Genomic DNA, 56,482 nt, shown 5'->3' on the forward strand with positions numbered 1-56,482 from the left:
CCTCGTCCTCCGTACCGACGCCGGAACATGACGGACGCTCCGGACCCGGTCGGTAAACGAGCCCATGACGTCTTGGTCACAGGCCCAGCCGGACATCACGGGCAGCGCTACCAGCGGTCGGTAAAGTCAAGCAGAAGCGCAGTCGTGCAGTGTACGTGCAGGGATTCACGGACGTTGCGGATCAGCCCGCGCAGGGTCTTGGCGTGCGGGGCGCCGTAGAAGTCCAGTATGGCTTCGCACAGTCCCTTCGGGGTGGCCTTGACCGGCGTCTGGCAGTAGGCCACCGGCAGGAACAGGTCTCGGGTACCGGGGATCGCGTTCGGGTTGAGCTGGTGGTGCAGGTCGCGCCAGAAGTCCTCGAACTCGGCAGCCGTCTCGCAAGCCGTCTCCGTCTTGCCCTGATAGCCACCGCCGTTGATCATCAGGCCGTCTCGTGTGCCGGGAGTCTGCTTCAGCGCGTTGTTCTGGATCCGCGACCTCATCAGCGCGGTGACCTGCGCGCTCATCGGCGTCTCCTGCATCCGCATGTTCACGTGAGTGGCCGCGCGGTGCAGGTCGTGCAGACCCCGCTTGCGCGGGCTCATGGCCCGGTACTGGTCCAGCGAGAGTCTCGGGGCCGGGATGAACGTTCCTCGCGTCTGGCGCCACCGCTGGAATCCCTCATGGGTCACGCGGTTCGGCGAGGGGCCGAACCGGAGGAACGGGACGACACCGTCCTGTGGTCCGCTTTGACCGTCTGCCATCTCAGTCCTCTCCTTCCGGAACCGGGCCCGGCTCGGCCGTGTCGCTCTCGTCCTCATTGGGGAGGATGAACAGGTTTCCCTTGCGGTAGCTGGCCCCCAGCGGGGGCGGCAGTGCGGGCCGGGACGGCCCGGCCTGTTCCCGGCGCCGACGGCGCTCTGCGTCCAGACTCTCGGCGGCCTGCCGTGCCTGATCCGGCCAGTGCAGATGGACGACCGTGTCGCCCGCCGCGCGGACGGCGGGTTTCTCCTCGCTTCGTGCGGCGGCGGGCCGGTCGGCAGCTGCCGCCTTGGCCTGTGTGACATCACGGGCGTACTCGGTGCGCTGGGACTTCTTCAGGCGGGTTGGCCACTGGCTGACCGGTGTCCGCACGCCGATCAAGTCCAGAACCAGTGGCAGGAATTCGTCATCAGTCTTCGGCTTCAGACCGGCTTTCTCCGCGCGCTGCAAGAGGTCACGTACCCGTGCGTCGCCGAAGGCCGGCACCTTTCCCTCCGGTGGCAGCCCCGTCCAGCTCAGCGGATGCCACTCGTGGGAGAGCGGGTCCTGGAAGAACACCGTGCGGCGGTCGCGTGGTTCCCGGTGGACGATCCACTGCCACTTACGTTTGCCGCCTCGGGTGGACCTCTGGTCACGGTAGGGGTCCAGGGCCGGGCCGTCGTACCAAAGTCCGCGGACTTTCACCCCGCGCCGGCCGTGGATCCTCGTCACCGAGTGTTCGGGCAGCAACTGGTAGTAGAGCTCAGGCGAGGGGATCTCCATCGCGAAGCCGCCTTGGGCGAAGGAGGCAGCGAACAGTGAGTTCGGACTGTGCTCCCCGCCCGGGTCCCAGCTCGGTGAGTGCTCGCCCAGGCGGCGCTGTTGCCACACCTGAACGATCCAGGTCGCGATCAGGTGTTCCATCTCCTCTATGGTCCACGTCGCATCGCCCTCCGGGTCGGCTCCGCGGTCGGCGACGTCCACCCCGGTGTACCCCAGCAGATGCTCGAACAGCAGGGACCGGATACTGCCAAAGGCCCTCTCCACGACCTGCTTGTCCGTGGGACGCAGGACACGGGAGGGAAGGATGTTGCATCCGAGGACGCGCTGTACATCGACGAGGTGATGGTTTCGGTAGACCGACCCGTGGTCGGTCGTCACTGTCTCCGGAGCGAAGAACGGCAGCCCTGCGACCTTGTGGCCGGCGAACTCCGCCACCACCGCGGCGGGCAGTCCGGGATACGGCCATTCCATCTCCTCGCCCCAGTCCGCCCGCATCGGCAGCGGCAGCATCACGTCCCGCAGCAACATCGCCACGTCCACCGAGGTGTCTGAGACCAGCGTGAGCCGGAACGCGCACAGCGAGTGCGTGTAGACGTCTATGGCGAGGGTGAGATGGACCTTCACCGGGTCGCCGAACACGCTCTCACGGACCATGACCGGTAGCACCGTGGTGTCCAGCGCCACCACCTGCCCGGGACGGTGGACCACCACGTGCCCCGCTTTGGTGGGCAGCTCTGCCGACCGCGCATAGCGCTGGCGGGCCCCACCCGGGCCGAACCACTCCTTCCAGACCCTCAGCAGCGTGTGATAGCCCGGGACCGCAACGTCCGGCCCGAAGGTCTCGCGTACGTACTGATGAACCATGGACTCCCGAGTGCGGCCGTCCACCCGCGAACGGTGCAGGGTCTCGGCCCTCACCGCGAAGATCGCCTCCCGGACCTCCTCGCTGATGCTCGGATGCCCGCCGCTCTTGCGCAGCCAGCGGTCGTCCGCGCAGCCGACCAGCCCGAAGCGGCTGCGGCTCTTCTCCCAACGGATCAGGGTGCGGTAGCCCACCTCGGCGAGGCCGAGCATCCTCGCCTCCTGGCTGGCCAGGGCCTTGAGCTCAGCGACCTTCGCCATCCGCCGCTGCGTCAGCGTGGTCGCCTCGGGGTCGTACTCGGGCTTCGGTTCGCCCGGCCCCGGCCGCAGCGGATCCCCACTGCGGAACCCCGTCTTCACTTCCAGCAAGTGAGCCGCGCGTAGCTCGGCCAGTCGGCGCTTGCCAGAGTCCAAGTCCCCCGCCGACGCGGGCTGTCGGCCCCGGCTCGCCCCCGACGCCGAGGTTCGGGAAGAGGAACGGCAATGCCTGTGATTGGCGAGGAAGTGGAAGGTCAGTCGTTGCCGGGAACCGTCCGGCCCCACCAGTTGCACCCGCCCGAGATGCGGTTCACGCAGTTCAACGGTCCACTCCACATCGTCGAGCACCACCCCGGCACCGACGGACAGATCCAGTGCACGAGCGGTGCTCATGAGCGGTCCGATGCGAGTACAACCGTCGAGCGGTCCGCGAGCGGCTGGTTCAGATCAACACCAAGACGGCGGTGCCAGAGCAGATGGAGGAGATGCGCCCGCGCGACCGGTTCGAACGCGCTGCCCGCCGCGATCTCCCCAAAGGTCAAGCCCTCGCCGGCCCCGGCGAACAGGCCCGGCTGAACACCCAGCGGGTCCACCAGCGGCCGCCGCCGCGACGACATCTCGTCCACCGCCATCAGCACGTGCGGCCTCCACCCTGCGGCCACCGTGTAGTGCCAGCCGCAGGTCAGCGCGGCCTCGGCCGTCGCGGCAAAGGACTCCCGGTCCTCGTCCTGGATCAGGTCGGCGGGGCGGACGTCGATCAGCCAGATGCCCAGGCGGCTGATCGCGAGGAAGTCCGGGGTGTGCTTGCGCCAACCGGCGGCCGTACGGAACTTCAGGCGCAGCGGCTGCGAGAGAATTTCGGTCACATCGCCGGCGAAGTCCAGGGCCAGCAGCAGTCCGGCTTCCTCCAAGCTTTCGAAACCGTGCAGACGCCCTGTACTGACCATGTACTCCAGCCCGGGACGATGACGCTGATCCCGCCTCCACGTGAAGCCACGCATCGGACCCAGCCTGGTGACCGGAGCGGCTGCCAGGTCGGCCACCGGACAGGTCACCTCGCCCCCGGCGTGCCGCCAGGTCGCCGTCCACCGGCGCGTCCAGCCCTCGGCCAGGTCGAGCCCATCCCGCCCGGCACCGAGCGAGACGGGGACCAGCAGGTCGTCCCACCGGCACAAATGCGACCACAAGGGCCTGCATCCCGCACCGTCGGCCGCCCCGGCATGTACCCCGCCGGATCCCTGAAGCTCCGCCACCCCTTCAGAGAAGCGGAGCCCGGCGTACGGCGTAGGCGATCTCCGGTACTGGTGACAACAAGACCGCAAACGATCTCAAGGTGACAAGAACAATGCACCTTCGGTGACAGCAATCGTGCTCACGCTGCCCCGGAGAGCAAGGTCTGGGCAGCTCACAGGTGACAACTTCCGTGCTCAGTCACACTCACCCGGCGGCCGCCGGGCGGTCAGTCTCCGAAGTGGAGATCGGGGCGGGTCCAGAGGGTGAGGTCGCTGCTGGTGGCGACGGCCAGGGTGCGGCCGGAGGGGGAGAAGCCGGCGGCGCGGAGTTCCGAGTACTCGGAGTGGAAGACGTGCCACCACGTCCCTCCCGCCGGCCCTTCGTGCACCCCGCCGTCGGCGGAGAGGATCACGCGGTCGTGGGGCCACTCGGGGCTGACGACGTCCAGGGTCCAGCCGTCCGGGGTGGTGCCGTGCAGGCCGCCGCCGAAGAGCCCGGCGATGCGGACCCGGGCGCCCTCGACCGGGCCGAGCCCGGGGCAGGTCAGGTCCGGCGACCCGTCGGGGGTGCTGGTCTCGGGGTCGGGATCCCGGTCCCGGGCGATCTTCTCGCCGGTGACCGCGTCGAAGAGGCCGTGACCACCGTCATGGGACACGACCATGACGAGGTCGTGCCCGCTGTCGGGATGAACGGCGAAGCCGATGCCGAGCAGACCCCCGATGGGAGTCCTGCGATCCAGCGTCGGCCGCCACGGCTCCGGGGCCCGCATGACGGGGGCGGCGAGGTAGCGCTCGCGCAGCTTCTGCTGGTATTCCGTGATCAACGCGTCTCCTGGGTTCTCACCGTGTCGCCGCGTGTCGCCGCGGTCACGGCCTCAGTGTTCCGGGCTACGGCGCCGTCGCAATGACCACCGTCGCGTAGTACTCCTCCGAGGCCACCGCCCGTACCGACAGGCCCGCCGCCGTCAGGGCCGAGGCCGTGACCGGTGCCTGGCGGGCGCTCGTCTCGATGAGCAGGCTGCCGCCCGGCGCGAGCCAGGGCGTGGCCCCGGCCGCCACCCGGCGGTGGACGTCCAGGCCGTCCGCCCCGCCGTCCAGGGAGACGGGCGGTTCGTGGTCGCGGGCCTCTGCCGGCAGCAGGCCGATCTCCCCGGTCGGGACGTACGGGGCATTGACCACCAGGACGTCCACCCGGCCCCGGAGCCCGGCCGGCAGGGGGGCGTAGAGGTCGCCCTCCCACACCCGGCCGCCGTACGGGGCCACGTTGCGCCGGGCGTAGGCGAGCGCGACCGGGTCGATGTCCGCCGCGTGCAGTTCGGCCCCCGGCACCTGCGCGGCCACGGCGGCGCCGAGCGCGCCCACCCCGCAGCACAGGTCCACGACCACCGCGCCGGGCCGGGCCGCCTCCACCGCCTCCCGCGCGAGGAACTCACTGCGCCGGCGCGGCACGAAGGCCCCCTCGCCGACCTCCATGCGCAGCCCGCAGAACTCCGCCCAGCCGACGACGTGTTCCAGCGGTTCGCCCGCGACCCGCCGGGCCAGCAGCCCCTCCAGGTGCCCCGCGTCCCGCGCGGCGGCCGTCAGCAGCTCCGCCTCCTCCTCCGCGAAGACGCAGCCGGCCGCGCGCAGGGCTTCCACCAGTGTTGCCAACTACCTCAGTCCTCCACGCCTCAGAAGATGTCCGGGCACCACGGCCGGCGCGCCGTGCGGAACACCGCGTCCGCGAGCGCGAGCGCCCCGGGGCGCTCCTCCACGATCGCGCCGAGCGCCCCCAGCCGCACCGCCGACTCGTCGCCCAGGTACAGCGACCCCAGTGTGCCCACGTCCAGGCGCAGATCGGCCGGCTCCTCCGTGCGTACGCAGCCCCCCGCGCCCGCGTCCAGCCGGTAGCGCCCGCCCGCCGGCCCGGACGGGTCGGCGACCTCCAGGACAAGGACCCCGGGTACGGCGTACGTCCGCGCGCGCAGGGCCCGTACGACGTCCAGCAGCCGCACCCACAGCCAGTCCGCCGAGGTCACCAGCCGGGCGGCGCGCGCGTCGGGCAGCAGCCGGGCGACGAGGTCGTCGGGGGCGCGGTAGCCGGTGCGGACCTTCACCACCCAGTCGACGGAGCAGAGGAAGTGCCACAGCGCCCGCTCCGCCTCCGGTGTGACGGCGATGAGCTGCTTGACCCGCAGGGTGTTGTGGGGGACCTTCGCATCGGTCCAGTTGTCGTCCGTTCCGTACCTGACCAGGCCGGTCACCTCGCCCAGGGCGTTTCGGTACACGGCGTGGAACCCGGGCTCGTACCGGTGGTGCGACATCTCCTCCTCGCCCGTGGTCAGCCGCCACCAGCGGGCGTCGCGGCTCACCGCGCCGGGCGTGGCCGCCCGCAGCCGCTCGTGCAGCGCGGGGCCCGCCTTCCGCACCTCGTCCACGTCCACCAGCTCGATCCGCCCGCCCTCCTCGGGCGCCGACCAGCGCCCGTCGAGTCCGGTGCGCGGTACGTCGATCTCCCATTCCGCGGCGGAGGTCGCGGCCCCGAACCCGTACCGCCCGTAGATCGGGTACTCGGCGGCGATCAGCGTCGACAGCACGTCGCCGCGCGCGTGGGCGGCCGCCAGATCGGCGGCCATCATCCGGGTCAGCAGGCCCTGCCTGCGGTGCGTGGGCAGCACGGACACGTGCGTGACAGCGCTCGACGGGACGAACGCCCCGCCCGGCACGGTCAGTTCCTGGGCGAAGGAGCGGAAGGTCGCCACGCACCGGCCGGCATCGGCGTCGAACGCGCCCTGCGTCCGCGCCGGGTCGGCGTACTCGGCCAGCCGCTCGACGTCCTCGGCCGTGCCCCGGTCCGGGCGCAGGAATCCGGTGTGCAGGGTCTTCAGCCACTCGGGAAGCTCGGATACGGCGATCGGCCGGACGTCAGCGCTCATAGCGGCCCACGCTAATCGGCCCGGCCCGCCCGCGTCGCCCGCATTTCCGCGTGCGCCCGGTCGGCTCCTGTCGCCCCGCCCGCTCCGCCCGCTCAGGCCAGCAGGTCGTCCACCTGGGCCTCGCCCTCCCGGTAGCGCCGGGTGATCTCCGCACTGCAGTCGTCGGCCGTGCGCTGGAGCTGCTGCCGGCGCCGCGAGACCTGCTGCTCGTAACGCACCAACCGGCCCATGCCCTCGTGGAGTTCCTCGTCCGTGCGCGCTCCCAGGTCCGACAGCTCCACGTCGGAGAGCATCTCGGCCGCCAGCAGCCGGTACTCCTCCCCGTGCGGGGTGCCGAGCGTGACGTGCCGGGCGGAGGCGCTGCGGCTGGAGGGGGCGTCCGCGAGGATCTCCGAGAGCCGGTCCACCACCGGCGCCTCGGGGTCCGTACGGCGGGCGAGCTCGGCGCGCAGGATGTCGATGCGGCCCTGGAGCAGCCGGCGTACGTAGCTCAGGTCGGCCTCGTCGCGCTGCGCGTCGCGGCGCAGCCCGCGCAGCTCCGGCAGGCCGAGCGCGGTGGTCGCCGTCGGCGCGGCGTCCGCGGCCCCGGTCCGCTGCGCGGGCGGGCGCGGCGCCGAGGTCTCGGCGGACGCCGCGGACGCCACGGGTGCGACGGGCCCGCCGGACCCCATGGTCCCGATGGGCGCGATGGGCGCAGAAGCAGGTGCGGAGGTACCAGAAGTATTCATGCGTTCGTGTCCGTCCCCTCGACCGGTGCTGGGGGCACCGCCTGCGTGCATCGTGCCACTCTCCGTGGTACTGACGCAGTCCCACTCCACCCGATCGGCCCCGGACGGCCCAACTGATTCGCTTGTCAGCCGTTGCCGTTCACCAGATACCTCATATGGGTGAAGGGGAAAGAATCGGGACACGCACGCCTTCATGGAGACGTCAGTCTCAGAACAGAACATCCGTGCTGTCGTCGGAGAGGGGGAGAGGCTGCCCGTGGCACGCGTCGGGGCGGAGCGACGGAGGCACACGCGTCCGTTGCGCACGTCGGCCGATCCCTTCACCGTGTCGGCGCCCGCGGGTGCACGCATCCGTGATCGTCTGCGCCTGTCCGCCTGCGATGTCGAGGTCGTGCGGATCGTGGGCGACCACCTCGGCAGGTACGCCCGTGCCGATCTCGCCGAGCGGGTGCGGATCGGGATGGTGCCCGCGAAGGAAAATCGGCGCGCGGAGCGTAAGCGGGCGCTGACGAGGGTGCCGTCGTCCCGGTGGGCGGGGGCGATCACTCGCGTGGCGGAGGATCAGTACCAGCTGTCCCTGCGGTGTCTGTTCGATGACCGGACCTCGCTGCGACGGGCCATCGCGAAGATCCGCAAGCGCTTGGCAGTGCCCTGCGGCCAGCGGGTGGGTGGTGTCCGGGGGTATCCGAGCCGGGCTGAGCGGGCGCAGATGCAGCGACGGTTGCAGGTCTTGACCGCGCGGCCGGCCGAGGTGGAGCGGCGTATCGAAGCCGGTCGTCCGGCGATCGTGGTCGGCGGCCGGAAGCTCGTGGCGACCCGGCACAACCTCACCGCCGCCGGGCTCGCCCAAGCCGAGTGGCGGGAAGGCTGGAACGCGCGGCGGATGTTCCTGACCGCCGACGGGGAGTCGGGGTCTCCTTACGGGAACTACACGATCAGCATCGATCCCTCTGAAGGCACGGTCACCCTCGCCCTGCCCGAACCGCTCAGGCACCTCGCCAACGCCCCGCGCGGCCGCTACCGGCTTGCCTGCACCGTCACCTTCAACCACCGCCGAACCGAGTGGCTGGACCGGATCACCACCAACCGCTCCGTCCGCTACGACATCGTGTGCGGCCCGGAACGCGGGCGCTGGTACCTCGACGCCTCCTGGTCCACCCCGGCAACGCCTCTCCCCACACCCGCCGAGCTGACCGCAGCCGGCGCCCGGCTGCTGGCCGTGGACCTCAATGCCGGCCACCTCGCCGCCTGCGTCATGGACGCGCACGGCAACCCCGTCGACCGGCCGATCACCATCGCCACCGACCTGGCCGGACCCACCTCCCAGCGCGACGGGCGCCTCCGGCAGGCGATCAGCCACCTCATCCGCCTCGCCCACCAGCACGGCTGCGTCGGTCTGGCGATCGAGAACCTCGACTTCGCCGACGCCCGCGCCACCGGACGGGAGGCGATGGGCCGGGGCAAGCGCGGTAAGGCGTTCCGGCGCACGGTTGCGGGATTGCCCACGGCACGCTTCCGCGACCGGCTGGCCGGCATGGCCCACCACGCCGGACTCGTCGTCATTGCGGTTGATCCGGCCTACACCTCCCGCTGGGGAGCTCAGCACTGGCAGGCCCCGCTCCAGAAACAATCAAAGACCACGACCGTCACCGGCCACCACGCGGCCGCCGTGGCGATCGGCAGACGCGCCCTCGGACACGGGATCCGGCGTCGGCCAGGTGTGACCGCACACGACCAGAGGATCGTCGCGCGGAGAGCTACCGGCCAGACCGTTCTCGCACCGAGGGCGCGAGGGACCGCGAGCCCGCCCAGGACCACAGGCACACCCCACCCGGGTGACAAGACCTGCCAGGACCGAAGCGACCAGCTCGCACTGTTCCCCGTCCCCCAAGACCGTTCGGGGGGACAACCGGCCAGGCCGGCGGGCAGCGATGGGGCCGGTACCGGCCCGCATCGATAGCAACGGTGCACGCCTGGTACACAGGTGTTATGCGAGCAGTGGTGCAGAGGGTGGACGGCGCGAGCGTCGTGGTGGCCGGCGAGACCGTCGGGGAGATCGTCGGCGAGGGGCTGTGCGTGCTGGTGGGGGTGACCCACGACGACACGCCGGAGAAGGCGGAGCTGCTGGCGCGCAAGCTCTGGTCGGTGCGGATCCTGGAGGCCGAGAAGTCCTGCAGCGACGTGAACGCGCCGCTGCTGGTGATCTCCCAGTTCACGCTCTACGGAGACGCCCGCAAGGGCCGCCGCCCCACGTGGAACGCGGCCGCCGGCGGGGCCTTCGCCGAGCCGCTCGTGGACGCGGTCGTGGCGCAGCTGCGGGCGCTGGGCGCGACGGTGGAGACGGGCCGGTTCGGCGCGGACATGCGGGTCTCGCTGACCAACCACGGCCCGTTCACCATCGTCATCGACATCTAGCGCGCGGCGGTCACGGCGCTACGACGACCTCCTGTGCGGCGGCCGTCTTGCCCACCAGCAGCGGGGCGTCCACCGGGACGTTCCGCTTGACCAGCGCGAGGGCGATCGGGCCGAGTTCGTGGTGGCGGACCGAGGTGGTCACGAAGCCCAGTTGGCGGCCCTCCTCCCCGTCCGCGGCCAGCCGTACGGGCGCGCCGTGCGCGGGGAGCAGTACCTCGGAGCCGTCCAGGTGCAGGAAGACCAGCCGGCGCGGCGGCTTCCCCAGGTTGTGGACGCGCGCCACCGTCTCCTGGCCGCGGTAGCAGCCCTTCTGCAGGTGCACGGCGGTGCCGATCCAGCCGAGCTCGTGCGGGATGGTGCGGTGGTCGGTCTCCAGGCCGAGCCGCGGCCGGTGGGCCTCGACGCGCAGGGCCTCGTACGCGAGCAGTCCGGCGGCCGGGCCGTGGGAGACGGCGAAGTCCTCCAGCCCGTCGCGCGGCAGGAACACGTCACGGCCGTACGGGGTCTCCCGTACGGCGAGTTCCTTGGCGACCTCGGCGATGGAGCCGGCCGGCAGGTGCACGACGGCGAACTCGGCGGTGCGGTCGGCGACTTCGACGCGGTAGAAGAACTTCATCGACTCCAGGTAGGCGATGAGCGCCTCCTGGGTGCCGGGCTCGACGTGCATCCACGTCGTCTCGCCGTCGTCGACGATGTAGAGCGCGTGCTCGATGTGGCCGTTCGCGGAGAGGATCAGCGCTTCGGTGGCCTCGCCGGCCGGGAGCGCGGAGACGTGCTGAGTGATCAGCAGGTGCAGCCAGCTCAGCCGGTCCGAACCGGTGACGGTGACGACCCCGCGGTGGGAGAGGTCCACGAAGCCTCGGCCGTCGGCGAGTGCGCGCTGTTCGCCGTACAGCTCTCCGTAGTGGGCGGCGACGCCCTCGTCGCGGCCTTCGGCCTGCACGGCGCCGGGGAGATGGAGCAAAGGGCTGCTGGTCATGGCACCAGCGTACGACCCTGCCCCGGGCAGTCCTAGGCCGTGCCCACCGGATCAGCCCGTGTGCTGCTTGGCGGCGCAGTTCTTGCAGCGGCCGAAGATCGCGAAGTGCTTCATGTCGGTCTCGAAGCCGAAGGTGTCGCGGAGCTTGGACGTGAACTCGGCGGCGATGTCCACGTCCGCCTCGATGACCTCGGTGCAGTCGCGGCAGACCAGGTGGATGTGGTGGTGCCGGTCGGCGAGGTGGTAGGTGGGGGCCCCGTGCCCGAGGTGGGCGTGCGAGACGAGCTTCAGCTCCTCCAGGAGCTCGAGCGTGCGGTAGACCGTGGAGATGTTGACCCCGGAGGCCGTCTTGCGCACCTCTACGAGGATCTCGTCCGGGGTGGCGTGCTCCAGGGCGTCCACGGCTTCCAGCACGAGCTGGCGCTGCGGGGTCAGGCGGTATCCGCGCTGGCGCAGGTCGCTCTTCCAGTCGCCGCCGTCGGCGGCGAGGTTCTCGGTGCTGTCGGTGGTCACCACCCGGCCAGTGTAGGCCTCGGGCCCGCACGAGGGGAGCGGGGAGGCGGTGCGGGATGGCGCGGGGATGGCGGTGGGGGGATAGCGGTGCGGGATGGCGCCGCACGTGCGGGAGCCCCCGGCGGCCGAGGCTGCCGGGGGCTCCCGCGCGTACGTACTTCCTTGCCCGGCCTGACGGCCTAGCGGAAGAAGGCGATGCCGTCGTCCGGCATGTCCGGCAGGTTGCGCGCCATCTCCGCGACCTCCTCGGGCGTGACGACCTTCTTCAGCTGCGCCGACATGTACGGGCGCAGCTCCACCTCGGGGGTGGCCTTCTCGCCGACCCACATCAGGTCGCTCTTCACGTAGCCGTAGAGCCGCTTGCCACCGCTGTACGGGCCGGAGGCCGCGGTGCGCGCGACCGCGTCGGTGACCACGTCGATCTGCGGCTTCTTGTCGGCGAGCTCGCCGTACCAGACCTCGACGACGCCCTGGTCGCGGACCATGACGATCTCGACCTTGCGGTCCTTGTCGATGCGCCAGTAGCCCGACTCGGACTCCAGCGGCCGCACCTTGCCGCCCTCGGCGTCGAGCACCCAGGTGTGCGAGGTGTACTCCAGGAAGTCCCGGCCGTCGTGGCTGAAGACGACTTCCTGGCCGAAGTTGCACTTCTCCTCACCGGGGAAGTCGAAGACGCCTGCGCCCTCCCAGTTGCCGAGGAGGAAGGCGAGGGGGACGAGCCCCGGGTTCAGGTCGGACGGGATCTGGATCATGAATGGCTGCTCAGCTCAGGCGATCTGTTGGGAGGGTTTGCGGTGTCCGGGGCGGGCGCTGCGGATCCGAGGGGATCAGCGCTGGCCCTGGTACAGCTTCTTCACGGCCAGGACGGAGAAGGCGAGGACGCCGACGCAGACCAGGACCAGCAGGGAGGTGAAGACTGCCTCAAGCACGGGGTGCTCCTCGGAGTGTTAAGGGTGGCGTTACGGGGCCGGTCCCCAAGCCTACTGGCCTGGGGACCGGGGCACCGTGTGAGGTAGCCCGTACGACGCGCTGCCGCGGCGGCCGCGCGCTAGCCGAGCAGTTGGTGCTGGAGGATCACCGTCTGGTGGAAGGGCACGGCGGCCACTTCGCCCTTGCGGTTCTGGAGGACCAGGGCCTGGATGTCGCCGGACTGGATGCACGCGAGCTTGGTCTGGTCGTCGCCCGTGGGCTTGGCCTCCTGGTACGTGCTGACCGCGCTGGTGCTCCCCTGCGTGATCGGACCGTTTCCGTGGGACTCCAGGGTGCTGCGCTGGGAGGACTTGACCGTCCTCCAGACCGGGTCGGCCTCCAGCACGAGGGCGCTGCTCAGGCCCATGGAAACGTTGCAGCCCTTGAAGGCGCTCACGAACTCGGGCGAGTGGAAGCGCAGCAGGTAGACACGGGTACGCGTGCCGTCCGTGGTGGTCCAGCCGCGGGCGACGATCTGGCGCAGACCCTCGTTCTCGAGTTCCACCTTCATCTTCTCGCGGAAGGAGTCCACGTACTCCGCCAGGAAGGTGTCGACCGTCACCACCTCGTCCTTCTCCAGCTTCAGTGTGGAGTCGGGCGTGGAACCGGTGGGCGGCGGCAGGAGCAGCTGGGTGAGGCCCGCGTAGTGGATGCCGAGCGGGTTGTCCTCGGCGAACGGCAGGGCGGCGCCCGGCGGCAGCGCCGGCTTGGCCAGCGCCGGGTAGACCCAGCGGCCGTCGGCCTTGGTGGACAGGCCCGGGATGTCGGTGCGCTCGGGCTGGGCGACCTCGTACGCGACTCCGGCGGCGACCGCGGCGAAGACGAGTACGGCGGCGGTCCAGCGCAGCGCCGCGAACAGCTTGCGGCGGTCTTTGGGCGCGGCCGGGACGTCCGGGGCGGCGGGGGCTTCGAAGGCGGCGGCATCGAGGGCGGGGGCATCGGGAACCGGAACCGGCGCGGCGACCAGCTCCACGACGGTGTCCGCGGCCACGGCGGGCCTCGGTGCGGCTTCGTCCTCGGTGGCCGTCGGCACGGCTCCGGTGGTGTTCTGCTCGGTCACGCGGACTCCCCGGGGGACTTCAGGTGGTTCATCTGGCTCTGGAAGAGCGCGACGGCGTTGGCGGTGGCGAAGGGCTTGGGCCCGTACGCACGGAAGGTGACCATCACGTCCCCCTCGACGGCCACGCAGTCGATGGAGTCGATCTTTTCCTTCTTCTTCTCGCCGATCGCCTCCAACGAGCACTTGGCGTCCGGGAACCCGTCCACCTTCGGCGCCTCACGGCCGTCACCCGTGAAGTCGAGGAACTTCTTGCTGACCTCCGAGAACGCGCCCACGGCCTTCGGGTCGGCCTGCATGATGCGGACCTCGGCGAACCAGCTGGTCCGCTCGTTCACGTAGCTGCGCCCCGCCAGTCCCTTGAGCTTCAGCCCGGCCAGCATCTTGTCGCGCTCCTTGCGCTCGGAGCTGGTGAGGCCGGCGCGGGTCTCCTTGAAGCCCTCGAGGGCCTTCTCGCCGGAGACGAAGAAGTTGTTGCCGTCCTCCTCGAGGTCCGGACCCGGGAGGAACCCGGCCGGAAACGGCAGCAGCTTGCCCGAGAGGGCGCTCGTCGGCACGGACCCGGGCCCTTCGCGCTTCGCGGGCTCCTCACCGAGGGGGATCCAGTAGGCGGTGGGCGCGTCCCGGTCGGCGTCCGCGATCGCGGAGGACGCCCAGACACCGCCGCCCACGAGCACCGCGGCTGCCACGCCGCCGGCGATCAGGGCGACCGTCTTGCGGTTGACCTTGCGCGCTGACTTCGCGGCCGCCGTGGGGGTCGGCTCGGGCTCCGCCCCGGACGTCGGGTCCGTGACCGGAACCTCCGCCCCGGCCGGAGTCAGGTCGTTCTGCGGCTCGGTCACAGTCGCTCCAGCTGTCGCTTGGCCAGGTCCACGACGTCGCCTTCGCTGACCTTGCCGCGGTTGTTCACGTAGTGGATGTCGAGCACGATGTCGCCCCGACGGGCGATGGCGCGGGCTCCACGCATCGGGTGGTACCCCGCCTCCTCCTCGGTCTTGGCGTCCACCCAGACGTGCCCGAGCTCCGACGGGAGACCCGGAATCGCCACACCGGCGTTGCCCGCGTACTCCTCCTCGGGCATGTACCTGGACTGACCGATCTGGTAGCTGTCCGCCCCGGAGCGGTCGTTGAACTGGATCAGCCGCACGTCGACGAAGGTCGTGTCGTTCACCGCCCAGCTCACCGACGCGATCCGCCGGATGTTCTGTTCGGCGAGGTAGCTCAACTGGCTGTCCGGCTTCTTGAAGAAGGTCGCGAAGTACTCGATGGGTTCATAGCCCGAAGCCTCGAGCTTCGCCCCGCCCGGCGCCTCGATCAGCAGCTTCGCGAGGTCGTCGTCCGTCTTGTGCCAGCGGTTCGCGTTGATCGTCTTGTTCGTGGTGGCGTCGTCCGGCGCGAGCGCCTTCGGGTGCGTCAGGTCCGCCTGCGCCAGGGGCGCCAGCGGTGTCGGTTCGCGGTCGTACTGGATCGCGTAGCCGGTGACCGTGCCCGCCAGGACGCCGAGCACGACGGCGCCCGCGATCAGGAGGACGGTACGGCCACCACGACGGCGGCGGGGACCGGCCTGAGCGGCGTCCGGAGTGCCCGGTTCCGGGCCGCTCTCCGCCCCTTTCCGCTGCTCAGGGATGGTCTGTTCGTGTTCCAAGGGAGGTCCCCCCGCAGGGCTTTGATCGCGGGCCAATTGACCGCGCACAGAGAGGACACCCTGCCCCGGGAAGATGTTGTACTCATACTTATTACGGTTTTATCTCGGCCGGTTTCAATCCTCGCGACGCCGCTTTCCGTCCAGTTCGTCCCACCACTCGTCGGACTTCTGGTCACCCGAGGGGTCGTCCCACCAGCGGTCGTCCGGGCCGCGCCGGTTCGCGACCACCGCGGCGACCGGCGGAATGACCATGGCGACCACGCACAGCGCCACGGCGGCCTCGACGGACCACAGGCGCACGAAGGACCAGGCGGAGACGAAGAGGAACAGGCATCCGCCCATGAGCAGGAAGTAGACGCGCCGGCGCCGGGCGTACATGACTCCAGGGTAGAGCCGGACCCGGATCCTGCGAAGGGCCCCGAAAAGACCGAAGGGCCGCACCGTTCCTAGCCAGTGTGCAGGAGCGGGTCTTGGACCCACTCACGCTTACTGGGCGCATCCCGAACGGTTTTGGATGCGCTGGGTCCCCGCGTTCTCTTCCCGCTCGGCGTCGGCTCTCCATGAAGCCGGTCCGTGGTGGGTGGGCGGTTTCCCTCACGCCTGCGGGTGCCTGGTCCGGCCTGGCCGGTCCGATGCCCCACACAATCACTCTGGTCGTGTGGGGGCGGTGCCGTCCGACGCCGGATCGGGTGTCCGAGGGCGCGTCGTCCGATCGCGATGCCGGCGGCATCATGACGGGACATCTTTCGGCGGGGGGTGACCAGCGACTTTTGCCAGTGCTGGCCTCCCCACTTGGAGGTGTGGGCGGGATCGACCGCGACGATGGCGAGGCCGTGTTCGGCGGCCATCGAGGCGAGTCGGGCTTTGAGCTTGCCGGTCGGGATGCCGGAGATCAGCTGCCGGAACCGTTTCCTGCGGCCGTGCTTCTCGCGGGTCTTCTCAGTGGCGAAGTCGAGGTCTTCGATCGCGATGGCCCTGACGCCGACACTCTTCGCCCAGTGCAGCAGCCTGGTGAGGGCGTGCCGAATCTGGGCGTCTCGGTGATCAGCAGTGCCGGACAGGTCGTAGGGGAAGCGGTGCGGCTCGCCGAGGGGGTTGCCGTGCGGGTCGAGTCGATAGGCCGCGAAATGGTCGGCGTTGGTATCGACGCCGACCATGCCCTTCGCGCGTGCGGCGGCGAGCGGGACCGTCTGGACGGCGGGGCGTTGCCAGGAGGCGGTCAGGTACCAGCGGCCGCGTGCGGCATCCAGGTGGATGCGGTAGGCAACGGCCCGATTCGCTTCGATTCGGTCGGCCCATTCCGCGCCCCGGTGCGCGAACACGATACGGCAGGCCAGCACGTACCGTCCGTGCTTGCTGTTGGCCAGGTGCGCGAGCGGAGCGGGCAGCTTGACGCTGATCTCGCCGTCGGGGGTGACACGGATCGTCTCGTTCCCGAACCGCTTCCCGGACTCGCCATCAGCGGCCAGGAACCAGCGCTCGGCTTCCCAACGGGCACGCCACTGCTCCGCGGTGAGCTGGGCTTCCTCCAGGTGGTGGCGGGTGTTCGCCAGCCGCTTCCCACCCCGCACCACACGGACCCGACCCGCCCGCCAGTCTGTGAGAGCGGCTTCATGGCGCGCCTCCAGAGTGGCCAGACGCCGCGACTTGCGGAACCACTCGCTCTTGGAGCGGTAGCCGCCCGCGGCCCGCTTGGTGCCCTTCGCCCCGATGGACAGGGTGAGACGGTGCTTCAGCGTCTTGATGCCGGTAACCAGGTTCTGAATATGCGCGGCCTGGCAGCGGCGGGCGAGTGCCCACTGATCGTGGCTTGCCTTGGTGATCGCCCCGGCGATCCGCGAAGACGACTCCCCCGTCAGCCCGCGCTTACGGTCAGCCCACGTATCGGACGAATGATCGGCGCCGTCCGCGCAACGCTGCTTGAGGTCACGGGAAGCCAGAGCCCCCTGATGCGCACCGACCAACCGGAGAACGTCCTCGTCCTCGGCGCACAGACCCTTGAGACGGTCGCGAACAGCCACACCGGATGGACCGGGCACCACGAACGACGGAGCGATGGCACGCAGCCCCCCGGCCGAATCAGCCATCGCATGCCATCGTGCGCGCCTTCGCCCGCCCCTCGAGATTCACACAACCGACCGTAATCGGAATCACCCAAGTAGCGGTATCACTCACACGAGCGAACCAAAGGACCGCACCCCGAAACAGTGGCGTCCAACCCCCCGGGGGTGCGGCCCTCTGGCCGGTCATACGGTCACACAGGTGCGGTGCTCAGACCGCGATCGCCACGTCCGTGACGCCGCCGGACTCGACGACGACCACGGCGCGGTCCGCCTGGGCGCCGGGCACGAGCGCGCGCAGCGTCCAGGAGCCCTCGGCCGCGTAGAAGCGGAACTGGCCGGTCGCCGAGGTCGGGACCTCGGCGGTGAACTCGCCGGTCGAGTCCAGCAGGCGGACGTAACCGCTGACGGGCTCGCCGTCCTTGGTGATCTGGCCCTGGATGGCCGTCTCACCGGGCTTCAGCGTCGAGAGGTCGGGCCCGCCGATCTTTGCTCCACACATGTTCTCTGTCCTGTCCTAGAGAGGTATGACTACGGGGCGTCGCGTGCCCCGGAACACTTGTTGCCCGGAACTACTTGTTGGCGCCGAGCTCGATCGGCACGCCGACCAGCGAGCCGTACTCGGTCCACGAGCCGTCGTAGTTCTTGACGTTCTCCTGGCCCAGGAGCTCGTGCAGCACGAACCAGGTGAGCGCGGAGCGCTCGCCGATGCGGCAGTAGGCGATGGTGTCCTTCGCCAGGTCGACCTGCTCGGCCTGGTAGAGGGCGGTGAGCTCCTCGTCGGACTTGAACGTGCCGTCGTCGTTGGCGTTCTTCGACCACGGGATGTTGCGGGCGCTCGGGATGTGGCCCGGACGCTGCGACTGCTCCTGCGGGAGGTGCGCCGGCGCGAGCAGCTTGCCCGAGAACTCGTCGGGCGAGCGGACGTCGACCAGGTTCTTCGTGCCGATCGCGGCGACCGCGTCGTCACGGAAGGCGCGGATCGAGGTGTCCTGGGCCTTGGCCTTGTACTGGGTGGCCGGGCGGCTGGGGACCTCGGTGCCGTCGACCAGGTCGCGGGAGTCGAGCTCCCACTTCTTGCGGCCGCCGTCGAGCAGGCGGACGTCCTGGTGGCCGTAGAGCTTGAAGTACCAGTAGGCGTAGGACGCGAACCAGTTGTTGTTGCCGCCGTAGAGGACGACGGTGTCGTCGTTGGAGATGCCCTTGGCGGAGAGGAGCTTCTCGAAGCCCTCCTGGTCCACGAAGTCGCGGCGGACCGGGTCCTGGAGGTCGCTCTTCCAGTCGATCCGGACGGCGTTGGTGATGTGGTTCTTGTCGTACGCGGACGTGTCCTCGTCCACCTCGACGATGACGACGTTCGCGTCGTTCAGGTGGGCCTCGACCCAGTCGGCGTCTACAAGGACGTCGCTGCGGCTCATGATGTTCTCCTCCGGGGCAGTGTGCGGCGGGGTGGTGCTGGTGGTGCGGGGTGCGTGTGTCCGGGTGCTCCCCCAGCTACCGCTGGGAGGTGCCCCCTGCAGATCCTGTTGCGGGGAGGCTTCAGGAGGGCGGGAGGCAGAGGTGGTCACACGGGAAAGCGGAAGGCCGTCGTCCGGCTATGGAGCGGGATGCGCTCACACGTCACATGGATCGACAGAGCATGGCGGCGACGCGACACAGGTCTACTGCCCGTCGCTTCGTGAGGTCCGCCTGCTGATGCTTCATAGCCATGGATCGTAGGGACGAATCGGCCGCCCTGTCACCGCCGTGTCATATTTCGAGACAGGATCGTCCGAATACTGGGATCGGAGCCCTCGGTGATCTTCCGGCGCGGGGCGCCCGGGGCCCCGTACGGCCCTCCCATCTGCGGATCGGACCTCCCCGTCTCACTATCCGGCCAGCGTCAGATTCGTACCGCCCAGAGTGAGCACCAGACCGGTCTCGTCCGAGGTCAGCGTCGTCAGCTGGACTCCGGACGGCAGGCCGCCGTCGATCCGCCGGTCGAAGTCGGTCTTCTTGCGGACCGCGGCCTCGATCCCGGGGAGGCCCTCACCCGGCACCTCGTCGGCGCGGACCCGGACGACCTTCGGGCCCTTCCCGTCCCCGGAGTCGACGAGGGAGACCGTCGAGACCACGCTGCGGCTGAGCGTCCGGCCGAGGAACTCCACGCTCGCGGTGACCTTCAGCTTGCCCGGCGCCCCGCCGTAGCCGACCGTCACCCCGGGCTGCGCGGCCGCGGTCAGGTCCGTGTACGTGACGAGGGCCGAGCCCTTGGCGGACCGGGCGGTGCCGCCGCTGTAGTCGACGTTCAGCTCCACTCCGCGGAAGGCGACCCGCAGCCGGGACAGGTGCGTCGTACGGCCGTCCGCGGTCACCGCGTCGAGGCCGGCCACCTTCAGGTCGACCTGGTCGAGGTCGTGGGAGAGCGCCTGGGTCAGGAAGGGGAACCCGTGGATGTCCACCTCCACCCCGGACAGGCCCTGCCTGGCCTGGATCCGGTCCGCCAGCCGGTCCTCGGCATAGCCGGCGGCCCAGCGGTCCAGCCCGACGAACAGGCCGCCGAGGACCACTCCGATGATCACAACGACACGCAGGACACGCACGTGCCCACCCCCCAGACGATTGGTACGTCGGCCCAGTGGACCATGTCCGGCCGTGAGGGCGCTGTGAGATGACCCGAGGTGACGGCGTCAGCCCACCACCCTGCCGATCAGGTAGACCGCCGGTGCCGCCGCGGCCAGCGGCAGCGCGACGCCGGCCGTCATGTGGACGAACTTCGACGGGTAGTCGTACGCCGCCACGCGCAGCCCGATCAGCGCGCACACCCCGGCCGCCAGGCCGATCAGCGCACCGCCCGCCCCGACGGACGTCAGCCCGCCCACGGCGATGCCCGCACCGGCCGCGGCGGCCAGCGAGACGCCGACCGAGGGCGCGGTGGGCAGCGGGAGCGCCCGGGCGAAGACGGCCACCGCCACGGCGGCGGCGCCCACGCTCGCGGCGGCGGAGTCGGCCGCGAGGTAGCCGGCGCAGACGATGGCCAGCGCGGCCGAGGCCACCGAGGCCATCAGCCCGTACATCCGCTCGTCCGGATCGGCGTGGCTGCGCAGCTGGAGCACCAGCGTCAGCAGCACCCAGGCCCCGAGGGTGCCGATGATCGCGCCGGGCCCGTACGGCTCGTCCACCGCGAGCACGGCCGCATCGGCGACGACCGCCCCGGCGAAGGCCAGGGCGATGCCCTGACGGGCCGGCCACATGCCGTTGAGCCGGAACCAGCCCGCCGCCGTGAGGCCCTGGAGGGCGATCAGGGGCGCGAGCAGCGCGAACTCGCCCAGCGCCGCGGCGGCCGCGAGGACCAGCCCGAGGGCGGCCGTCAGTATGGCCGCCTGCGGACCGGGATCGATGATCGGCGAGCGGCCTTCGGCGCGGGCCTGGGCCGGGTTCACGGCGCGCAGCGTGTTGCCGGCGAGCGTGGGCGGCGACCAGGCGGGCTCCTCCGAGGAGGGCGGCGCACCGGCCGGGCCCGCGGGAGCCGGGGCCGCCTGATGCGGGAGGTGCGCGGCCGGGTCCGCCCACTCCTGGCCCGGGGCCGGGGCCGGAGTCTGGAAGGGGTCGACCGGGCCGGGGTACAGGTGCAGGTACGCCTGCAGCTCGTCCCCCTGCGGCGAAGGCTCCGAGGCAGGGGCAGGGGCCTGCGCCTGCGCCTGCGGCTCGTCGCGGAACCAGTGGTCCGGGGCCGAAGTCTGCGGGTACGCCGGGGCGGCGTAAGGCTCCGCGTAGGGGTCCGCGTAAGGCTCCGCGTAGGGGTCCGCGTACTGCTGGGCCGGCCACTCCTGGCCGGGTGCCTGTGCCTGCGGCTCCTCGCGGAACCACCCCTCGGGGGCTACCGGGTACTGCGCCGGTACGCCGTCCAGCGGCGCCTGCACCGGCTGGTACGAGGTGTCCCACGTAGGGGACTGCCAGGTCTGGGTCCCGTACGGATCCGGCTGCTGCTGCTGTTGTTGCTGCTGTTCCTGTTGCTGCTGCTCCAGAAACTGCTGCTGCTCCAGAAACTGCTGTTGCTGAAGCTGCTGCTGTTGTAGCTGTTGCCGCTGTTCCTCGGGCGTGCTCATGGGGCTCCGCTCACCCGCCCGCGAACGGCGGGAGCACCTCGACGGTGCCCCCCTCCGTCAGCTCGACGGAATCGTGCGGGCGCTTGCCCACGGGCTCTTCGTTCACGAGGAAGGAGCAGCGCAGCAGGACCCGGGTCAGTTCCCCGGGGTGGCGTTCCCGCACGGCGTCGAGCGCCTCGGCCAGTGTCCGCGCCGAGTACGGCTCCTCCGCCGTCTTGGCCGCGGCCTTCGCCGCCGCCCAGTAGCGGATGGTTCCGGTTGCCACTGCAGGCTCCTCTCGTCGGCGCTCTGCCGTCGGCCTCCATCATGACGCCTCGGGCCCCCGATCCCGGCGTGCCTCCGCGCGCCCCGCGTGCGCCCAGGCGGCCCGCACGGAGTCCACCGATACGGTGAAACCGGGGCATACGCAGGTCCCGGGGGTGGTGGGAACCACAGAAGTGGAACGTTCCGAAGCCTCGGCCCGGCCGGGGAGGGTGGGCTATTCTGCTGGCGAGAGGATCCGGGCAACGTAGCCCCCGGGTCCTTTTGTGCTTTCAGCACGTTGAACGGACCGAGAACAGTGGTATCCATCCGGACCTCAGGGCGCGGGGACCGGACGGACACCAGGCAAGTCGTACGAAGCAGTGCCGCGAAAGTCCTCGACGGGACCGAGGAGGAACCGACGTGATGGACCAGCGAACCGTCGTGCAGGAGCAGGCGCAGGAGCACGTACCTGCGCACGTTCACGCACACCAGTACCACCGCCCGACCCGGGCAGGTGGTCGGGCATGAGCTCACTCCTGCTCCTGACCAATGCCCTGCAGCCGTCCACCGAGGTGCTGCCCGCCCTCGGCCTGCTGCTCCACAGTGTCCGGGTGGCCCCCGCCGAGGGCCCCGCCCTCGTGGACACCCCTGGCGCCGACGTGATCCTCGTCGACGGCCGCCGCGACCTGCCCCAAGTGCGGTCGCTGTGCCAGCTGCTGCGCTCCACGGGCCCCGGCTGCCCGCTGATCCTCGTCGTCACCGAGGGCGGCCTCGCGGCCGTCACCGCCGACTGGGGCATCGACGACGTCCTCCTCGACACCGCGGGACCGGCCGAGGTCGAAGCGCGGCTGCGCCTCGCCACCGGCCGCCAGCAGCTCGGCTCGGACGACTCCCCGATGGAGATCCGCAACGGCGACCTGTCCGTCGACGAGGCGACGTACTCGGCGAAGCTGAAGGGCCGGGTCCTGGACCTGACCTTCAAGGAGTTCGAGCTCCTCAAGTACCTCGCCCAGCACCCGGGCCGGGTCTTCACCCGCGCCCAGCTCCTCCAGGAGGTGTGGGGCTACGACTACTTCGGCGGCACCCGCACGGTCGACGTGCACGTACGGCGGCTGCGCGCGAAACTCGGGCCCGAGCACGAGTCGCTGATCGGTACCGTCCGCAACGTCGGGTACCGCTTCGTCACCCCGGAGAAGGTGGAGCGGGCGGCGGCGGAAGCGGCCGCGCAGGCGGCCACGAAGGCGGCCGCCGAGGCCTCCGCGCGGGCCGCGGCGGCACTCACCCGGATGGACTAGGGAGCTCGTGTGAAGGCTGTGGGAATGACCTCCTCCGGACGCCCTGCCCAGAGGTAGGTCACCCCGCGTAGACTTCCGCGCGTGGCCAAGGTGACGCGGGATGACGTGGCACGACTTGCGGGTACTTCTACCGCCGTCGTGAGCTACGTCATCAACAACGGACCCAGGCCGGTTGCCCCGGCCACGCGCGAGCGTGTCCTCGCCGCGATCAAGGATCTGGGCTACCGCCCCGACCGGGTCGCCCAGGCGATGGCCTCACGGCGCACCGACCTCATAGGCATGATCGTCCCCGATGCCCGTCAGCCGTTCTTCGCGGAGATGGCGCACGCGGTCGAGCAGGCCGCCGCCGAGCGCGGGAAGATGGTGCTCGTCGGGAACTCCGACTACCGCGACGAGCGCGAGGTCCACTACCTGCGGGCCTTCCTGGGCATGCGGGTCTCGGGCCTGATCCTGGTCAGCCAGGGCATGAGCGAGCGGGCCGCCTCGGAGATCGAGGCGTGGGACGCCCGCGTCGTCCTCCTCCACGAGCGCCCCGAGGCCATCGACGACGTCGCCGTCGTCACGGACGACATCGGCGGCGCGCAGCTCGCCACCCGGCACCTCCTCGAACACGGGCACCCGTACGTGGCCTGCCTGGGCGGCGTCGAGAACACCCCCGAGGTCGGCGACCCGGTGGCCGACCACGTCGAGGGCTGGCGGCGGGCCATGCTCGAATCCGGCCGCTCGGTGGAGGGCCGGCTCTTCCAGGCCCCGTACAACCGCTACGACGCGTACAAGGTCGCCCTGGAACTGCTGGCCGGGCCGGACCGCCCGCCGGCGATCTTCTGCGCTACGGACGACCAGGCGATCGGCGTCCTGCGCGCCGCGCGCGAGCTGCGCATCGACGTGCCCGAGCAGCTGGCGGTGGCCGGCTTCGACGACGTCAAGGAGGCGGCCCTGACGGACCCGCCCCTGACCACGATCGCCTCGGACCGCCCGGCGATGGCCCGCGCGGCGGTGGACCTCGTCCTGGACGATGCCCTGCGGGTGGCGGGCTCCCGCCGCGAACGCCTGAAGCAGTTCCCGTCGGCCCTGGTCATCCGCCGCTCCTGCGGGTGCCGCTAGCCGCTGATGTAACCGGCACCCCGGAGCGTGCTGCCCGCCGTACCCGCGCGCGGCGCCGTACCCGGGGACCAGTCCCCGGACCCCTGCTCCTCAAACGCCGGAGGGGCTGGATTTTCGCCGGTGTCAGCCATATTCAGCCTCGCCGGCGTTTGAGGCGCGGGGTCCGGGCAGCGCCCGGGGAACGGTGGAAGGGCGGGTAGGGGACTTCGCCCCGCAGGGCCCGACCACCCGCACCCGGGCCACCGGGCCCAGCCCGCTCTTATATCGGGCATACACGGTTCTGTCGGGCTTCTCAGCGGGGACTCAGGAAGCTCTCATGATCGGCGGACACAGTCATATGCATGACCGAGAACCTCCGCCGCGAAGGCGAGTACCCCCAGGAACACCGCCCCCAGCAGCCCGCCCCGTGGGGCGAGGACTGGCAGCGCGGTCGTGACCGGCTCGCACAGGACGCCGCGTACCCGCCGCCGCCCTCCTACCCCCCGGCCACCCCGGCCCCCGGCTGGCACGAGGCGCACACTCCCCCGGTCATCCAGGGCGAGACCGTCCCCCAGAGCGCAGGCGGCTCCGGCGGCACCGGCGGCTGGGCCACCTGGGGCGAGGCCGCCCCGGCCGGACCCGCCCCGCAGGGCCACGCCCGCGCCAAGCGCCCGGTCGCCCTCCTCGCCGCCGTGGCCCTCGCGGCCGCCGCCGTCGGCGGCGGAACGGCCGCCGCCGTGCAGCAGATGCTGAGCAAGACCAACGGCACCGGCACCGGCGTCAACGGCAGCACCATCTCCCGGTCGAACAACGGCACCGTCTCCGGCGTCGCCGAGAACGTCAGCCCCTCCGTCGTCCGCATCGACACCCGCACCACCTCCGGCCAGGGCACCGGCTCCGGCATCGTGATCACCGCCGACGGCGAGATCGTCACCAACAACCACGTGATCGACGGCGCGAGCCAGATCCAGGTGACGATGAGCGACGGCAAGAAGTACAGCGCGAAGATCGTCGGAACGGACCCGGACAAGGACCTCGCCCTCATCAAGCTGGAAGGCGCGAGCGGCCTCAAGCCCGCCGCCCTCGGCAACTCCGACAACCTCAAGGTCGGCGACGAGGTCGTCGCCATCGGCTCCCCCGACCGCCTCACCGGCACGGTCACCAGCGGCATCGTCTCCGCGCTCGACCGCGAGGTGAACGTCCCGAAGTCCGAGAAGCAGCAGTCCCCGCAGGGCGGTTACCCGTTCTCCTACGGCGGCCAACAGTTCAACGGGAACACCGGCACGGACACCACCTCGTACAAGGCCATCCAGACCGACGCCTCCCTCAACCCCGGCAACTCCGGCGGCGCCCTCGTCAACATGAACGGCGAGATCGTGGGCATGCCCTCCGCGATCTACTCCCCCTCCAGCGGCGGCGACTCCGCGGGCAGCGTCGGCCTCGGCTTCGCCATCCCGGTCAACACGATCAAGGCCGACCTCCCCTCCCTCCGCAAGGGCGGCGCCGGCGGTGCCGGCAACGGCGCCGGCAACGCCGCGAACGGTTTCGGGACCTCCTTCTAGCCCGCCCGTGCGAGCCTGGTAGGAGACCGACCACCACCTGGGGGGACCCCGTATGAGCGCCGAAGGCGACCAGCAGCGCATCCTCGTCGTCGACGACGAACCGGCCGTACGCGAGGCCCTGCGCCGCAGCCTGGCCTTCGAGGGGTACGGCACGCAGACCGCCGTCGACGGGCTCGACGCCCTCGACAAGGCGGACTCGTACGCACCCGACCTGATCATCCTGGACATCCAGATGCCGCGGATGGACGGTCTGACGGCGGCCCGCCGGCTGCGCGCCTCCGGCAGCACCACGCCCGTCCTGATGCTGACCGCCCGCGATACGGTCGGCGACCGCGTCACCGGCCTCGACGCGGGCGCCGACGACTACCTGGTCAAGCCGTTCGAGCTGGACGAGCTCTTCGCCCGGGTGCGCGCCCTGCTGCGGCGCAGCTCCTACGCCGCGCCCTCCGCCGGAGACGGCGAGCCTGAGGACGCGCTGACCTTCGGCGACCTGCGCATGGACCTCGCCACCCGCGAGGTCACCCGCGGCGGCCGCCCGGTGGAGCTGACCCGTACCGAGTTCACCCTGCTGGAGATGTTCCTCGCGCACCCGCGCCAGGTCCTGACCCGCGAGCAGATCCTCAAGACCGTATGGGGCTTCGACTTCGAGCCCAGCTCCAACTCCCTGGACGTGTACGTGATGTACCTGCGCCGCAAGACCGAGGCCGGGGGCGAGCCCCGCCTGGTCCACACCGTGCGCGGGGTGGGCTACGTACTGCGCGCGGCCGGGGCCGGCGACACCGGCGGTCCCGAGTGAGCCCCAGCGCCAGATTCCGCGCCCTCCCGCTCCGCTCCCGCCTCGCCCTGCTGGTCACCGTCGCGGTGGCGCTGGCCGTGGCGGCGGTCGCCTGCGTGAGCTGGTTCATGGTCCGCACGCAGCTGAACGACCAGCTGAACAGTTCGCTGCGCTCCACCAACGCCCGGGCGCAGGCGAGCCAGACGCTGACCGGGCTCGGATGCCGGGAGAAGGCGCCCGGCCCCTGGGAGAACAACCTGAGCGCACCCGTGCAGATCGTGCTGCCCACGGGCGGCCGCTGCTGGGTGGACGGAAAGAACACGCTCCCGGTCACCGACTACGACCTCGAGGTGGCCAAGGGGCTGCGCGGCGCGGTCCTGTACGACGGCAAGACCACGGACGGCACCCCGGTACGCGTCTACACCCAGCCCGTGGAGCTGTCCGCCGGGCCGGGCGCACAGAACTCCGTCGCCGCGATCTCGGTGGCCAAGCCCCTCTCGGACATCACCGAACCGCTGTCCACCCTGGCCTGGGTGCTCGTCTTCGTATCCGGCGTCGGCATCCTCGGCGCCGGCGTGGCCGGCCTCTGGGTGGCCCGTACGGGGCTGCGCCCGGTCGACGAGCTGACCGGCGCGGTCGAGCACATCGCCCGCACCGAGGACCTCACCGTCCGCATCCCCGACCAGGGCGACGACGAGATCGCCCGCCTCTCGCGCTCCTTCAACTCCATGACGGCCGCGCTCGCCTCCTCCCAGGAGCGCCAGGCCCAGCTGATCGCGGACGCCGGGCACGAGCTGCGCACCCCGCTCACCTCGCTGCGCACCAACATCGAGCTGCTGGCGCGCAGCGAGGAGACCGGCCGGGCCATTCCGCCGGAGGACCGCAAGGAGCTGCTGGCCTCGGTCAAGGCGCAGATGACGGAACTCGCCTCGCTGATCGGCGACTTGCAGGAGCTGTCGCGCCCGGACGCGGCCGCCCCCGGCCCCCTCGGGGTGGTGGCCCTGCACGAGATCGCGGGCGCGGCGCTGTCCCGGGCCCGGCTGCGCGGTCCGGAGCTGGACTTCGACTCGGACCTGGCGCCCTGGTACGTACGCGGCGAGGCGGCGGCCCTGGAGCGGGCAGTGGTCAACGTCCTCGACAACGCGGTGAAGTTCAGCCCGCCGGGCAGCACGGTCACCGTGTCGCTGCGCGCGGGCGAGCTGACCGTACGGGACCGCGGCCCCGGCATCCCGGCCGACGACCTCCCGCACGTCTTCGAGCGCTTCTGGCGCTCCCCGTCCGCCCGGGCCCTGCCCGGCAGCGGCCTCGGCCTGTCCATCGTGGCCCGTACGGTGCAGCGCGCGGGCGGCACGGCCGAGCTCCGCGCCCCGACGGGTGGCGGCCCGGGCACTGAGGCGGTCCTCAGCATCCCGGGCGCCCCGGCTCCGCCGCCCGCGCAGGCGTCAGTTGTGCCGGATCAGTGAGGCGACCAGGCCGGAGCGGGTGTTGGGGAAGTCCATCGGGACGATCCCGAGCCCGGTCCGGCCGGCCAGTTCGGCGCCGTCGACGAAGGCGTGCACCTGCGGGCCCAGGCGGTCGGAGTTCCAGCGGGGCGGCAGGGCCGCGGCCGTGCTGGTGTAGTTCACGAAGAACCTGCCGGGCTGCTGGACGGCCTTGCGGAAGTGGTTCTCGATCTTGCCCCGTTTGGCGAAGGGCTCGGCCATGTAGTCGTCCTGGACGTCGAAGACGTTGCCGTCGCCGTAGCGCAGGCCACCGGGCAGGCCGCCGTTGTCGGGGAGCAGCAGCACCTTGCCGCGTACCTGGCCGAGGGCGGGCAGCGAGTCCGCGATCGTGAAGAGCGGGCGCCAGCCGCGGTTGTTCAGGTAGTCGTCGAAGACGGCGCGGAAGGTGGCGTCGCTCTCCTCGGAGTACTCCTGCTTGAGCCGCATCAGCACGGTCTCGGAGGGGTGCGCGGCGAGGAAGTTCCAGCAGGCGCCGAGGACGTCGCCGAACATCAGGTTCTGGTAGTACGCGCCGTGGTGGATCGCGAACGATCCGCCGGTCACCCGGCAGCGGACGTCGAGGAAGCGGATCCCGGAGCCGAGCTGGTCGGCGATGGAGGTGTTCTGGCAGGCGACGTAGAGCCCGCCCCGGGTGGCGCCCGAGTCGTGGGTGCCGGGGATGGTCATCCGCTGGAGGGCGGTGGAGTCGCCGAGCCCGCTCATCCAGTCCTGGGTGGAGAGCGCGCTCGCCGCCGTGCCGGTGGCCCCGGTGGCCCGGGTGGCGGCCGAGGCCGTCCCGGCGCCCGCGCCGAGCAGGGTCGCGCCGCCCAGGGCCGCCGCCCCCGCCAGGAAGCCGCGCCGCCGCAGCCCCGCGCCCGTACCCGCGGCCGTACCCGCGCTCGCATCCGTGCCCACGCCCATGCCCGCCCCTTTGCCGACCCAGTGGTGGCCCGGATTATGGCGTGCGGAGCCATGCATTACTACCCACGGGTAGGCGTCAGCTTTCGAGCAACTCCGCCATCGCGCGCAGCCCTTGGGCGAGGGACCGGCCGTCCGGCGCGTGCTCCGGGTCGGTCAGGCACTGCACCATGACCCCGGTCAGCAGCGCGATGTGCACCGAGCCGAGGCTCCGTACGTCCTCCTCCGCGACCTCCTCGACGGGGACCCCGCGCAACTGCGCGGCCACCATGCGCCGGTTGCGGCGCTGCCCCTCGGCCAGGACGGCGAGCAGCTCGGGCGAGGACTGCGCGTGCACGAAGGCCTCGACGGAGGCGGTCCAGAGCCAGCGCATCTCGCCGAAGTCCCGGATCTTGCGGTCCCAGGTGTCGGCGTACCGCTCCCGCGCGGTGTCGCCCTGCCCGGCGAGCCGGCCCGACCCCGCGGCCCACTCGTCCATGGCCGCGAACAGCGCCTGGTTGAGCAGCACCTCGCGGGTGCCGAAGTGGTAGCCGATCGCGGCCATGCTCACCTGCGCGGCCGAGGCGATGTCGCGCACGGTCGTCCGGAGGTACCCCTTCTCCTCCAGGCAGCGCCGGGCTCCGGCCAGCAGGTCCTCGCGATTTCCCATGCCCGGATCGTATCCGCGCCCCCGTCTTGGGCAAACGCGCTATACGAACGTATTGCGCGCTCGCCCAAATCCTGGCAGCCTGGTGCCGGGCCCACCGACCACCGGCACACACGGGGAGAGCGACACCATGCCGACCAACGCCATGCGCCACGAGCTGAAGATCGACGACCGCACCCTGTCCTACCTGGACTTCGGCGGGCCCGGCCGCCCGCTGCTCGCCCTGCACGGCGGCCTCTCCGAGGCCGCCCACTTCACCGCCCTCGCCGCCGACCTCGGCGAGCAGTGGCGGGTCATCGCCCCCGACCAGCGCGGGCACGGCGATTCCGACCCCGCCCCCGAGTACGGCCGCGCCGGCTACGTCGCCGACGCCGCCGCCCTGCTGGAACACCTCGCCCCCGGCGGCCCGGTGCCCGTCCTCGGCTTCTCCCTCGGCGGGGTCAACGCCTACCAGCTGGCCGCCGCCCGGCCCGACCTGGTGTCCGCCCTGATCAACGTCGACGCCCCGGTGCAGAGCCCGCGCGAGGACGGCCCGTCCTTCTGGGACTTCCTGCGCGACCTCCCGTACACGGCGCCGACCCGCGAGGAACTCGTCGCCGCACTCGGCCCGCTCGGCGAGGGGACCGCGCCCTTCCTGCGCCCCCTGCCGGACGGCTCCGGCTGGCGGCTGCCGTTCGACCCCGGGGCCACCCTGGCCACCCTCGCCGGCGACGACGCCTCGCGCTGGGACGTCTGGCTCGCGAGCAGCTGCCCCGCGCTGCTCGTCCACGGGCTGCGCAGCGACGTACTCCCCCGGGAGCTGGCCGACGCGATGGTCGCCCGGCGCCCCGGGACCTCGTACGTCGGCCTCGACACCGAGCACTTCGTGCCCTTCCAGGACCCGAAGGGCTTCGCGGAGGCCGTACGCGGCTTCCTCGCCACGCTGTAGGACCCGGGAACGCCGAAGGGGCGGCGGGCCGATGGCCCGCCGCCCCCGGAGAAGCAGGTGCTACTTGACGACCGTGATCCGGTCCGCCACCGGCGGGGCCAGCGGCGCGGCCGCCGAGGAGTGCCCGGCCAGGTAGGCGTTGAAGATGTCCAGGTCGGACGCGCCGACGAGCTTGTTCTTGTGCTCCTTCAGGACGCCGAAGCCGTCACCGCCACCCGCGAGGAACTCGTTCATCGCGACCCGGTAGGTCCGGGCGGGGTCGATGGCCTCGCCGTTCAGCTTCACCGAGTCCACGACGATGCGCTCGGCGCCCGCCTTGGTGGTGTCCAGGGTGTAGGAGAAGCCCTTGGAGACCTGCAGGATCTTCGGGCTCACCCCGTTGACCGGGCCGCTGACCTGCTGCTGCAGCGCGGTGATCAGCTGGGCGCCGGTCAGGTCGACGACCGTCATCATATTGGTGAACGGCTGGACGGTGTACGACTCCCCGTAGGTCACCACCCCGTCGCCCTCGGCGCCGGCGGCCTTGTAGGCCAGGTCCGCGCGGATGCCGCCCGGGTTCATGAGGGCGAGCTGGGCGCCGCCCTTGGCCGCCGGGGCCAGGGCCTCCAGCTGCGCGTCGGCGATCACGTCACCGAGCGGCTTCTCGTACTCCGACGAGCCGCGGCCCGGGATGTCGGCCGAGATGTAGCCCATGGGACGGTTCGCGATCGGCGCGGCCAGCGCGTTCCAGCGCTCGATCAGCGCGGTCAGGTCCGGGGCCTTGGGCTGGTCCCGGGTGACGACCTTCTGGACCGCCTTCGGCGACGTGACCGGCGTACGGACGATGTCCTTGGTCGCGCGGTCGTAGGTCAGGGTGGTGTCCGTGTACAGCCGGCCGTACGAGGCGGCCGAGGTGACCGTGCGCGGATTGCCCGCCGGGTCGGGGATGTTGCACGCGTACGCCTGGTGCGTGTGGCCGGTGACCAGGGCGTCGACCTTCGGCGAGATGTTCTTCGCGATGTCGACGATGGCCCCGGAGATGCCGGCGCCGGCGCCCGGCACGTCGCAGTCGTAGTTGTACGCGCCGCTCGCGGGCAGGCCGCCCTCGTGGATCAGCGCCACGATCGACTTCACGCCCTGGCGGTTCAGCTCCTCGGCGTACTTGTTGACCGTCTCGGCCTCGTCGCCGAACTTGAGGCCCTTGACCCCGTCGGCGGTCACGATGTCGGGCGTGCCCTCCAGGGTGACGCCGATGAAGCCGATCTTCACGTCCCCCTTCTTCCAGATGAAGGTGGGGTTCATCATCGGACGGTTGGTCTTCTCGTCCACCACGTTCGCGGCGAGGTACTTGAAGTCGGCGCCGCCGAACTCCTTGCCGTACTCGAAGCAGCCCTCGACCGGGTGGCAGCCGCCGTACTGCATGCGGCGCAGCTCGGTCTTGCCCTCGTCGAACTCGTGGTTGCCGACGCCGCTCACGTCCAGGTCGAGGTCGTTGAGCGCCTCGATCGCCGGCTCGTCGTGGAAGAGGCCCGACACCATCGGGCTGGCGCCGATCATGTCGCCGGCCGCGGCGGTGACGGAGTAGCGGTGACCCTTGCGGGCCTCGCGCAGGCTGGTGGCGAGGTACTCGACACCGCCCGCGGGTATGGCCTTGGTGGTGCCGTCGGCCTGACGCTCGGTCACGGTGCCCGAGGAGCCCTGCGGGGGCTCCAGCGTGCCGTGGAGGTCGTTGAACGACAGCATCTGCACGTCGACGGTGCGGCCGTGGTCACGGCCATATCCGTCACCACTCGCGGCTCCGGCCGGAAGGGCGGCGGCGATCATCGCACCGCCCGCCGTGGCAACGGCGAGAGCGGTGAGGGCCAACCGGCGGGTTCGGCGGTGCCGTTGTGGCGTCGCTGACATTTGGTCCCCTTTGTGGACAGCGATACATCTCGGGAAGTCTGCCGAAGCCTAGAGTCAACGCGCGTAGCGCGACAGGGGGTACCGGGTATCGAGCTGGTTACACGGAGGAGACGGGCGGCCGTCGGCGGGGCCGTCGGCGGCCTGTTCGCGCGGCTGTCGGGGCGCCCGTCCGGGCCGTATCCCGCCGGGCCCCCACCGTGGTCGTAGGCTCGGTTCCATGACTGACGACGCAGCAGTGGTCCTGGAGCCGGGACGGCAGATCCAGACCCTCGACGAACTGACGGACGAACAGGCCGACGCCGTTCTCACCCTGATCGAGGACGCGGCCCGCACCGACGGCACCACCGCCGTGTCCGAGCAGGGCCGGCTCCAGCTGCGCGGCGGGGCGCGGGAGGGGATCCGCCACTTCCTCCTCACCTCAGACGGGCGGCTCACCGCGTACGGGCAACTGGAGGACACCGACCCGGTGGAGGCCCCCGCGGCCGAGCTCGTCGTACACCCCGCGATGCGCGGGCGCGGGCACGGGCGGGCGCTGGGCAGCGCCCTGCTGGCCGCCTCCGGCAAGCGGATCCGGGTGTGGGCGCACGGCGGCAAGTCAGCGGCCCGCCACCTCGCGCAGGTGCTCGGCCTGACCCTGTTCCGCGAACTGCGCCAGCTCCGCCGCCCGCTCGGCGCGCAAGCGGCCGCCCTGCCGGAGGCCGTCCTGCCCGCGGGCGTGACCGTACGCACCTTCGTGCCCGGCACCGACGACGCCGCCTGGCTGGCCGTCAACGCGGCGGCCTTCGCGCACCACCCCGAGCAGGGCTCGCTCACGCAGCGGGACCTGAACGACCGCATCGCGCAGCCCTGGTTCGACGCCGAGGGCTTCTTCCTCGCGGAGCGCGACGGCGAACTGATCGGCTTCCACTGGACGAAGGTGCACGCCGAGCAGCAGCTGGGCGAGGTCTACGTGCTCGGGGTGCGCCCCGGCGCGCAGGGCGGCGGCCTCGGCAAGGCCCTCACCGCGATCGGCCTGCGCCACCTGGCCGCGGCGGGCCTGCCCACCGCGATGCTCTACGTGGACGCCGACAACCCGGCGGCCCTGGCCGTCTACGCGGGCCTCGGCTTCACCACCCACGAGGTGGACCTGATGTACCGCACGGAGAGCTGACCCGCGGGCGGAGCCGACCCGCGGGGCGGCCCCGGGGCCCGGGGCCGCCCCGCGTTCCCGGCTCTAACCGGTTTCCTACTCGGCGCCCACCTTGCAGGCGCTCTCCGCGGTCGCCTTGGTCACGCCGCTGACCTCGGTCAGGCCGGTCACACACTCGTCCTGGGCCCCGGTCACCGCGATGTAGCACGCCGCGCGGACGGCTGCCGGAGCCTCGCCGCCCTTCAGCTCCCGCTCGACCTGGTTGATGCAGGCCGAAACGTCCGCGGGGACGGCGGCCTGGGCGGCGGGCACCGTCAGGGCCGCGCCTCCCAGGGCGAGGGTCAGGCCGGTGAGGACACTTGCGATACGGGTCGACGTGCGCATGGGACGTACCTGCTCTCCGGGATCTCCGCGCGGCCGCACCGCGACCCGAACCTGCCTCGGCGTACCGGGGCGTGCCGGGCCCAGCGACGTACCGGACCACGCGGGAACGGCGCCGAGCACGCGCGGCCGGCGTACGGCCCCGGGCCCGGTCCCCGTACCGGACCGGCTCGGCAGGACATCCCTCCCTCCTACCGACGCTAGAACACCCCCCGCCCCCACGCACCCGCTGGCACCTCTCCCGCTGGCGCCGCCGGCCGCGCACCCGCCGGGGGCGGCAGCCCCCGCTTCGCGGGCGCACCCCCGGCTCCCCCCGCTCCCGGTCGGCACCAGCCGACCCCCGCACCAGACGACCCCCGCCCGGACCCTGGAAGCCATACGCCATTAACCGGGCATTAATGCGCGGTCGCGAAGCTGACGGCATGCAGCCCCGACTCCGACTGACGGCCGACCCGTCCGACGCGCCTGTCCTCCCGCGTGCGCGGAAGAATGGAGTCATGAGCCACAAGCCCAGCGCAGCCCCCACCGAGGTCCCCACCCAGCAGCCGCCGCAGAAGTTCGCGTCCCCGTCCGCGCCGACGGCCGCGGACATCTCCGCCTCCGTGGCCGCGGCCGCCGCCACGCCCGAGGCGGTGGCGGCCCGCGCGGCCACCGGCGCGCACGCCCGCCTGGGGTCCATAGCCGCCCACCGCCCGCACGTCGACCTGGAACCGGATCTCGACGCGGATCTGGACGCCTACGACGAGAAGGACACCGGCGAGCTGCCCCCGGGCCGCTTCCTCGACCGGGAGCGCAGCTGGCTCGCCTTCAACGAGCGGGTCCTGGAGCTCGCCGAGGACCCCGCCACGCCCCTCCTGGAGCGCGCGAACTTCCTGGCGATCTTCGCCAGCAACCTCGACGAGTTCTTCATGGTCCGCGTCGCCGGCCTCAAGCGCCGCATCGCGACCGGCGTCGCCACCCGTTCGGCCTCAGGGCTGCAGCCCCGTGAGGTCCTCGACCTCATCTGGACCCGCTCCCGCGAGCTCATGGCCCGCCACGCCGCCTGCTTCCAGCAGGACATCTCCCCGCAGCTCGCCGAGGAGGGCGTTCACCTCATCCGGTGGCCCGACCTCACCGAGAAGGAGCAGGCGCGCCTCTTCACCCTGTTCCGCAACCAGATCTTCCCGGTGCTCACCCCGCTGGCCGTGGACCCCGCGCACCCGTTCCCCTACATCTCCGGCCTCTCCCTGAACCTGGCCGTGGTCGTACGCAATCCCGTCAGCGGCCACCGCCACTTCGCCCGGGTCAAGGTCCCCCCGCTCCTCTCCCGCTTCCTGGAGGCCTCCCCGCAGCGCTACGTCCCGCTGGAGGACGTCATCGCCGCGCACCTGGAGGAGCTGTTCCCCGGCATGGAGGTGCTCGCGCACCACATGTTCCGCGTGACCCGCAACGAGGACCTGGAAGTGGAGGAGGACGACGCCGAGAACCTCCTCCAGGCCCTGGAGAAGGAGCTCATGCGGCGCCGCTTCGGCCCGCCGGTGCGCCTGGAGGTCGAGGAGTCCATCGACCCCGGGGTCCTGGACCTGCTCGTGCAGGAGCTGAAGGTCAACCCGTCCGAGGTGTACCCGCTCCCCGGCCCGCTCGACCTCACGGCCCTCTTCGGGATCGCCTCCCTGGACCGCCCGGAGCTGAAGTTCCCGAAGTTCGTCGCCGGCACGCACCGCGACCTCGCCGAGGTCGAGTCCGCGTCCGCGCCCGACATCTTCGCGGCGCTGCGCGAGCGGGACGTGCTGCTGCACCACCCGTACGACTCCTTCTCCACCTCCGTGCAGGCCTTCCTGGAGCAGGCCGCCGCCGACCCGGACGTGCTCGCGATCAAGCAGACGCTGTACCGGACCTCCGGCGACTCCCCGATCGTGGACGCCCTGATCGACGCCGCCGAATCCGGCAAGCAGGTCCTCGTACTCGTCGAGATCAAGGCCCGCTTCGACGAGCAGGCCAACATCAAGTGGGCGCGCAAGCTGGAGGAGTCCGGCTGCCACGTCGTCTACGGGCTGGTCGGCCTCAAGACCCACTGCAAGCTGTCGCTCGTCGTCCGCCAGGAGGGCGACACGCTGCGCCGCTACTCCCACGTCGGCACCGGCAACTACCACCCCAAGACGGCACGGCTCTACGAGGACCTCGGCCTGCTCACCGCCGACCCGCAGGTCGGCGCGGACCTCTCCGACCTCTTCAACCGGCTGTCCGGCTACTCGCGCCGCGAGACCTACCGCCGGCTGCTGGTGGCCCCGCGCTCGCTGCGCGACGGCCTGATCTCCCGGATCGACAAGGAGGCGGCCCACCACAAGGCGGGCCGCCCCGCGTACGTGCGCCTCAAGATGAACTCGATCGTCGACGAGGCGCTCATCGACTCCCTCTACCGGGCCTCGCAGGCGGGCGTGCCCATCGACATCTGGGTCCGCGGCATCTGCGCGATCCGCCCCGGTGTCCCCGGGCTCTCGGACAACATCCGGGTCCGCTCGATCCTCGGCCGCTTCCTGGAGCACTCCCGGGTCTTCGCCTTCGGCAACGGCGGCGAACCCGAGGTGTACATCGGCAGCGCCGACATGATGCACCGCAACCTCGACCGCCGTATCGAGGCACTGGTCAGGGTCGCCGACCCGGCCCACCGCGCGGCTCTGGACCGGCTGCTGGAAACCGGGATGTCCGACGCCACCACCTCCTGGCACCTGGGCCCGGACGGCGAATGGACCCGGCACAGCACGGACGGCGAGGGCCAGCCGCTGCGGCACGTTCAGGAGATGCTCATTGAGGCCCGGAGGCGCCGGCGTGGCTCAGCCAAACCATGACCTGACCGCGACGACGGCAGGCACCGTACTCGGTACGTACCTGCGGGCGCAGGCCACCGCTTTCCTGCGGGGCCTGCGCCTGCACGAGGAGGGCGCAGCGAGCGGCAGTGCCGAGGGCGGCGAGGCCGCGCGCAGCCTGCGGGGGGCTGCGCGCCGGATCTCCTGCTCCCTGTCCACGTTCAGGGCGGTGGCCGATTCCGCCTGGGCGGATTCGCTGCGCACCGAGCTGGTCTGGCTCTCGGGGACGCTGGCCGACGAGCACGCGTACGCGGCCCGGCTGGCGCGGCTGATGGACGCCCTGCAACGGCTGTCGGGGAACCCCGAGGTGCCGGCGCCCAGGGGTACGGCGGGCTCCCTGACCGTGGGCTCGGCCCGCGCGGGCGCCCTGCTGGAGCGCCAGCTCACCCTGGCCCGCACCCGGGCCCACTCCGCGACCCTGCAGGCGCTGGGCTCCTCCCGGTTCCACGCGGTCGCGGACGCGGTGGCGGTACTGGCCTCGGAGGTCCCGCTGGACCCGGTGGCGGCCCGGGGCCGGGTGGACGACGTCCTGGTGCCCCTCGCCGAGGTGGCGCATTCCCGCCTGTCCCTGGCGGTGCACTCCCTCCCCGCCCCCTCGCCCTCGCACCCGTACGACGCGGACCACGACGGCTCGTGGAACGAGGTACGCCGGCTGCTGCGCGTCCACCGCTACGCGCAGGAGGCCCTGGGCGGCGACGTGGCCCGCCTGACGGCCGCGGGCGAGGCCCTGACCCACCACCGGGACGCCGCGGAGGCCGCCGCCGCCTCGGCCACGGCGGCCCGCACCCCCCGCATCGCCCCGGCGACGGCGTACGCCCTGGGCGTCCTGCACGCGGACCAGCGCCACGAGGTCGAGTCCTCCCGCGCCACCTTCCAGCACATCTGGGAACCGGCCGGTTCCAGCCACGTCGGCGTGTGACCTCCCTCGGCCAAATCCAGCCACGCCGGGCCGCACCGGACCCACGCCGACACGGTCACGCATCGGTAACGGCGGGGTAACGAGAGATGACGCCGGACACCGAACCCGCCGGTACACACCACCCCGTCCGCCACGGTTCACCATCCGTTCACTTAGCGCGGTCGGCCGCTTCACCTGATCTGCCTAACTTCGTAGGAGCAGGGAGCGAGTCGCCGCGAACGTGGACGATTCCTCCGGGCAATCGACGTAGTCCTCTTCGCACGCCGCCCCGATGCAGAAAGCGGCCGGCGGCTTCTGGAAGGAAACACCCGAAAGTGAAGCTTCAGCGCAAGAACATGCTTCGTGCCTCCGCCCTCGGGGCGCTCGTCGTGTCCGGCGCCCTGGTCCTCACGGCGTGCGGCTCGGACGACAACACCAAGACCGACGCCGGCGCCTCGGGCAAGCCTTCCGCCGCCGTGGGCGACATCAAGTGCGACGGCGCCAAGGGCAAGCTCCTCGCCTCGGGCTCCTCCGCGCAGAAGAACGCGGTCGACCTGTGGGTCAAGAACTACATGGCGGCCTGCACCGGCGTCGAGGTGAACTACAAGTCCTCCTCCTCCGGTGAGGGCATCGTCGCGTTCAACCAGGGCAGCGTCGGCTTCGCCGGCACGGACTCGGCGCTGAAGCCCGAGGCCGTCGAGGAGTCGAAGAAGATCTGCACCGGCGGTCAGGCCATCGACCTGCCGATGGTCGGCGGCCCCATCGCCATCGGCTTCAACGTCGCCGGCGTGGACAAGCTGACGCTGGACGCCCCCACCCTCGCCGCGATCTTCAACGACAAGATCAAGAAGTGGGACGACGAGGCGATCAAGAAGCTGAACCCCGGCGTCACGCTTCCCGCCACCGCGATCCAGGCGTTCCACCGCTCCGAGGACTCGGGCACCACCGAGAACCTCGGCAAGTACCTCAAGGCCGCCGCTCCCGAGGCCTGGACGTACGAGGCCGCGAAGAAGTGGCCGGCCCCGGGTGGCCAGGCCGCCTCCGGCTCCTCCGGTGTCGCCTCGCAGGTCAAGGCCGTTGACGGTGCGATCGGCTACTTCGAGCTCTCGTACGCCTCCTCGCAGAGCATCAAGACCGTGGACGTCGCCACCGGCGCCGCCGCTCCGGTCAAGGCCACCGGCGAGAACGCCTCCAAGGCCATCGCCGCCGCCAAGATCTCCGGCACCGGCAGCGACCTGGCGCTGAAGCTCGACTACGCCACCAAGGCCGAGGGCGCCTACCCGATCGTCCTGGTGACCTACGAGGTCGTCTGCGACAAGGGCAACAAGGCCGAGACGCTCCCGACCGTGAAGTCCTTCCTGAACTACACCGCGTCCGACGCGGGCCAGAAGGTCCTGACCGACAACGGCTACGCGCCGATCCCGGCCGAGATCAACGCCAAGGTCCGCGAAGTCATCGCGAAGCTCGCCTAATACAGACCCCCGGGACCACCGGTCCGCTCCCCCCGTCCGGGGGGCGGACCGGCCCGGGGACCCTCCCCTCCACCCAGGGGATCCGGTGCACCGCCGCCAGGGGGCCTGCCCCCCATCCAGACCGGAAAGATCATGGCTTCCACCACACCCACCCAGATAGACACGGCTCCGCCCGTCTCCAAGAGCGGAAGGTCCACCGGCCGCGCCGGTGACAAGATCTTCGCGGGCCTCTCCAAGGGCTCCGGCATCCTGCTCCTGGTGATCATGGCGTCGATCGCCGTCTTCCTCACCTACCGCGCCTCCATCGCGCTGGCCGACAACGAGGGCAACTTCCTCACCACGTTCGACTGGAACGCGTCGGCCAACCCCCCCGTCTTCGGCATCGCCGTCCTGCTCTTCGGCACCGTCGTCAGCTCGATCATCGCGATGGCCATCGCGGTTCCGATCGCCGTCGGCATCGCCCTCTTCATCTCGCACTACGCGCCGCGCAAGCTGGCCGCACCCCTCGCCTACGTGGTCGACCTGCTGGCCGCCGTGCCGTCGATCATCTACGGCATCTGGGGCGCCCTCTTCCTCGTCCCGCAGCTCGCCGGGCTGAACCTCTGGCTCGACGAGTACATGGGCTGGACCTACGTCTTCGACAAGACCCAGGTCGGCGTCGCGCGCTCGCTCTTCACCGTCGGCATCCTGCTCGCGATCATGATCCTGCCGATCGTGACCAGCGTCAGCCGCGAGGTCTTCCTGCAGGTCCCGCGCATGAACGAGGAGGCCGCACTGGCCCTCGGCGCGACCCGCTGGGAAGTCATCCGCATGTCGGTGCTGCCCTTCGGCCGCTCCGGAGTCATCTCCGCCTCGATGCTCGGCCTCGGCCGCGCGCTCGGCGAGACGATGGCCGTCGCGACCGTCCTCTCCCCGAGCTTCCTGATCTCCGGCCACATCCTGGACCCGGGCGGCGGCACGTTCGCGCAGAACATCGCCGCGAAGTTCGACGAGGCCAACGAGTTCGGCCGCGACGCCCTGATCGCCTCCGGTCTCGTGCTCTTCCTGCTCACCCTGCTGGTCAACGGCGCCGCCCGGCTGATCATCGCCCGTCGCAAGGACTTCTCGGGGGCGAACGCCTGATGAGCCACGCACTCCAGGACCGGCGCCCCTCCCGGGCCGCCAAGTCCGCCGCCCCCAGCAGCCTGACGCAGGGCCACCTGCCCCGCTGGGCCCCGGCCGGCATCGCCGTCCTCTCGGCCGCCCTCGGCTCCGGCCTCGGCGCCCTCTTCGGCCTCCACAGCAAGATCCAGTGGGGTCTGCTCGCGGCCGCCCTGTTCGTGATCATCACGTACACGGCCAGCTCGATCGTCGAGAACCGCCGCCAGGCCAAGGACCGGGTCGCGACCTCCGTCGTCTGGGTCTGCTTCGTCCTCGCCCTCGCCCCGCTGCTCTCGCTGCTGTGGACGACCATCAGCCGCGGCATGAAGGTCCTCGACGGGGACTTCCTCAGCCACTCGATGAACGGCGTGACCAGCTTCGAGCCCGGCGGCGGCGTCTACCACGCCCTGCTCGGCACCATCGAGCAGGTCGCCCTGGCCACCGCGATCTCGGCCCCCATCGGCCTGCTGACCGCCGTCTACCTGGTCGAGTACGGCAAGGGCCCGCTCGCCAAGGCCGTCACCTTCTTCGTCGACGTCATGACCGGCATCCCCTCCATCGTCGCGGGTCTGTTCATCCTGACGACATGGACCCTGATGCTCGGCTTCGGCCCCTCCGGCTTCGCCGGATCCCTGGCCCTGTCGATCCTGATGATGCCCGTCGTGGTCCGCTCCACCGAGGAGATGCTCAAGCTCGTCCCGAACGAGCTGCGCGAGGCCGCCCTGGCCCTCGGTGTGCCGAAGTGGCGCGTGATCGTCAAGGTCGTGCTCCCCACGGCCATCGGCGGCATCGCCACCGGCGTGATGCTGGCCGTGGCCCGCATCGCGGGTGAGACCGCCCCGATCATGCTGCTGGTCTTCGGCACCCAGCTGATCAACAACAACCCCTTCGAAGGTGCCCAGTCCTCGCTCCCCCTGTACATCTGGGAGCAGTACAAGGTCGGCAGTGAAGCCTCCTACGACCGGGCATGGGGCGCAGCGCTCGTCCTGATCGCCTTCGTCATGATCCTCAATCTGGTGGCTCGCGGCATCGCCCGCTGGAAGGCCCCCAAGACCGGTCGCTGACGCGACTCATGAAAGCGAAGTGACCCCTCATGGCAAAGCGAATCGACGTCAGCGGACTGTCCGCCTTCTACGGCACCCACAAGGCCATCGACGACATCTCGATGACCGTGGAGCCCCGCTCCGTGACGGCCTTCATCGGCCCCTCCGGCTGCGGCAAGTCCACCTTCCTGCGCACCCTGAACCGCATGCACGAGGTCACCCCCGGCGGCCGCGTCGAGGGCAAGGTGCTGCTGGACGACGAGAACCTGTACGGCCCCGGTGTCGACCCGGTCGCGGTCCGCCGCACGGTCGGCATGGTCTTCCAGCGCCCGAACCCCTTCCCCACCATGTCGATCTTCGACAACGTGGCCGCGGGTCTGCGCCTCAACGGCTCCTTCAAGAAGTCCGAGCTCGCGGAGATCGTCGAGAAGTCCCTCCAGGGCGCCAACCTCTGGAACGAGGTCAAGGACCGCCTGAACAAGCCCGGCTCCGGCCTCTCCGGCGGCCAGCAGCAGCGCCTGTGCATCGCCCGCGCCATCGCGGTCGAGCCCCAGGTCCTGCTGATGGACGAGCCCTGCTCGGCCCTCGACCCGATCTCCACCCTCGCCATCGAGGACCTGATCGGCGAGCTCAAGGCGCGCTTCACGATCGTCATCGTCACGCACAACATGCAGCAGGCGGCGCGCGTCTCCGACCGCACGGCCTTCTTCAACCTCTCCGCGGTCGGCCAGCCCGGCAAGCTGATCGAGATCGACGACACGGACCGGATCTTCTCGAACCCGTCCGTGCAGGCGACCGAGGACTACATCTCGGGCCGCTTCGGCTAAACCGGGATGTGAACAGCGTCCTGCGGTGCTGCATGGCGGTGCCACCGCAAGGCGAAAGGGCCGGCTCCCCCTGGGTGGGGGGAGCCGGCCCGCTTCTTTTCCTGAGCCGACCCGGATGCGGGGAAGACGAAAGCCCCGCCGGATCTTCCGATCCGGCGGGGCTCACTGGTGTCCGTACGACGACTCGGACGGTCACACGAAGGCGAGGTTGACCACCCAGAAGCTGAGCGCCGCGACCAGCGCCGCGGCCGGCATGGTGATGAACCAGCCCAGGATGATGTTCTTGGCGACGCCCCAGCGGACCGCGTTCACCCGCTTGGTCGCGCCCACACCCATGATCGCCGAGGTGATCACGTGGGTGGTGGAGATCGGCGCGTGGAAGAGGAACGCCGAACCGAACATGATCGAGGCACCGGTGGTCTCCGCCGCGAAGCCCTGCGGCGGGTCCAGCTCGATGATCTTGCGGCCGAGGGTGCGCATGATGCGCCAGCCGCCCGCGTACGTACCCAGCGAGAGCATCACGGCACAGGCGATCTTGACCCAGACCGGGATCGAGTCGCCCGCGTTCTGCACGTCGGCGATGACCAGGGCCATCATCACGATGCCCATGGTCTTCTGCGCGTCCTGCAGGCCGTGGCCGAGCGCCATGCCGGCCGCCGAGACCGTCTGCGCGATGCGGAACCCGCGCTTGGCCTTGTGCGGGTTGGCGCGGCGGAACATCCACATGATGGCGACCATCACCAGGTAGCCGACGACGAGGCCGACGACCGGCGAGATGAACATCGGGATGACGACCTTGTCGACCACGCCCGACCAGAGCACCTCGGTGCCGCCCGCCAGCGCCGCGCCCACCATGCCGCCGAACAGCGCGTGCGAGGAGGACGAGGGCAGGCCGAAGTACCAGGTGATCAGGTTCCACACGATCGCGCCGACGAGCGCCGCGAAGAGGATCCACATGCCCCGGTTTCCGTGGGGCGTCTCGATCAGACCCTCACTCACCGTCTTGGCGACCCCGCTGCCGAGGAAGGCACCCGCGAGGTTCATGACCGCGGCCATCGCGAGCGCGGCGCGCGGGGTCAGCGCACGGGTCGAGACCGAGGTCGCGATCGCGTTCGCCGAGTCGTGAAAACCATTCGTATACGTAAAGCCGAGCGCGACACCGATGGTCACGACCAGAGCGAAGGTGTCCACGAGGTTCAGGACTCCTTGACCGCGATGGTCTCCACCGTGTTCGCGACGTGCTCGAACGCGTCGGCCGCCTCTTCGAGCACGTCGACGATCTGCTTGAGCTTCAGCACCTCGATGGCGTCGTACTTACCGTTGAAGAGCTGGGCGAGCAGCTTGCGGTGGATCTGGTCGGCCTGGTTCTCCAGGCGGTTGACCTCGATCCAGTACTCGGTCAGGTTCTCCATCGTGCGCAGGTGGGGCATGGCCTCGGCGGTCAGCTCGGCCGCGCGCGCCAGTACCTCGATCTGCTGCTCGACGCCCTTGGGAAGCTCCTCCACGTTGTAGAGGACGACCAGGTCGACCGCCTCCTCCATGAAGTCCATGATGTCGTCGAGGCAGGACGCCAGCTTGTAGATGTCCTCGCGGTCGAACGGTGTGATGAAGGAGGAGTTGAGCTGGTGGAAGATCGCGTGCGTGGCGTCGTCTCCCGCGTGCTCCGCTGCCCGCATCCGCTCCGCGATCTCGACCCGGGCGGAGGAGTCCGCTCCGAGCAGTTCCATGAGGAGCTTGGAGCCCGTGACGATGTTGTCCGCGGATGCGGCGAACATGTCGTAGAAGCTCGTCTCCCTGGGGGTCAGACGAAATCGCACGTGAGGTCCTCGGGGTGCATTGGATTCGGTCAGGCTGATGCTAGGCGCATCCCCCGGCCACGGCTAACCGGCAGTTCCCCAGTGTCCTCCATCAGGCAGAGTGAGGACGACGGCCCCCTGCCCCTGCGGCCGGGGGCCGGTACCCTATACCCATGAGGGGTATAGGTCCCCCATTCCGGACCACGGGAGGACGCATGACTGCCATCCAGGCGGAGGGCTCCGGAGCCACCACGGCCGCGGACACGGCCACGGGCGCGGATACGGCCCCGGCCCCGGCCACGGACACGGGCGCCGGCGCGGTGCACGGCTACCACCACCAGAAGGACGAGCACCTCAAGCGGCTGCGCCGGATCGAGGGCCAGATCCGCGGCCTCCAGCGCCTCGTCGACGAGGACGTCTACTGCATCGACATACTCACGCAGGTCTCGGCGAGCACGAAGGCGCTCCAGTCCTTCGCGCTCCAGCTCCTGGAGGAGCACCTGCGGCACTGCGTCGCCGACGCGGCCCTCAAGGGCGGGGGAGAGATCGACGCCAAGGTCGAGGAAGCGACGAAGGCGATCGCCCGACTGCTGCGCACCTGACCCGGGGAGCGGCGGTCAGCCCGACCACACGCCCATCAGCACCTCGTCGATCCGGTCCTGGCTGAGCCTGTCCTCGGCCACGGCCGACGCCGCGATGATCAGCTCTCCGCACAGTTCGATCTCGGCCAGAGCCACGAGGTCCTGCACCGTCGAACCGCCTGCGGGAGTCACGCGTGTCACCTCAATCTGCCGTCGTCCGGTCGCCGGCACTCGGCTTCTCAGCGTAGGGAGCGCACGGCGCGGCGCGCATGACACGGATGGACCATTTCCGGCCCCCTCACAGGGGACCGATGGCCGGCCATGGCCCGATCGCGCCGCCCCCGGGGGCTCCGGCCGGCTAATCGGCGATCTTCCCGGCATAAATGTCCCCTTCCGCCGGCAGCACGACGGTGACCGGGGTCCCGAAGCCGTAGAGCAGCGTGGTGGAGGACACATCGATCACGCCCTTGTTGACGTAAGTGAAGCGGTGGCGGACCTTCCGCAGCAGGCCCTCGGAGTCGAGGTAGGCGTCGAACGGCACCGCGCCCTTGCTGAACCCTTTCGCCGCCGCCTCCAGCGCCCCCTTCACCGCCGGTGAGGCCTGCGCCGCGGCCCGCGCGATATCGGTCGTACCCCGGTAGTGCCGCACCTTGGTCCCGGCCACCTCGGTCTCGCCCACGTACGTCACCTCCTGCGCCCCGCGCAGCAGCTCGGCGGCGGCCATCGGGTCGGTGGCCCCGCCGGTGACGAGGTTCCCGTCGGCGAGGGCCGTCGTGTCGACCCGGACCCACTTGTCGTCGGGGACGCCCGCGCCCCGGTTCTTCATGTAGAGCGCGCCGGGCACCAGGAGTTCGGTGATGGGCCGGTGTTCGGCCTTGCCCTTGGCGTCGTCGGGCAGCATGACGAGCAGCTGCCCCATCCGGTTCTTGAAGTCGACCCCGCCCTCGCCCCGGATCGTGACCCGGGTGCCGCCTGTCGCCATCTCCATGGCCGTACGGGTCTGCGCGCTCCCGGTCCTGAGGAGCGCGTCGGCGGCTCCGCGGACCGCCGCCGCCGGGTCGTCGGCGGGCCGGGCGTCGTCGCCCGCGACGGCGTCGCCACCGCACCCGCTCAACGCCGCCACCGTCAGGGCCAGGCCGACCGCGACCGCGACCCGACCCGCGCGTCGCCGCCTCCGCCTGTGCTGGTGCACCACCATCGCCTGCCAACCCCCAACGCGTGACCGCTGTTTGCCCGAGGCCCCACCCGCTCCGCTTAACGAGGTCCCGGGCCTCCCGTCACGGCCGCGCACTCCTCGCCCCGGGCCAGTGCCCCACCCGCCCCCGGCCCGGTACCTTGGTGGAGTGGAACCGCACACCGAAGCGACTCTCGTCCCTCCGCTTGCCGCAGTACCGCTGCCCCGCGACCCCTCGGGCCCGGCGGGGACACCGCCCGTCGGCCACACCACCAGCACCTCGGACCGCGGCTCGTTCAGCCTGGCCGTCTGTACGTGCGGCTGGCGCGGCGCGGCCCGCCGCTCCCGCGATCTGGCCCGCAAGGACGCCACCGGCCACGCCGCGCAGTAGCCCGGGACGGCCCGCGACGGGCCCCGGCCCCGGCACCCCGCCCGCCCCCGGTTCGCCCGATCGGACGGCCCGGCTGGCCGGCGCGCCCGGGAGCGGATGCCCTTGTCTCATGCCCGGACCCGCGCCACGACTCGCCGCCCTCCTCTGGGCCCTGCTGATCGCGTTTGCCCCCGCCACCCCGGCCCGGGCCAGCCCCCTGGGCACGGCCGACGGGCCCGGCGACGTCGCCCTGGCCATCGGGGTCACCACCGCCGCGGCCACCGCGACCGGCCTGTGGCTGCGCTCCCACTACCGGCGCACCGACGCGGATGCCGAAGGCACGGACCCCGGCGGCGATCCGTGACCCCGCCCCCGCGCTCCCGTCCGACCGCGGTCCGCGTCTGCTTCGGGGCCGCGGCGCTGTGCCTGCTGGTCGCCGTGGCGCTGACCGTCTGGGACTCGTGCCGCATCGGCTGAGGCTCCGGGCACCGCCCGGAGCACCGCCTCAGGCGGCGAGGTCGCTCTCGTGCCCGCGCCCCGCCGGCTCCGTCGCCGCGAGGTCCACCGGCCGGGCCACCACGCGGTCGCGTGCCCGGACCAGTACGCCCAGCCGCGGGGACCGGGCCACGGCCCGCACCGCCGGGGTCAGCAGCGCCATCGCGAGCGGCGCGAGCAGCAGCACCACCGCGGTGCCCAGGGCGAGCCCCCCGATGACGTCGGTCGGATAGTGCAGGCCCATGTAGACCCGCGTGAACCCCTCCGCCAGGGCCAGCCCGATCCCGATGAAGCCGAGCTTGCGGTGGGCGACGAACAGGCCGACGCCGAGCGCCATCGCGAGCGTCGCGTGGTCGCTGACGAACGAGAAGGCGCTGTCGCCGATCCCGGCGCCGGATTCCAGCACCTCCACCCCGCCGTGCTGCGCGGCCGGCCGCGGCCGGCCCACGAACTCCCGCAGCGGGATGTTGAGGAGCAGCGCGGCCCCGGCGGCGAGCGGGGCCCACACGAGCGCGGTGAAGGACTCGACGGCGGCGGGCTCGTCCTGCCGGCGCGCTCCGCGCCAGCACCAGAGCACCAGGAGGACGAGGGCCAGCAGGATCCCGTACTCGCCCAGGAGCGCGACCGTCCGGTCCAGCCACTCCGGGGCCTGCCGCGCCAGTCCGTTGATCTCGTACAGCAGGCTTACATCCACGTTCGGCCCACCTGTTGTGAGTCCAGCCATGGTGATGCGGCCCCTTGCCCTTGCCTTGGTACCCGTACGGCCGCACCCCGATGTGCGGCCCTTCGCCCCCGGTGATCAATCCGGCGCTTCCGCTCGTCCTGCCCCAGTGACCATGGAACGCCCGTTCTGGCTGCTACGTTCCACTCTCCACCGAATGATCACCCCAACGTTATCGAAGAGTGACTCATCGTCGCAGCTCAGGGCCTTCGCTTCACGCTGTGTTGCCAACGCCCTCGCGCCGGGGCAGCGCCTCCGCGCCGTCCTTCGTCACGCGCGTCGCGCCGAAGTAGTCGGGCGTGTCGATCTTGTCGAAGCGGATCACGGCTCCGGTGAACGGGGCGTTGATCATGTACCCGCCGCCCACGTAGAGCCCGACGTGCCGGATCTCCCGGGAGTTCGTCAGATCGTCGGAGAAGAACACCAGGTCCCCCGGCAGCAGTTCCGCGCGCGAGGGATGCGGACCGGCGTTGTACTGGTCGTTCGCCACGCGCGGCAGATCGATCCCCACCGACTCGTACGCGGCCTTGGTCAGCCCCGAGCAGTCGAACCGCCCGCCCTGCTCGGGCGTCCCGTTCCCGCCCCACAGATACGGGGTCCCCAGCTGCTTCTGCGCGAAGTAGATCGCCCCGGCGGCCTGCTGCGAGGGCGCCACCCGCCCGATGGGGGCCTCGAAGCTCTTGGCGAGGGTCGTGATGGTCTTCACGTACCCCTCGGTCTCCCGGTACGGCGGGACGCCCCCGTACTGCTTCACCGCGCCGGGCCCCGCGTTGTAGGCGGCCAGCATGTTCTTGACCGGGTCGCCGGGCACCTTGGACACGTACCGCGCCAGCTCGCAGTCGTACGAAGCCGCCGACGGGATCGCGTCGTTCGGATCCCAGATGTCACGGTCCCCGTCGCCGTCCCCGTCGACGCCGTGCGTGGCCCAGGTCCCCGGGATGAACTGCGCGATGCCCCGCGCGTCGGCCGGGCTCACCGCGCCCGGGTTCCAGCCGCTCTCCGAATAGAGCTGGGCGGCCAGCAGCGCCGGGGTCAGCGTCGGGCAGAGGTTGCCCCACTTCTGGACGAGGGACTGGTACTTCCCCGGCACGGCCCCCTTCGCGAGCCCGCCGGCCCGCCCGCCGGCGCCGGTCGCGATGCCCGCGGCCGCCGAGTACGTACCGACCACGAGCAGGGCGAGAAAGCACAGGCACGCCCCGAAGCTGATTCCACCGACCACCCAGAGTCTGCGCACCCGCCAACCTTCCCCCATCGAACGGTTTTTCCCGGGGCTTGCGCCACCCCGTGTCGAATCATCCCGCCGGGGAACCGCCACAGGAACCGCCGCACCACGGGCACTTGGAGCACGGACCCCGGCGTACGGGTGAACTCATACGACGATACGAGTTACTTGGGCTCCTCGGCCCCTCTACCCCCTCGGGGCCACGAACAGGCTCTGCACGCTCCGCCCGATCGGGCCCTTCTCGTCGTGCAGCCGTGCGTCCGCCAGCCCGATGCCCGCCGCGTCCACGCTCGTACGAGCCTCCACGCACACCCATTCACCGGCCGGATGGCGGTGCAGGTGCACGGTCAGGTCGCCGTTGACGAAGACGTACCGCCCGAAGTCCATGACGGAGCTGATGCCGTTGCCCGAGTCCGCCGCGACCAGGACCCGGTCCAGGGGCCGGGGCTCCTCCCCGGCGACGAGCGGCACCCGCATCCGCATCCAGCAGGTCCCGGGACCGAGTTCGACGAACGCGCCCCGCGTGAACCGGCTCTCCATCGCCGAGTGGTAGCCCGTCTCCCACGGCACCGGGAAGAACGGCGTCAGCCCCACCTCCCCGGGCGGCGGCAGTTCCGGCCCGGGCACGACGGACGGCACGGACTCCCCCGCCACCCGGATCCGCAGCGCCCGCGCCAGCATCACGGGCGCGGCCCCGGCGGGGGCGAGCGCGGCCTCGACCACCTCGGTGCCGCGGCCGGCCCGCAGCACGCTGGTCGTCAGCTCCAACGGGCCGATCGGCACCGGGCGCAGGATCTCGTAAGTGATCCGGGCGATCCGCATGTCGTCCCGCCCGCCCGGCCGCTCCTCGATCGCCCGCCCGAGCAGCGCGGCCGGCGGACCGGCGTGCTGCGCGCCGGGATCCCACGGTCCGCGCGTGTAGCCGCTCGCCAGGAACCGCCCCACGTCGATCCGCTCGTAGAACCCCTCTACATCACTGACCTTGCCCTCGGCACCCATGGCCGCCACGCTACCGAGTGGTAACCGGCGACCGCCAGCCCCCGCCCCCTCAGCGGGCGAAGCCCAGCCCCACCCCGAGCCCCACCAGGACCGAGCCGATGGCCCGGTTCAGCGCCTTCTGCGCCTTCAGCATCCGGTCGCGCAGCCGGGAGTTGGAGAAGAACAGCGCGACCGCCCCGAACCAGCCCAGGTGCGCCGCCGACATGAACAGCCCGTACCCGACCTGCTGCCACACCGGGGTCCCCGGCCCGACCACCTGCGTGAAGGTGGACACGACGAACAGGGTGGTCTTCGGGTTGAGCACGTTGGTCAGGAAACCGCTCCTGAGCGCCCCGAACGGCGTCAGCCCGCCCTTCTCCTCCAGGTCCACGGTCAGCTCGGCCCGCGCCCGGAAGGTCCGTATCCCGATCCACACCAGGTACGCGGCGCCCGCGAGCTTGATCACCGTGAACAGCTCGGCGGAGGAGGCGATCAGCAGACCGACCCCGAGCATCGTGTACGAGACGTGGACCAGCACCCCGGCCGCGACACCCGCGGCCGCGAACAGCCCGGTGGGCCGCCCGTAGAGGTAGCTGTTGCGGACGACCATGGCGAAATCCGCGCCGGGACTGATGACGGCGAGGAAGGTGATGACGGCTACTGCGATCACTTCGGTCATACGGCGATGCTCCCCGGACCCGCCCACAACGATCAAGGGCTTTCCGCGCCCCGGGCACCCGACGACCACCCAACTCCCCCAAGGGGAGACAATGGGGACGTGCCCAAGCCTCCTCCCGCCGCCCCCGCTCCGCTCCCGCTCCTCCAGGCGGACTGCGCCAACTGCTTCGCGCTCTGCTGCGTGGCCCTGCCCTTCTCCAAGTCCAGCGACTTCGCCGTGAACAAGTCCGCCGGCACCCCCTGCAAGAACCTCCGGCAGGACTTCCGCTGCGGCATCCACACCGGGCTGCGCGACCAGGGCTTCCAGGGCTGCACCGTCTTCGACTGCTTCGGCGCCGGCCAGCAGGTCTCCCAGGTCACCTTCGGCGGCCGCGACTGGCGCACCCACCCCGGCACGGCCCGTGCGATGTTCACGGCCTTCCCGGTGATGCGGAGCCTGCACGAGCTGCTCTCCTACCTCTCCGAGGCCCTCGCCCTCCCCGCCGCCCGCCCGCTCCACGCGCAGCTGCGCACCGCCCTGGCCGACACCACCGAGTGGACCGCGGCGACCCCGGAGGCCCTCACGGAGTTCGACATCACCCCGCTGCGCCAGGAGGTGAACACCCTGCTCCTCAAGACCAGCGAGCTCGTACGGGCCAAGGTGGCGGGCCGCAGGAAGAACCACCGCGGCGCCGACCTGATGGGCGCCCGCCTCCCCGGCGCGGACCTGCGCGGCGCCAACCTCCGCGGCGCCTACCTGATCGCAGCCGACCTCAGCGGCGCGGACCTGCGCACGGCCGACCTGATCGGCGCGGACTTCCGCGACACCGACCTGCGCGACGCCGACCTCCGCGAGGCCCTCTTCCTCACCCAGCCCCAGCTGAACGCGGCCCGGGGCAACGCCGCGACCCGCATCCCGCCCAACCTCACCCGCCCCGCGCACTGGCTCCCGTAGGAGCGGCTTCGGGTCCGCCCGAGGTCCGATTCGAAGCCGACTCCAAACCGACTCGGCGACTGGCGGCGCACACCGGACACTTGTGCGCCCCTAGCGCATCCACGCGCCCCCCGACGGGCGTCACCATCCGCTATCCGCCCCATACGGTGAGCCACAGAACCGGAAGATGATCGTCACCTACCGGCCCACTGGAGACTCCCCCCACCATGCGACGACCACTGACCACGACCCTCGGCACCCTCGCGGCCGCCGCCACCCTCGTCCTCGGCCTCGGCGGCTCCGCGCACGCGTCCTCGGGCGAACTGGTCATCAACGGCCACACGGTCCACGAACCGTCCGGCTGCATCCTGCACAACGGCCCCGCCGCGGTCACGAACCACACCGACAGCCCCGTCTTCATCACCAGCGGCCGCTGGTGCACCGGGCCGGTCATCGGCGTCATCCACTCGGGCGAGACCCGCTTCGCCCCGTTCACCTCGAACATCTTCGTCCCGTAGCCCGGACCCCCCGCGGGTGCCGCGCCCGGCGCGGCACCGGCGTCGACCGACTGACGGAATGTCGGAAAACATCATCGGTATGGTCGAACGAACCACGCCCCGTTGCGCCAAACGGCGCCCCCGCGACGACCACCGAGCACACCGAGACGGCAATCGTTGCCCGCAGTCACCCCTCGTGATACACAGAGTGACCATACGTTCTTTCCCCCACACGCCGCCCGACCCCAGGTCAGGACATATGAACGGCACCCGGGGCGACGGATCGGGTAAAGAGAGCAGTCAAGTCGACATCCGACGGCGGTTTCATCAGGGAAGATAGAGCGTGACCCCTGCCGTCCGGGCACGGGCTACCGGAACTACCCATACAGGGGCGGTGAGTTACATGATCCTGGCAGCCGAAAAGGGCGACATCACCACCATCATCGGCGGAATCGCCCCGAACTGGGGGCCGTTCGGCAGTCTCGGCAACGAAGCGAAGATCATGATCGAAGTGGTCATGGCCGTAGCGATCCTGCTCTGCCTGGGCATCGCCATCTGGGGCGCGGCCAAGCAGCGCATCGGCGCCACCGCACTGCGCGACACCTTCAGCGCGGAACAGGGCAAGGGCCTCATCGTGGCCGGCCTGACGGGCGTCTTCATCATCGGCTCACTGGGCACCCTCTTCACGATCGTCTACGGAATGGCCGTCTAGCCCGAGCTCTGATGAGGACTCACCACGCCGCGCCTGCGCGGATACCAGCGCTACCGTCGTACGACGCGGAGGGGGCGAACACCGAATGAGCACCGACGACCAATACGGTGGCGGCGAGGTCGGCGGCACCGGCCAGACCCGTACCCGCTTCCCGGAGCCCACGGACCCGTACGCCCCACCGCGCCGCACCCCCCGAGGCCTGATCACAGTCGTCGGCGTAGTGGTCCTCCTCATCGCAGCCATCGCCTTCGCCAACCAGTCCCGCACCCCCGAGGACCCGGCCAACCCGGACAAGCCGCCGACCGCCAACCCCACGGCCGCCACGGGCGTGGCCCCAGTGGACGGCAAGGCGTCCGGGGTGCCTTCCGGTTTCCCGCAGGATCAGCAGGGAGCCCAGTCCGCAGCATCGAACTACGCCGTGGCACTCGGCTCTGACGGCATGTTCAACTCTGTGCGCAGACACGCCATCGTCGACGCCGTCGCAGACGACAGCACCAGGACGAAGCTCCAGAGCGGCTTCGACGCCGACTACTCGCCCGGTCTGCTCTCGCAGATCGGGTTGACCAAAGACGGCCTCGCGCCCACGGGTTCCACGTTCGTCAACCGGACCGTTCCGGCCGGCGCCAAGGTCAAGAGCTTCTCCAACGGGACCGCCTCGGTCGAGGTCTGGTGCATCGGCATGTTCGGCCTGACCGGTGAGAAGTCCACCCGCCCCGTGACCAGCGGCTGGTTCACCATCTCCCTGACACTGAAGTGGAACGGGTCCGACTGGAAGGTCCTCGAGACCGCGCAGAGGGACGGTCCTACCCCCGTGACCGGCGACAACCCGGTGTCCACCGCAGACGAGATCGGCCGCGCCGTCACCGAGTTCGGAGGCTTCACCTATGCCCGGTAGCCGCAAGCTGCCGCTCCGCGGCATCGGTGCCACGGCAGCAGCCGTTCAAACCGCCGTCATCCTCTTCGCCGCCCGCGCGACGGCCGCTCCGACACCGCCGCCAGCCCCGTTGCCCAGCCCGAGCAACCCCTGCGGGTTGATCTCGGGTCCGGCCAAGGACTACTGCGAACGCGACGGCTCCGCCCCCGCCCCCGGCGCAGGCCTCGCACCCAGCGACCCCACCGACGCCCTCAACCCCCTCTCCTCCCTCGCAAAGGGCTGCGCCGACGCCGCCGCCTGGATCGTCGGCGAACTCAGCAAAGCGGTGAACGGCACCGCCAACGTCGACTTCACCAACGGCGCCTTCCTCAAGCAGTACGCCATCGTCTTCGCCGCCTCCACCATCCTCACGCTCATCCTCTGGCTCTTCGCCGTAGCCAAACGAGCCATCCGGGGCGTCCCCTTCGCCACCGCCATGTCCGAAGCCATCGGCTTCCTCTGGCTCACCGTCCTCGCCTCCGCCTTCACCCCCCTCATCCTCTACACCGTCGTCTCCGCCACCGACGGCGTCACCGAGGTCATCGCCTCGGCCACCGGCGGCCAGACCGACGTCTTCTTCGGCTCCTTCGCCGAAGCCCTCAAAAAGGGCGACGACATCGGCGGCGGCCCGATCATGCTGATCGTCGTCGCACTCGTCACCGTCCTCGCCGCCGGCATCCTCTGCCTGGAGCTCGTGATCCGCGCCGCGCTCCTCTACGTCGGCGCCCTGCTCGGCACCGTCGTCTACGCCGGCCTCGTCGACCGCAACCTCTGGGGCCACGTCCGCCGCTGGGCGGGCATCATGATCGCCGTCATCCTCGTGAAGCCGGTCATCGTCATCGTCCTCGGCCTCGCCGGAGCCCTGGCGGGCGACAAGGGACCGAACGCCTTCTCCGCGGTCGTCTCCGGCCTCGCCATCATCCTCCTGGCGATCTTCGCCTCCGCGATGATCTACCGCTTCGTCCCCGGCTTCGGCGACGAGATCGCCTCCGCCCGCACCAACCGCAGCAAGGCCACCGACGGCGCCCAGGCGGCCGCCGTCATCAGCTCCCCGGCCTCCCTCGTCTCCCAGGGAATCAAGACCCACAGCAGCCGCGGCGGCGGAAACAGCGGCGGCGGCGGCGCCCACCGCGCCGGCGGCGACGCCAACCAGATCTCCGGAGGCATGGCCGCACACAGCAGCCGCGGCTCCGGCGGCGGAAACAGCGGCGGCCCCGCCGCCGCACCCCCGCCCCGTACGGGCTCCAGCACGAGGAACACAGGAGGTGACGGGCGGTGACGACCCAGTCCCACCAGCTCCACCCGGTCACGCCCCGCCGCACGTATCTCATCGGCCGGGCCCGGCCGAACGCGATCGTCGGCAAGAACCGCGAGACCGGCGAGATCGCCCTGATCATCGTCGGCGCGTTCCTCGGCATGATGAGCGGACTGCTCGTCCCCTCCCTCACCCTGCGCATCGCCTCCCTCGCCGGCTTCCCGATGCTCGCCCTCGCCGCCGTCTACGTCCCCTACCGCGGCCGCACCTTCTACCGCTGGTTCGAGATCAACCGCAGCTACAAGCGCACCCTGCGCCGCGGCACGACGTTCCGCTCCGGCTCCATGGAAGCGGGCATCCGCGCCGCCGACGGCCGCGAGGTCGAGGTCGGCCCGCCCCCCGGCATCGGCCGCATCAACTGGCTCGCCGCCCCCTTCGGCCCCGACGAAATCGCCGTCCTGCTCCACGCGGACCGCAGAACCGTCACCGCCGCCATCGAGATCGAGGGCCCCGGAGTGGGCCTGCGCGACAGCGAGGACCAAGAGGCCCTCGTGGACCGCTTCGGCACCCTCCTCAAGCACGTGGCCAACGGCGACGGCTTCGTCACCCGCCTCCAGATGCTCGTACGCACCCTGCCCGCCGACCCGGAGGCCCACGACAAGGACGTGGCCGCCCGCGGCGACACCAACGCCCCCGTCTGGCTGCGCGATTCGTACGACCAGCTCCAGTCGATGGTGTCGACCTCCTCCGAGCAGCACCGCGCGTACCTCGTCGCCTGCATCCACTTCACCCGCGAACTCGCCGCCGAGGCCCACACCATCGCCCGCGCTGCCACCCCCCAGAAGGGCCGCAGGGTCGACCGCGACGCCGGTCTCGCCATCGTCATGGCCCGCGAGCTCACCGACATCTGCGCCCGCCTCGCCGAGGCGGACATCCGCGTCCGCCAGCCGCTGGGCCAGGGCCGCCTCTCCTCCCTCGTGCACTCCATGTACGACCCGGACCACCCCATCGACCACATCCAGGCGATGACCAAGCGCAACGCCTGGCCCGCCGAACTGGACGCGGTCGAACCGACCTACCTCCAGGCCAAGACCCGCGAGTCCTCCACCCGCGCCCCCTGGTGCCACGCCACCGCCTGGGTCAAGGAATGGCCGATGACCCCGGTCGGCGTGAACTTCCTCGCCCCGCTCCTCGTCCACACCCCCGACGTCATCCGCACGGTCGCCGTCACCATGGACCTGGAACCCACCGAGATCGCCATCGAGCGCATGCTCACCGAGAAGACGAACGACGAGGCCGACGCCAGCCGCGCCGCCAAGATGAACCGCACCGTCGACCCCCGCGACATCGCCGCGCACGGCCGGCTCGACCAGCGCGGCGAAGACCTCGCGAGCGGCGCCGCCGGGGTCAACCTGGTCGGCTACATCACGGTCTCCTCCCGCTCCCCCGAAGCCCTTGCCCGCGACAAGCGCACCATCCGCGCCTCGGCGGGCAAGTCCTACCTGAAGCTCGAATGGTGTGACCGCGAGCACCACCGCGCCTTCGTCAACACCCTGCCGTTCGCCACCGGCATCCGACGCTAGCTGGAGGGAATGGCCGCCCATGCGAGATCCCATGTCCGCCCTGACGGACGCCTTCACCAGCTTCCTGTTCGGCAAGGTGGAAACCACCAGACTCCCCGTCCGCACGTCCACGGGCCAGGCACAGGCCGTCTACCTCCCCACGGCCGCCCCCGGACTCGGCGACTCCGGCGTCATCATCGGCCGTGAGGTCTACAGCGGCAAGGGCTACATCTACGACCCCTTCCAGCTGTACGGCCAACAACTGCCCGCCCCCCACTGGCTGGTCCTGGGCGAGTCCGGCAACGGCAAATCAGCCCTGGAAAAGACGTACGTCCTACGCCAGCTCCGCTTCCGGGACCGCCAGGTCGTCGTCCTGGACGCCCAGGGCGAGGACGGCGTCGGCGAGTGGAACCTCATCGCCCAGCAGCTGGGAATAACCCCCATCCGCCTGGACCCCATCGCCGCCAACGACGACGGGATCCGCCTCAACCCCCTCGACCCGGCGATCACCGCGACGGGCCAGCTCGCGCTGCTCCGAACCATCATCGAAGTCGCCATGGGCCACGGCCTGGACGAACGCTCGGGCTTCGCCCTGAAGGTCGCGCACGCCTACGTGGTCGAAACGATCCGCGACCGCCAACCGGTCCTGATGGACATCGTCGAACAACTGCGCCACCCGGAACCCGAGTCGGCCCTCTCGATGAACGTCGCCATAGACGACGTCCGCGCCTGGGGCTTGGACGTCGCGCTCGTCATCGACCGCCTGGTCGACGGTGACCTGCGCGGCATGTTCGACGGCCCGACCACCGTAGGCATCGACCTCGACGCCCCCCTCATCGTC

General features: G+C 71.0%; 58 protein-coding genes (1 of these 58 cut by a window edge). 25 read left to right on the plus strand and 33 right to left on the minus strand.

All coding sequences use genetic code 11. The features are described 5' to 3' along the window. Positions 1–107: 107 nt before the first annotated feature. The 7 genes from AC061S_RS31060 to AC061S_RS31090 form a co-directional block, all read right to left on the minus strand. Positions 108–584, minus strand: a complete 477-nt coding sequence (locus tag AC061S_RS31060; protein WP_478689209.1) for a hypothetical protein — start codon at positions 582–584, stop codon at positions 108–110. 160 nt (positions 585–744) lie between these two features. Next, positions 745–3,015: a transposase gene (locus AC061S_RS31065; protein WP_478689210.1), complete on the minus strand. Its 2,271-nt coding sequence runs from the start codon at positions 3,013–3,015 to the stop codon at positions 745–747. Then, positions 3,012–3,875 (minus strand): TnsA-like heteromeric transposase endonuclease subunit, encoded by an 864-nt coding sequence (locus AC061S_RS31070; RefSeq protein WP_478689211.1) that lies wholly within the window; start codon positions 3,873–3,875, stop codon positions 3,012–3,014. Before AC061S_RS31070 ends, AC061S_RS31065 begins: the two co-directional genes overlap by 4 nt. A gap of 206 nt (positions 3,876–4,081) precedes the next feature. After that, the gene (locus AC061S_RS31075; RefSeq protein WP_478689212.1) at positions 4,082–4,678 is read right to left on the minus strand and encodes a hypothetical protein; all 597 of its coding nucleotides are present in this window, start codon (positions 4,676–4,678) and stop codon (positions 4,082–4,084) included. 64 nt (positions 4,679–4,742) lie between these two features. Continuing rightward, positions 4,743–5,504, minus strand: coding sequence for a putative protein N(5)-glutamine methyltransferase (locus AC061S_RS31080; RefSeq protein WP_478689213.1), 762 nt, complete (start codon positions 5,502–5,504; stop codon positions 4,743–4,745). 20 nt (positions 5,505–5,524) lie between these two features. Then, positions 5,525–6,769, minus strand: a complete 1,245-nt coding sequence (locus tag AC061S_RS31085; protein WP_478689214.1) for a GNAT family N-acetyltransferase — start codon at positions 6,767–6,769, stop codon at positions 5,525–5,527. A 92-nt stretch (positions 6,770–6,861) separates the two neighbouring features. Next, positions 6,862–7,440, minus strand: a complete 579-nt coding sequence (locus tag AC061S_RS31090) for an RsiG family protein (protein ID WP_478689215.1) — start codon at positions 7,438–7,440, stop codon at positions 6,862–6,864. A gap of 355 nt (positions 7,441–7,795) precedes the next feature. On the opposite strand from AC061S_RS31090, the gene AC061S_RS31095 reads away from it, so the two are divergent. Beyond that, positions 7,796–9,457: a nuclease/transposase family protein gene (locus AC061S_RS31095; RefSeq protein ID WP_478689216.1), complete on the plus strand. Its 1,662-nt coding sequence runs from the start codon at positions 7,796–7,798 to the stop codon at positions 9,455–9,457. Positions 9,458–9,486: 29 nt separating this feature from the next. After that, positions 9,487–9,912: a D-aminoacyl-tRNA deacylase gene (dtd, locus tag AC061S_RS31100; protein ID WP_243339461.1), complete on the plus strand. Its 426-nt coding sequence runs from the start codon at positions 9,487–9,489 to the stop codon at positions 9,910–9,912. A gap of 10 nt (positions 9,913–9,922) precedes the next feature. On the opposite strand, the gene ygfZ is transcribed toward dtd, so the two are convergent. The 14 genes from ygfZ to AC061S_RS31170 form a co-directional block, all read right to left on the minus strand. Further along, on the minus strand, positions 9,923–10,891 hold the full coding sequence (ygfZ, locus tag AC061S_RS31105) for a CAF17-like 4Fe-4S cluster assembly/insertion protein YgfZ (protein ID WP_478689217.1): 969 nt from the start codon (positions 10,889–10,891) through the stop codon (positions 9,923–9,925). Positions 10,892–10,942: 51 nt separating this feature from the next. Then, entirely contained in the window at positions 10,943–11,407 is a 465-nt protein-coding gene (locus AC061S_RS31110) for a Fur family transcriptional regulator (RefSeq protein ID WP_478689218.1), read from the minus strand. Between the two features lie 176 nt (positions 11,408–11,583). Next, complete coding sequence (locus AC061S_RS31115) at positions 11,584–12,156, minus strand: heme-binding beta-barrel domain-containing protein (protein WP_243339459.1); 573 nt, start codon at positions 12,154–12,156, stop codon at positions 11,584–11,586. Between the two features lie 296 nt (positions 12,157–12,452). Further along, positions 12,453–13,433, minus strand: a complete 981-nt coding sequence (locus AC061S_RS31120) for a hypothetical protein (RefSeq protein ID WP_478689219.1) — start codon at positions 13,431–13,433, stop codon at positions 12,453–12,455. Further along, complete coding sequence (locus tag AC061S_RS31125; RefSeq protein ID WP_478689220.1) at positions 13,430–14,272, minus strand: hypothetical protein; 843 nt, start codon at positions 14,270–14,272, stop codon at positions 13,430–13,432. The genes AC061S_RS31120 and AC061S_RS31125 overlap by 4 nt, the downstream gene beginning before the upstream one ends. Further along, entirely contained in the window at positions 14,269–15,075 is an 807-nt protein-coding gene (locus AC061S_RS31130; RefSeq protein ID WP_478689221.1) for a hypothetical protein, read from the minus strand. The genes AC061S_RS31125 and AC061S_RS31130 overlap by 4 nt, the downstream gene beginning before the upstream one ends. A 114-nt stretch (positions 15,076–15,189) precedes the next feature. Further along, positions 15,190–15,453, minus strand: a complete 264-nt coding sequence (locus AC061S_RS31135) for a DUF3099 domain-containing protein (protein WP_478689222.1) — start codon at positions 15,451–15,453, stop codon at positions 15,190–15,192. 68 nt (positions 15,454–15,521) lie between these two features. Beyond that, positions 15,522–17,162, minus strand: coding sequence for an IS200/IS605 family accessory protein TnpB-related protein (locus tag AC061S_RS31140; RefSeq protein ID WP_478689223.1), 1,641 nt, complete (start codon positions 17,160–17,162; stop codon positions 15,522–15,524). A 184-nt stretch (positions 17,163–17,346) separates the two neighbouring features. Further along, positions 17,347–17,637 carry a DUF1416 domain-containing protein gene (locus AC061S_RS31145; RefSeq protein WP_478689224.1) on the minus strand — a complete coding sequence of 97 codons (291 nt, stop codon included), beginning with the start codon at positions 17,635–17,637 and terminating at the stop codon, positions 17,347–17,349. 70 nt (positions 17,638–17,707) lie between these two features. Further along, positions 17,708–18,553, minus strand: coding sequence for a sulfurtransferase (locus AC061S_RS31150; RefSeq protein ID WP_478689225.1), 846 nt, complete (start codon positions 18,551–18,553; stop codon positions 17,708–17,710). A gap of 202 nt (positions 18,554–18,755) precedes the next feature. Further along, positions 18,756–18,845 (minus strand): Ms5788A family Cys-rich leader peptide, encoded by a 90-nt coding sequence (locus tag AC061S_RS31155; RefSeq protein WP_350875872.1) that lies wholly within the window; start codon positions 18,843–18,845, stop codon positions 18,756–18,758. Between the two features lie 158 nt (positions 18,846–19,003). After that, positions 19,004–19,717 carry an LmeA family phospholipid-binding protein gene (locus tag AC061S_RS31160; protein ID WP_478689226.1) on the minus strand — a complete coding sequence of 238 codons (714 nt, stop codon included), beginning with the start codon at positions 19,715–19,717 and terminating at the stop codon, positions 19,004–19,006. 87 nt (positions 19,718–19,804) lie between these two features. Next, positions 19,805–21,223: a hypothetical protein gene (locus AC061S_RS31165; RefSeq protein WP_478689227.1), complete on the minus strand. Its 1,419-nt coding sequence runs from the start codon at positions 21,221–21,223 to the stop codon at positions 19,805–19,807. A 10-nt stretch (positions 21,224–21,233) separates the two neighbouring features. Beyond that, positions 21,234–21,488 carry a MoaD/ThiS family protein gene (locus tag AC061S_RS31170; protein WP_112449116.1) on the minus strand — a complete coding sequence of 85 codons (255 nt, stop codon included), beginning with the start codon at positions 21,486–21,488 and terminating at the stop codon, positions 21,234–21,236. A gap of 502 nt (positions 21,489–21,990) precedes the next feature. Here AC061S_RS31170 and AC061S_RS31175 point away from each other — a divergent pair. From AC061S_RS31175 to AC061S_RS31195, 5 genes are all read left to right on the plus strand, one after another. Continuing rightward, positions 21,991–22,761, plus strand: a complete 771-nt coding sequence (locus AC061S_RS31175; RefSeq protein WP_243339450.1) for a response regulator transcription factor — start codon at positions 21,991–21,993, stop codon at positions 22,759–22,761. An 81-nt stretch (positions 22,762–22,842) separates the two neighbouring features. Beyond that, on the plus strand, positions 22,843–23,865 hold the full coding sequence (locus AC061S_RS31180) for a LacI family DNA-binding transcriptional regulator (protein ID WP_478689228.1): 1,023 nt from the start codon (positions 22,843–22,845) through the stop codon (positions 23,863–23,865). Between the two features lie 341 nt (positions 23,866–24,206). After that, a complete protein-coding gene (locus AC061S_RS31185; protein WP_478689229.1) occupies positions 24,207–25,406 on the plus strand; it encodes a S1C family serine protease in 1,200 nt (399 codons plus the stop codon). Positions 25,407–25,458: 52 nt separating this feature from the next. Further along, positions 25,459–26,202: a response regulator transcription factor gene (locus tag AC061S_RS31190; protein ID WP_478689230.1), complete on the plus strand. Its 744-nt coding sequence runs from the start codon at positions 25,459–25,461 to the stop codon at positions 26,200–26,202. Next, entirely contained in the window at positions 26,199–27,644 is a 1,446-nt protein-coding gene (locus AC061S_RS31195; protein WP_478689231.1) for a sensor histidine kinase, read from the plus strand. The genes AC061S_RS31190 and AC061S_RS31195 overlap by 4 nt, the downstream gene beginning before the upstream one ends. Here AC061S_RS31195 and AC061S_RS31200 read toward each other — a convergent pair. Both AC061S_RS31200 and AC061S_RS31205 read right to left on the minus strand, forming a co-directional pair. Further along, complete coding sequence (locus AC061S_RS31200) at positions 27,624–28,583, minus strand: phosphatidylinositol-specific phospholipase C (RefSeq protein WP_478689232.1); 960 nt, start codon at positions 28,581–28,583, stop codon at positions 27,624–27,626. The two genes, AC061S_RS31195 and AC061S_RS31200, sit on opposite strands and share 21 nt — an antisense overlap. 76 nt (positions 28,584–28,659) lie before the next feature. Beyond that, entirely contained in the window at positions 28,660–29,229 is a 570-nt protein-coding gene (locus tag AC061S_RS31205) for a TetR/AcrR family transcriptional regulator (protein ID WP_422523325.1), read from the minus strand. Positions 29,230–29,356: 127 nt separating this feature from the next. Here AC061S_RS31205 and AC061S_RS31210 point away from each other — a divergent pair, with 127 nt between their 5' ends. Then, positions 29,357–30,154 carry an alpha/beta fold hydrolase gene (locus tag AC061S_RS31210; RefSeq protein ID WP_478689233.1) on the plus strand — a complete coding sequence of 266 codons (798 nt, stop codon included), beginning with the start codon at positions 29,357–29,359 and terminating at the stop codon, positions 30,152–30,154. A gap of 60 nt (positions 30,155–30,214) precedes the next feature. Here the strand turns inward: AC061S_RS31210 and AC061S_RS31215 are convergent, their stop codons facing one another. After that, a complete protein-coding gene (locus tag AC061S_RS31215; protein WP_478689234.1) occupies positions 30,215–32,038 on the minus strand; it encodes a bifunctional metallophosphatase/5'-nucleotidase in 1,824 nt (607 codons plus the stop codon). Between the two features lie 217 nt (positions 32,039–32,255). On the opposite strand from AC061S_RS31215, the gene mshD reads away from it, so the two are divergent. Then, a complete protein-coding gene (gene mshD / locus AC061S_RS31220) occupies positions 32,256–33,188 on the plus strand; it encodes a mycothiol synthase (protein WP_478689235.1) in 933 nt (310 codons plus the stop codon). Between the two features lie 75 nt (positions 33,189–33,263). On the opposite strand, the gene AC061S_RS31225 is transcribed toward mshD, so the two are convergent. Beyond that, positions 33,264–33,551 (minus strand): hypothetical protein, encoded by a 288-nt coding sequence (locus tag AC061S_RS31225; protein WP_478689236.1) that lies wholly within the window; start codon positions 33,549–33,551, stop codon positions 33,264–33,266. Between the two features lie 494 nt (positions 33,552–34,045). Here AC061S_RS31225 and AC061S_RS31230 point away from each other — a divergent pair, with 494 nt between their 5' ends. The 6 genes from AC061S_RS31230 to pstB all read left to right on the plus strand — a co-directional run bounded on the left by AC061S_RS31230 (position 34,046) and on the right by pstB (position 41,774). Further along, a complete protein-coding gene (locus AC061S_RS31230) occupies positions 34,046–36,376 on the plus strand; it encodes an RNA degradosome polyphosphate kinase (protein WP_478689237.1) in 2,331 nt (776 codons plus the stop codon). Next, on the plus strand, positions 36,357–37,313 hold the full coding sequence (locus tag AC061S_RS31235) for a CHAD domain-containing protein (RefSeq protein ID WP_478689238.1): 957 nt from the start codon (positions 36,357–36,359) through the stop codon (positions 37,311–37,313). Before AC061S_RS31230 ends, AC061S_RS31235 begins: the two co-directional genes overlap by 20 nt. 314 nt (positions 37,314–37,627) lie before the next feature. Beyond that, positions 37,628–38,764, plus strand: a complete 1,137-nt coding sequence (gene pstS / locus AC061S_RS31240) for a phosphate ABC transporter substrate-binding protein PstS (protein WP_478689239.1) — start codon at positions 37,628–37,630, stop codon at positions 38,762–38,764. Between the two features lie 132 nt (positions 38,765–38,896). After that, entirely contained in the window at positions 38,897–39,886 is a 990-nt protein-coding gene (pstC, locus tag AC061S_RS31245; RefSeq protein ID WP_327253572.1) for a phosphate ABC transporter permease subunit PstC, read from the plus strand. Then, on the plus strand, positions 39,886–40,968 hold the full coding sequence (gene pstA, locus AC061S_RS31250; protein ID WP_478689240.1) for a phosphate ABC transporter permease PstA: 1,083 nt from the start codon (positions 39,886–39,888) through the stop codon (positions 40,966–40,968). Before pstC ends, pstA begins: the two co-directional genes overlap by 1 nt. Positions 40,969–40,997: 29 nt before the next feature. Next, positions 40,998–41,774: a phosphate ABC transporter ATP-binding protein PstB gene (pstB, locus tag AC061S_RS31255; RefSeq protein WP_478689241.1), complete on the plus strand. Its 777-nt coding sequence runs from the start codon at positions 40,998–41,000 to the stop codon at positions 41,772–41,774. A gap of 192 nt (positions 41,775–41,966) precedes the next feature. Here the strand turns inward: pstB and AC061S_RS31260 are convergent, their stop codons facing one another. Together AC061S_RS31260 and AC061S_RS31265 are read right to left on the minus strand one after the other, a co-directional pair. Beyond that, positions 41,967–42,965, minus strand: a complete 999-nt coding sequence (locus tag AC061S_RS31260; RefSeq protein ID WP_266907254.1) for an inorganic phosphate transporter — start codon at positions 42,963–42,965, stop codon at positions 41,967–41,969. Positions 42,966–42,970: 5 nt separating this feature from the next. Then, a complete protein-coding gene (locus tag AC061S_RS31265) occupies positions 42,971–43,591 on the minus strand; it encodes a DUF47 domain-containing protein (RefSeq protein WP_327253576.1) in 621 nt (206 codons plus the stop codon). Positions 43,592–43,785: 194 nt separating this feature from the next. Here AC061S_RS31265 and AC061S_RS31270 point away from each other — a divergent pair, with 194 nt between their 5' ends. Continuing rightward, complete coding sequence (locus tag AC061S_RS31270; protein ID WP_478689242.1) at positions 43,786–44,172, plus strand: metal-sensitive transcriptional regulator; 387 nt, start codon at positions 43,786–43,788, stop codon at positions 44,170–44,172. Between the two features lie 15 nt (positions 44,173–44,187). On the opposite strand, the gene AC061S_RS31275 is transcribed toward AC061S_RS31270, so the two are convergent. Together AC061S_RS31275 and AC061S_RS31280 are read right to left on the minus strand one after the other, a co-directional pair. Beyond that, a complete protein-coding gene (locus AC061S_RS31275) occupies positions 44,188–44,343 on the minus strand; it encodes a hypothetical protein (RefSeq protein ID WP_478689243.1) in 156 nt (51 codons plus the stop codon). Positions 44,344–44,509: 166 nt separating this feature from the next. Continuing rightward, the gene (locus AC061S_RS31280) at positions 44,510–45,349 is read right to left on the minus strand and encodes an SCO4651 family lipoprotein (protein ID WP_478689244.1); all 840 of its coding nucleotides are present in this window, start codon (positions 45,347–45,349) and stop codon (positions 44,510–44,512) included. Positions 45,350–45,494: 145 nt separating this feature from the next. Between AC061S_RS31280 and AC061S_RS31285 the strand changes: the two genes are divergently transcribed. After that, positions 45,495–45,716, plus strand: a complete 222-nt coding sequence (locus tag AC061S_RS31285) for a hypothetical protein (protein ID WP_478689245.1) — start codon at positions 45,495–45,497, stop codon at positions 45,714–45,716. A 109-nt stretch (positions 45,717–45,825) separates the two neighbouring features. Further along, complete coding sequence (locus AC061S_RS31290) at positions 45,826–46,059, plus strand: hypothetical protein (RefSeq protein WP_478689246.1); 234 nt, start codon at positions 45,826–45,828, stop codon at positions 46,057–46,059. A 141-nt stretch (positions 46,060–46,200) separates the two neighbouring features. On the opposite strand, the gene AC061S_RS31295 is transcribed toward AC061S_RS31290, so the two are convergent. The 4 genes from AC061S_RS31295 to AC061S_RS31310 all read right to left on the minus strand — a co-directional run bounded on the left by AC061S_RS31295 (position 46,201) and on the right by AC061S_RS31310 (position 49,790). Continuing rightward, positions 46,201–46,914, minus strand: a complete 714-nt coding sequence (locus AC061S_RS31295) for a phosphatase PAP2 family protein (RefSeq protein WP_478689247.1) — start codon at positions 46,912–46,914, stop codon at positions 46,201–46,203. Positions 46,915–47,125: 211 nt separating this feature from the next. Beyond that, positions 47,126–48,163, minus strand: a complete 1,038-nt coding sequence (locus AC061S_RS31300; RefSeq protein ID WP_478689248.1) for a C40 family peptidase — start codon at positions 48,161–48,163, stop codon at positions 47,126–47,128. 156 nt (positions 48,164–48,319) lie between these two features. Then, positions 48,320–49,132 carry a thioesterase family protein gene (locus AC061S_RS31305; protein WP_478689249.1) on the minus strand — a complete coding sequence of 271 codons (813 nt, stop codon included), beginning with the start codon at positions 49,130–49,132 and terminating at the stop codon, positions 48,320–48,322. Between the two features lie 49 nt (positions 49,133–49,181). Then, entirely contained in the window at positions 49,182–49,790 is a 609-nt protein-coding gene (locus AC061S_RS31310; protein ID WP_478689250.1) for a LysE family translocator, read from the minus strand. A gap of 99 nt (positions 49,791–49,889) precedes the next feature. Between AC061S_RS31310 and AC061S_RS31315 the strand changes: the two genes are divergently transcribed. The 7 genes from AC061S_RS31315 to AC061S_RS31345 all read left to right on the plus strand — a co-directional run. Beyond that, positions 49,890–50,723 carry a pentapeptide repeat-containing protein gene (locus AC061S_RS31315; protein ID WP_478689251.1) on the plus strand — a complete coding sequence of 278 codons (834 nt, stop codon included), beginning with the start codon at positions 49,890–49,892 and terminating at the stop codon, positions 50,721–50,723. A gap of 206 nt (positions 50,724–50,929) precedes the next feature. Then, the gene (locus AC061S_RS31320) at positions 50,930–51,220 is read left to right on the plus strand and encodes a hypothetical protein (RefSeq protein WP_478689252.1); all 291 of its coding nucleotides are present in this window, start codon (positions 50,930–50,932) and stop codon (positions 51,218–51,220) included. Between the two features lie 382 nt (positions 51,221–51,602). Continuing rightward, entirely contained in the window at positions 51,603–51,911 is a 309-nt protein-coding gene (locus AC061S_RS31325) for a hypothetical protein (protein WP_031145169.1), read from the plus strand. 85 nt (positions 51,912–51,996) lie between these two features. Continuing rightward, positions 51,997–52,806, plus strand: a complete 810-nt coding sequence (locus tag AC061S_RS31330) for a hypothetical protein (protein WP_478689253.1) — start codon at positions 51,997–51,999, stop codon at positions 52,804–52,806. After that, complete coding sequence (locus AC061S_RS31335) at positions 52,796–54,103, plus strand: hypothetical protein (protein WP_478689254.1); 1,308 nt, start codon at positions 52,796–52,798, stop codon at positions 54,101–54,103. The genes AC061S_RS31330 and AC061S_RS31335 overlap by 11 nt, the downstream gene beginning before the upstream one ends. Further along, on the plus strand, positions 54,100–55,662 hold the full coding sequence (locus tag AC061S_RS31340) for an SCO6880 family protein (protein WP_478689255.1): 1,563 nt from the start codon (positions 54,100–54,102) through the stop codon (positions 55,660–55,662). Before AC061S_RS31335 ends, AC061S_RS31340 begins: the two co-directional genes overlap by 4 nt. Before the next feature lie 19 nt (positions 55,663–55,681). Further along, on the plus strand, positions 55,682–56,482 hold the 5' portion of the coding sequence (locus tag AC061S_RS31345) for an ATP-binding protein (RefSeq protein WP_243339410.1). Its footprint extends 615 nt past the window's final position; only the first 801 of its 1,416 coding nucleotides appear in the window; its start codon is at positions 55,682–55,684; its stop codon lies off the right edge, out of view.

This window comes from Streptomyces sp. CA189, from assembly GCF_056428985.1.

Bases quoted from the DNA above. Each gene is read 5' to 3' on its own strand.
- AC061S_RS31145 (WP_478689224.1), bottom strand. From the start codon at position 17,637: ATGTGTGGAGCAAAGATCGGCGGGCCCGACCTCTCGACGCTGAAGCCC.
- AC061S_RS31230 (WP_478689237.1), top strand. From the start codon at position 34,046: ATGAGCCACAAGCCCAGCGCAGCCCCCACCGAGGTCCCCACCCAGCAG.
- AC061S_RS31200 (WP_478689232.1), bottom strand. From the start codon at position 28,583: ATGGGCGTGGGCACGGATGCGAGCGCGGGTACGGCCGCGGGTACGGGC.
- AC061S_RS31300 (WP_478689248.1), bottom strand. From the start codon at position 48,163: ATGGGGGAAGGTTGGCGGGTGCGCAGACTCTGGGTGGTCGGTGGAATC.
- AC061S_RS31065 (WP_478689210.1), bottom strand. From the start codon at position 3,015: ATGAGCACCGCTCGTGCACTGGATCTGTCCGTCGGTGCCGGGGTGGTG.
- AC061S_RS31280 (WP_478689244.1), bottom strand. From the start codon at position 45,349: ATGGTGGTGCACCAGCACAGGCGGAGGCGGCGACGCGCGGGTCGGGTC.
- AC061S_RS31210 (WP_478689233.1), top strand. From the start codon at position 29,357: ATGCCGACCAACGCCATGCGCCACGAGCTGAAGATCGACGACCGCACC.
- AC061S_RS31135 (WP_478689222.1), bottom strand. From the start codon at position 15,453: ATGTACGCCCGGCGCCGGCGCGTCTACTTCCTGCTCATGGGCGGATGC.
- AC061S_RS31185 (WP_478689229.1), top strand. From the start codon at position 24,207: ATGACCGAGAACCTCCGCCGCGAAGGCGAGTACCCCCAGGAACACCGC.
- AC061S_RS31310 (WP_478689250.1), bottom strand. From the start codon at position 49,790: ATGACCGAAGTGATCGCAGTAGCCGTCATCACCTTCCTCGCCGTCATC.
- AC061S_RS31090 (WP_478689215.1), bottom strand. From the start codon at position 7,440: ATGGGGTCCGGCGGGCCCGTCGCACCCGTGGCGTCCGCGGCGTCCGCC.
- AC061S_RS31295 (WP_478689247.1), bottom strand. From the start codon at position 46,914: ATGGCTGGACTCACAACAGGTGGGCCGAACGTGGATGTAAGCCTGCTG.
- pstA (WP_478689240.1), top strand. From the start codon at position 39,886: ATGAGCCACGCACTCCAGGACCGGCGCCCCTCCCGGGCCGCCAAGTCC.
- pstC (WP_327253572.1), top strand. From the start codon at position 38,897: ATGGCTTCCACCACACCCACCCAGATAGACACGGCTCCGCCCGTCTCC.
- AC061S_RS31270 (WP_478689242.1), top strand. From the start codon at position 43,786: ATGACTGCCATCCAGGCGGAGGGCTCCGGAGCCACCACGGCCGCGGAC.
- AC061S_RS31140 (WP_478689223.1), bottom strand. From the start codon at position 17,162: ATGGCTGATTCGGCCGGGGGGCTGCGTGCCATCGCTCCGTCGTTCGTG.
- AC061S_RS31060 (WP_478689209.1), bottom strand. From the start codon at position 584: ATGAGCCCGCGCAAGCGGGGTCTGCACGACCTGCACCGCGCGGCCACT.
- AC061S_RS31330 (WP_478689253.1), top strand. From the start codon at position 51,997: ATGAGCACCGACGACCAATACGGTGGCGGCGAGGTCGGCGGCACCGGC.
- AC061S_RS31335 (WP_478689254.1), top strand. From the start codon at position 52,796: ATGCCCGGTAGCCGCAAGCTGCCGCTCCGCGGCATCGGTGCCACGGCA.
- AC061S_RS31190 (WP_478689230.1), top strand. From the start codon at position 25,459: ATGAGCGCCGAAGGCGACCAGCAGCGCATCCTCGTCGTCGACGACGAA.
- mshD (WP_478689235.1), top strand. From the start codon at position 32,256: ATGACTGACGACGCAGCAGTGGTCCTGGAGCCGGGACGGCAGATCCAG.
- AC061S_RS31155 (WP_350875872.1), bottom strand. From the start codon at position 18,845: ATGGCTATGAAGCATCAGCAGGCGGACCTCACGAAGCGACGGGCAGTA.
- AC061S_RS31165 (WP_478689227.1), bottom strand. From the start codon at position 21,223: ATGAGCACGCCCGAGGAACAGCGGCAACAGCTACAACAGCAGCAGCTT.
- AC061S_RS31175 (WP_243339450.1), top strand. From the start codon at position 21,991: ATGAGCTCACTCCTGCTCCTGACCAATGCCCTGCAGCCGTCCACCGAG.
- AC061S_RS31320 (WP_478689252.1), top strand. From the start codon at position 50,930: ATGCGACGACCACTGACCACGACCCTCGGCACCCTCGCGGCCGCCGCC.
- ygfZ (WP_478689217.1), bottom strand. From the start codon at position 10,891: ATGACCAGCAGCCCTTTGCTCCATCTCCCCGGCGCCGTGCAGGCCGAA.
- AC061S_RS31225 (WP_478689236.1), bottom strand. From the start codon at position 33,551: ATGCGCACGTCGACCCGTATCGCAAGTGTCCTCACCGGCCTGACCCTC.
- dtd (WP_243339461.1), top strand. From the start codon at position 9,487: ATGCGAGCAGTGGTGCAGAGGGTGGACGGCGCGAGCGTCGTGGTGGCC.
- AC061S_RS31115 (WP_243339459.1), bottom strand. From the start codon at position 12,156: ATGATCCAGATCCCGTCCGACCTGAACCCGGGGCTCGTCCCCCTCGCC.
- AC061S_RS31305 (WP_478689249.1), bottom strand. From the start codon at position 49,132: ATGGGTGCCGAGGGCAAGGTCAGTGATGTAGAGGGGTTCTACGAGCGG.
- AC061S_RS31290 (WP_478689246.1), top strand. From the start codon at position 45,826: ATGCCCGGACCCGCGCCACGACTCGCCGCCCTCCTCTGGGCCCTGCTG.
- AC061S_RS31085 (WP_478689214.1), bottom strand. From the start codon at position 6,769: ATGAGCGCTGACGTCCGGCCGATCGCCGTATCCGAGCTTCCCGAGTGG.
- pstB (WP_478689241.1), top strand. From the start codon at position 40,998: ATGGCAAAGCGAATCGACGTCAGCGGACTGTCCGCCTTCTACGGCACC.
- AC061S_RS31150 (WP_478689225.1), bottom strand. From the start codon at position 18,553: ATGAGCCGCAGCGACGTCCTTGTAGACGCCGACTGGGTCGAGGCCCAC.
- AC061S_RS31325 (WP_031145169.1), top strand. From the start codon at position 51,603: ATGATCCTGGCAGCCGAAAAGGGCGACATCACCACCATCATCGGCGGA.
- AC061S_RS31215 (WP_478689234.1), bottom strand. From the start codon at position 32,038: ATGTCAGCGACGCCACAACGGCACCGCCGAACCCGCCGGTTGGCCCTC.
- AC061S_RS31205 (WP_422523325.1), bottom strand. From the start codon at position 29,229: ATGGGAAATCGCGAGGACCTGCTGGCCGGAGCCCGGCGCTGCCTGGAG.